The sequence below is a fragment of the Streptomyces sp. NPDC043854 genome (assembly GCF_056436005.1).
The window spans coordinates 169,037-222,939 of sequence record NZ_JBWKDK010000003.1 but is presented as its reverse complement, the minus strand read 5'-3'; the positions used below and the strand labels follow the sequence as shown (position 1 = coordinate 222,939).

Sequence of the window (53,903 nt, the reverse complement as noted above, 5' to 3'; positions counted from 1 at the left end):
GGCCCCTGCCGTACTCCTTCATGAACTTCTCGGCCTTGTCGCGGCCGCTCTCCGCGGTGCCGATCTGGAAGTTGATGTAGACCTCCGGGCCGCCCGCCTTGATCAGCTTCTCGGCGAGCTTCTCGGGGTTGTTCGCGTCCATGGCCTGCTTGTTCCCGTTCCACAGCGGGGAGTCGGGGACGATGTCGACGCCGCTCGCGATGGCCGCCTTGAAGCGGTCGGGGTGCTTCAGGACGTGCTTGAACGCGCCGAAGCCGCCCGAGGAGGAGCCCATGATGGCCCACCCGTCGCGGGAGGTGAAGGTGCGGAAATTGGCCTTGGTGAAAGCCGGGATGTCATCGGCCATCCAGGTGCCCATCTTGGGCTGTCCGGGGATGTCCGAGCCGTCGAAGTGGTGCTTGGTGTCGGCGTTGATCACCGGCATGACGAGGATGAAGGGCAGGCTGGTCCCCGCCTTCGCCCCGTCGGTCACGGCCTGCTGGAGGCCCAGGCCGGGGCCCGTGCCCCAGTAGTTCTTGGGGTAGCCGCGGCCTCCGGGCAGGGAGATCAGGACCGGGAAGGCGCTCTTGGCGTACTTCGGGTCGTCGTACTCCTTGGGCACCCACACCCACACGTCGCCGGTGAAGCCGGACTTCGCGCCGGTCAGCGTCGTCTTGGCGATCTGGGTGCCGTCGGGCAGGCGGCTGGTGCGGACGAAAGCCGCCTTCGGCCCGGTGGGCATGCTGACCCCCGGCCGGATGTCCTGGGTTGCGGCCGATTCCTTGACCTTGCCGAAGGACATGGGATCCCCTATGTCCGAGAAAAGGCCGAACTTGTACGCCGCCGCTCCGCCTCCGGCGGTCAGCGCGAGCGCGAGCCCGCCGACGATCAGAAGCCTGCGCAGGCGGCGCTTGGGGCGAGGCCGGCCCGGGGTCACGGGGCCTTCCTCGGCCGCGAGGCGGCCGCCGCCCTGAAGCTGGTCATGCTGCACGAATTGTCCCGTTCCTTCTCCGGCGCCCGGACGGGCGCGGGTCGGACCGATCGGTCCCCCTTACACCCGTTACAGAGGCTTCAACGACCGGATGGGTTGCCTGGGACGGGCGGGTCGTGGTGCGGGCCACGCCCGTCCCGGGCATCGTGCTGCGTCCCTGGTCGGACGGGGGGTCAGCCCGCTTCGGGCTTGGGGGCCTTGAGCACCTTGCTGATCCACTCCAGGGAGCCTTCCTTCATGCCCCGGACGTAGTGCCAGCCGTTGTGCTCGCCGTTCTGGATGTCGCGGATGGTGGTCTTGACGGGACCCTTCCCGTACTGCTGCTGGAACTTGACCATCCGTTCCTTGCCGCTCTCCTTCGTGCCGATCTGGAAGTTGATGTAGACCTCCGGACCGTTGCCGTCGATCAGCTTCTTGGCGAGCTTCTCGGGGTTGTTCGCGTCCATCTCCGCCTGGTGGCCCTTCCACAGCGGGGAGTCGGGGACGATCTCGCCACCGCTGGCGATGACGGCCTTGAACTTGTCCGGGTGCTGGAGGACGGTCTTCATGCCGACGAAGGCGCCGGAGGAGGAGCCCATGAAGGCCCAGCCGTCACGGGACTTGTACGTACGGAAGTTGGCCTTGGCGAAGTTCGGGACGTCCTCGGCCATCCAGGTGCCCATCTTGGGCTGGCCGGGGATGTCGGAGCCGTCGTAGTAGTACTTGGCGTCCGGGTTGAGCACCGGCATGATCACGACGTACGGCAGGCTGGTGCCGGCCTGGACGCCCTCGCTGATCGCCTTGTGCAGGCCGAGGCTGCGGTCGGCCCAGTAGTTGGTCGGGTAGCCCTCGCCGCCGGGGAGCGCGATGAGCACCGGGAAGCCGCTCTTGGCGTACTTCGGGTCGTCGTACTGCTTCGGGGCCCACACCCACACGTCGCCGGTGAAGCCCGACTTGGCGCCGACCAGCGTCGTCTTGGCGACGATCGTGCCGTCGTCGAGCTTGGCGGTCTGCTTGAACTCGGCCTTCGGGCCGGTCGGCATCTGCACGTCCGGGTCGCCGGAGGGCTTGGCCGCCTGCGCACCGCCCTGGGCGCCGTCGCCGGAGCCCTTGCCGGATGCCTGGTCCTTGCCGAAGCTCACGGTCTCGCCGTTGCCGGAGAACCACTCCAGCTTCCAGGCGGCGAAGCCGCCGCCTCCCAGCAGCAGGACCAGGGCCAGCGTGGCGCTGATCCACATCACACGGCGGGAGCGCCTGCGGGGCGGCTCGGAGTCGGACTCGTCCCCGTATCCGGGGCGCGGGCGTATGTGGGCGCTCGGATCCGGGCAGGGCGGCCCGGCCGGGTGCGGCTCGTAGGGGCGCTCCTCCGCGTACGGCGAGTACCCCTGCGGCGCCTGCCGCGGCGGCCGGTCCTCGTACGGCGGGTGCGGCGGGTGCGGCTGGTCGTCGGGCCGCTGGCGCTGTGGGTACTGGTGCACGGACTTCGCTCCGAACGGTCATGGCTGCCCCCGAGCGGGACAGAAGCTGTGGGCATCCCCCTTGCTTCTGATGTGTGAATGCGCCGTTCCGTTCCAAGAACCGGCAAAAAGACGGGCCGGATATCGGCCTGTGGGAACCGGTCGGACGGAGATCACCTCTGGGCGTCGAGCACCTGCACGCACCGCCCCAGCAGCCGGACCAGCAGTTCCCGCTCCTCCTCGGAGAACTCGGCGGCGAGCGACCGCTCCACGGCCACGGCGGCGGCGTCCGCGTGCTCCATGACGGCCCGCCCCTCCGGCGTGAGGCGGGTCTCCAGGACGTTGCGGTGCCACTCGTGCGGGGAGCGTTCGATGAGCCCGCGCTCCTGGAGGTTCTTCAGGACGGTGGTCATGGTCGGGGGCGTCACCCCGCACAGGCGGGCCAGCGCGGCGGCGGAGATGCCCGGCTTCTCGGCGAGCCAGAGCAGGGCCGCGTACTGCGGAACCGTCACCGCGGAGGGCTTGAGCGCTGCGTTCTTCGCCGCGAGGAGCGCCTGCTCGGCGCGCTTGACGTGCGAGCCGATCCGCTCCTCGGGGGGCATGGAGGTCATTACCAAATACTAGCCCCCTTGCCATTGTTAGAGCTCTAACCTACATTCACATTCACCTTGTACTGAGATCCCTAACTCAGAGAGAAGACGACAACGTGCCGAAGAAGCCCCTGCCCGCCGCCGCCCTCGCGCTGACGACCCTGACGACCCTGACGGCGGCATTCGCCCTGACGACCGCACCGGCAGCGCAGGCGGCAGGGACGGCGACGGAATCGCACGGCCGGATCTCCACGGCCTTCACCCTCCCGGGCGAGAAGGTCTACCCGGAGGGCATCGCCACCGACCCCCGCACCCGCGCGGTGTACGTCGGCTCGTACGCGGACGGCACCGTCTACCGGGCCCTGCCCGGCCGGGCGAGCGCCGAGGTGTTCCTGCCCTCCGGGACCGACGGCCGCCGCACGGCGAACGGCCTGCGCGTCGACGACCGGGGCCGCCTGTGGGTGACCGACTCCACGGCCGGGGTCACCGTGTACGACACCGCCACCGGCGCACGCCTGGCCCGCTTCGAGGTCCCCGGGGCCGGCCCCCGCTTCGTCAACGACCTGACCATCACCCCGGACGGCACGGCGTACCTGACGGACAGCGTCCGCGCGGTCGTCTACCGCGTCACCCCGGACCTGCCGGCCGCGGGCTCCGGGACGCTCGTGCCCGCGTACGACCTGAGCAGCCGGCTCACCCCGGTCCCCGGGCGCACCTTCAGCCTCAACGGCATCACCTCGGACCGGGCGGGCCGGTACCTGCTCACCGTGGACATGGTCGCGGGCGACCTCCACCGCATCGACCTGCGCACGGGCGCGCTGTCGCGCGTCACGCTCCAGGGCGGCGACCTCACCCACGCCGACGGCCTGGACCTCGCCGCCGACGGCAGCCTGCGGGTGGCCCACAACGCCACCAACACCCTGACCCGGTGGCGCCTGACCCCGGACGGCACCCGGGCCCGCCTGGTCCGCACGATCACGGACCCGTCCCTCCAGATCCCGACGACGCTGGCCCATACGGCGGGGCGGACGCTGGTGGTCCGCTCCCAGTTCGACAAGGGCGGCCCGGCCGGCCCCGGCACCCCGACGGCCTTCACGATCGCCGCCGTCCGCGGCCTGTGACCGAGGACGGAACCGGACGGCCGGGGCCCCCGCCGGCCGGGGCCTGGCGCCCGCATGAGCGGCAGGGGAGGAACGGGGGGCGGCGGGGCGTCAGGCGGTGGCCACGCGCAGGAGCACCGACAGCGAGCTGACGACCAGCAGGCCGAGGACGACCCGGCGGAAACGCTCGGCGTTCAGGCGGTGGAAGACCTTCTCGCCGACGAATATCCCGATGAGCAGGGCCGGCACCCCGACGAGGAGCATCTGCCCGACGGTCGCGGTGAGCTGGCCGCTGATCCCGAACCCGGCCAGCGCGGCCAGGCTGGTGCCGGAGAACACCACACCCAGTGTGGCGCGCTGGACCCTGGGCTCCAGCTGCATGCTCTGGAACGCGGCGACCATCGGCGGGCCGTCGATGCCGGTGGCGGCGAAGGAGGCTCCGGAAAACATCCCCACGGCCATCACCGCGCCCAGGCCGCCGCCCAGCGTGATCTTCCGCCACACGATGAACGTGCCCAGCAGGACCACCGCCGTGATGATGAACAGCAGCACCTGCGAGGAGAGCGTGGCCAGCAGCCACACTCCGAACGGCACACCGGCCAGCCCGGACAGCAGGGTGGCCGTCATCAGGCGGCGGTCGACATGACGCCAGTCACGGACGGCGATCCACAGGCTGAGCGGGGCGGCCATGATGCCGGCCACGACCACCGCGCTCGCCGGGTCGATGAGCAGCGCCAGGGGCGGGACGGCCACCAGGGAGAAGCCGAATCCCGCTGTGGTGCGTACGACGGAGGCGACGGCCAGCACCAGGAAGGCGCCGAAGAGGATCATCATGGGGAAACGGGTCTCCAGGTTGGGCGGCGCGGTTCAGACGACGTGGTTGGTGAGCTCGCCGATCCCTTCGACGGAAACCGTGACCCGATCGCCGCGCCGCAGCGGTCCGACACCCGCCGGGGTGCCGGTGAGTATCACGTCACCAGGGTGCAGGGTCATGGCCGAACTGATGTGGCTGATCAGGCGGTCGACGGAGTGCACCATGCGGGAGCTGTTGCCGTCCTGCCGGACTTCTCCGTTCACGGTGGCCCGTACCCCGATCGCCCTGACGTCGAGTTCGGTCTCCACCCAGGGGCCGATGGGACAGAAGGTGTCCGATCCCTTGGCACGCCACCACTGCCGGTCCGGACCTTGGAGGTCGCGGGCGGTGACGTCGTTGGCGCAGGTGTAGCCGAGGACGTGTGCGGGCACCTGTTCCGGCGTCAGGTCACGGCAGGTCCGGCCGATCACCGCGGCGAGCTCGGCCTCGTGGTGGAGGTCGTCCGTGTAGGACGGCTTGACGATGGCCTCGCCGGGGCCGATGACGGCGCTGCCCGGCATGAGGAAGACGAGCGGCTCCTCGGGCACCTCGTTGCCGAGTTCCGCGGCGTGCTCGGCGTAGTTCCGGCCGATGGCGAGGACCTTCCCCGGTTCGACGGGAGCGAGCAGCCGCACCTCCCCGAGGGGGAATCGGGGCGCGTCCGAGGGCACGTCCAGGGGGCCGAAGGGGCCGTTGATGAGCGGGACGACCTCGTCGTCGGCGAGGAGCCCGTAGCGGATCGTGCCCGCCTTCTCAAACCTTACGATGCGCATGTACCGCTTCCGTTCTCGCTCTTGGCGGGGGTGTTTCCGGGCAGGGCGCGCAGCAGCAGCTCCGCCAGGTGTTCGGGACGGCGCGAGCCCTCCTGGGAAATCTGCGTCCGGCAGGAGAACCCGTCGGCCACCACGGCGGTGTCCGGCCCGGCGGCCCGCAGCTTCGGGTAGAGCTCCCGCTCGGCCGCGCCCTGGGAGACGTCCCAGTGGCCCGGCTCGTAGCCGAAGTTGCCGGCCATGCCGCAGCAGCCCGCGGAAATCACGTCCGTGGTGACGCCGAGCCGGCGCAGCACCTCGGTCTCCGGACCGTGGCCGTGGCCGGCCTCCTGGTGGCAGTGCGGCTGCATCACGGCGTCCTGGTCGAGCTTCCCGAACGGCCAGGGGCCCTGGTGGTCCGCGACCACTTCGGCGAGGGTGCGCACCTGCTGGGACAACCGGCGCACGACCGGTGAGTCCGGCAGCAGTTCGGCCGCCTCCTCGCGCAGGGTCTGGGTGCAGGAGGGCTCCAGGCCGACGATGACGCGGCCGGCTTCCAAGTGCTTGCGCAGGGCGCCCACCGAGCGGCCGAGCACCGCCCGGGCGGTCCCCAGCTGGCCCGTGGAGTGCCAGGTCAGGCCGCAGCAGACCGGGCCGTCGGGCAGGACCACCTCGTACCCGAGGGCTTCCAGGACCCGGGTGGCGGCCTGGGCTCCCCGGGGGTCGAGGAGGTTGCTGAAGGTGTCCGGCCACAGGACGACGGTGCCGGATCGGCCCGCAGGAACACGCGCACTCGCACCGGCCTCCGCGCCGGCGGGGACCGGCTTGCGGTAGTGGAACCACTGCCGGAAGGTCTGCGCGGGCAGTTGCACCAGCGGCCTGCGCGTCTCCAGCCCGGCCAGGGAACTCAGCCTGGCCGCGAGCGGCGCGCGCCGCGTCAGCCGGTTGAGCGTACGGGGGGCCACCGACGCCAGCCGGGCCAGCAGCGGCAGCCAGCCCAGGGTGTAGTGGGCGCGCGGTCTCAGCCGCCCCTCGTAGTGCCGGTGCAGGAACTCCGACTTGTACGCGGCCATGTCGACATTGACCGAGCAGTCGCTCTTGCACGCCTTGCAGGAGAAGCACAGGTCGAGTGCGTCCCGGACCTCGGTGGAGCGGTAGCCGTCGGTGATCGTCTCGCCGCGCAGCATCTCGCTCAGCACCCGGGCGCGCCCCCGGGTGGAGTGCACCTCGTCGCGGGTGACCTGGTACGAGGGACACATGTGGCCGGTGTCGTTGCGGCAGGTGCCGACGCCCGTGCAGCGGTGCACCGCGTTGGTGAGCGATCCCTGGTCGGCACCGAAGCGCTGGATCAGGGGCAGCTCGTTGCGGTTGCGGCCCGGGCCGGGGCGGATGTCCGCGTCGAACGGGGCCGGGTCCACGATGATGCCCGGGTTGAGCAGGTTGCCCGGATCCCAGATGTTCTTGAACGCGGCGAACGCGCCGATGAGTTCGGGCGAGTACGTACGGGCCAGGAGCTCGGACCGGGCGCGGCCGTCGCCGTGCTCACCGGAGGCGCAGCCGCCGTGCTCGACCACGAGGTCACCGGCGGCCGTGATGAACTCCCGGTAGCCGGCGATGCCCTGCTCGGTGTCCAGTTCCCAGTCGATCCGGACGTGCAGGCAGCCCTCGCCGAAGTGCCCTGTGATGGTTCCGGTCCGCCGGTGTTCGGCCATGAGGGCGTGCAGGTCCCGCAGGTATCCCGACAGCCGCTCCGGCGGGACGGCGGAGTCCTCCCAGCCGGGCCAGGCCTGCCGTCCGTCGGCCATCCGGGTGGCGATGCCCGCGCCGTTGCGGCGGATGGACCAGATCGCGGCCGTCTGCTCGGCGTCGGCCGTGATGAAGCTGGTGGCGTCGGTCTCCCGGGCCAGGCGCTCGGCGTTGGCGATCGCGTCGGCCTCGTCGGTGCCCTCGATCTCGCAGTACAGCCAGGCCTCGCCGCGCGGCAGCAGGTCGATGCCCGGAGCGCGGCCGCCGCGCGAGCGCAGCGCCTCGACCAGCGGAGCGTCCAGACCCTCCACGGTCAGCGCGCCGGCCTTCGCCAGCGAGGGCGCGCAGTCGGCGGCCGCGTAGACGTCGGGGAAGCCGAGTACGAGAAGCACCCGGGCGGCCGGGATCGGGGTGAGCCTGACCTTGGCGCCGAGCAGGACGCCACAGGTGCCCTCGGTGCCCACCAGCGAGCGGGCGACGTGGAAGCCCTTCTCGGGCAGCAGGGCGTTCAGCCCGTACCCCGACACCTGTCGGCCGAATCGGCCGAGTTCGGTGCGCAGCGGCGCGAGGTGGCGGTCCCTCAGCTGCTTCAGCCGGCGGTCGATGTCCGCGTCACCGCTGGAGCCCTGGCCGGCGCGGATCCGGCGGCCGTCGGCGAGCAGCAGGTCCACCTGCTCGGTGATGTCGGCGGTCGTGCCCCAGGCCACCGAGTGGGCGCCGCAGGCATGGTTGCCGATCATTCCGCCGATGGTGCAGCGGGAGTACGTCGAGGGGTCGGGGCCGACGGTGAGGCCGTGTGCGGCGGCCCGGTCCCGCAGGCTGCCGAGGACGACGCCGGGCTGGACGGTGGCGGTGCCGGCCTCCGGGTCGAGGTCCTCGATGCGGTTCATGTACCGGGAGAAGTCGAGGATCAGCCCCGTGCCGATGGAGTTGCCGGCGATGGAGGTGCCGCCGCCCCGGCAGGTGATGCCGACGCCGTGTTCGGTGGCGATGCCCACGGCGATGGCAGCGTCCTCCGCGTCCCGGGGCTCCAACACCGCGGCCGGCATGACGCGGTAGATCGAGGCGTCGGACGTGTAGGCGGTTCGGGTCCGCACGTCCGTGCGGGCGGCGGGCAGGCGTGACTGCAGGTGCCTGGTGAAGTCGTTCATGGAGTCTTTCCCGGGTGGGCGGGTGGGGCGGCGGTCGAGGCGCGGTCGGTCAGCCGCGCGCACCACCGGTGTGGAGCGGGAAGTAGTCGATCAGCAGCATGTCGCGCACGCCCTGCCGGACTCCGTCCGCCGGCTCGATCGCGGAGACGCCGTGGAAGACCCGGCGGTCATCGATCACGATCGACTCGAACGGCTGGAGCAGCGTGGTGCTGTAGATCGGCCGGCGGTCGCGGTCGTACAGCTGCGACTCGCCTCCCTCGACGTCGACACGGCGCATCAGGACCTGCGCCACGTAGTGGTGCCCGTCCTCGTGTACGCCCTCGGGGGCCGGGAGGCCCTTCGCGTCGCGGGTCGCGGTGATACGGATCTGGTGGACGCCGACACCGCTGGTGGCCGGGTCGAAGTCACCGGGCACGCGCTCGGCGAAGAAGCGGATGAGGGTGTGGAGCACTCCGCCTGCGGCCACGTCGTCGGCCAGCGGCGGGAAGTGCCGGTCGACACCCCCGTGGAGGGAATTCACCTGGGCGGTCTGGTGGAAGGCTCGCGGGGGGTCCAGTACGAGATCCCCGTCAGAGAAGTGGAAGCAGCCGTGACGGCGGCGGCGATAGTCGGCGCCGTCCTTCATGTACGCATCGACGGGCAGGTCCTCCCATGACTCCAGAAACAGCTTGATCTCGTCCGCTGAGTGAGTGTCCAGCGCCTGCTTCAGATCCCCTTCCGAGAAGTACCGGTACGGAGCGTTGCGGTCAGCGGCCGTGCCCTGTAACCGCATTACCTCGGTCGTCACTACACACTTCCTTTACTGGATTCTTCGACGTTGCCTCAGCAAATGAGACATCACCGATCCTGGCCGGAAGGAACCCTCCGGGCAAGGCAGGAACCGGTGCGGGAACCTGCGCCGCAGGAACACGCGGGGCAGCTGGAATGTTGACGGCCGACCGCCGCCGCACACCCGCCGAACGACAGCCGTTCCGAATATTCCCCGACCGTGCGCCCGGTGGCGAAAGGGGCCGAAAATAGCGGTTCGATGGCGGGATTCCGCCTGGCAAGGCGGCGGCGCGGACCTGGGGCGGCCCCGGCCGTCACCCCCTCCAAGAGGGATCGCAGGACGTGATCAAAGTCTCCACATGCGCAGATGCTGACCGAGGCGCCGTCAACTAGCCTGACCGGAAGCACAGGCTGCCGGCACGGGGGAACGCAGAATGACGCCCACGTTTGGAACACCTTTCGAATCACTACAGTCTCAAGACATTCAGCTCTACCGAGAGCTGCTCGCGCAGGATTCGTCACCACACCTGCCGGCGCAGCCGGACTCCACCACCGGGGAGCGGGTCTTCGAGGCCCGGGAGGATTCGCTGGAAAGGCTGCTCTCATCCGGCCTCGCGGTTCCGGACGAGCAGAGCGAAACAGGCTTCACTCCCGTAAATCCTGAAACGATCGGGAGTTACGTTGTGGCCGAGATCCTCGAAAGCTCCGCCCGGGCGGCGATCAACCTGCTGCGAATCCGGGAAGAATTAGGGCCACTGGTTGCCGAGTATCGGCACAACCATCTTCGGAACGCGTATGGATACGTGACGCACACCGACTTCCCGAACATCAATGCCGCCATCCGCCTGGCGGCCCGGGAATGCCGGGACGAAGTGCTGACCTCACAGCCCGGCGGCGCCAGATCCGCGGCCGTTCTCAACGACTCGCTGCCGTCCACGCTGGACATGCTGGACCGCGGGGTGAAGATGCGGACGATCTATCAGCACAACGCACGGTCCAGCTCGGCGACGCGCAATTTCGTCCACACGATCCAGCAGCGTGGCGCCCAGGTGGCGACATTGGACGAGAACTTCGACCGCCTGATCATCTTCGACCGGACAGTGGCGTTCATCCCCGCAGACGACGACCGCCGGGTGGCGGCGGAGATCCGCGCTCCGGCCGTGGTCTCGTTCCTCGCGGCCCTCTTCGAACGCTCGTGGGTCAGGGCGCTCCCCTTCACCCCGCCCGGGCGCGACCGGGCCACGACCCGCATCACCGACGACCTGGAGCTGGCGATCATGCGGCACATCGTCGCCGGTGACACGGACTCCGTGACGGCCGGACAGCTCGGCATCAGCGTGCGGCGGTGCCAGGAGTACGTCGCGAGGATGTCCGCGAAGCTGGGCAGTCGCAGCCGGGCCCAGCTGGGCTACCTGATCGCCAAGTCGGGCCTGCTCGACAACGTTGCCGAGGAAGCAGGCGGGGACGACTCCCCCTGATCCGCGGCCCACCCGACGGAGCCGGCGGCGGCAGGCCTCAGGCGCCCTGGAGGGGCGTCGGCGCGGGCTTGCCCGAGTTCCACCCGATGTCGCCGGCCACACCGGCCACCGGCTTCGTGACGGGAACCGCCGCCTGGGCCGACGCGACGGGCAGGGCGATCAGGGCCGTGGCGGAAACGAGGGCGATGGCGAAGCGGTGCATGGTTTCTCTCTCATGGGGTGCCGAGCCGAGCGGACTACCGCGCCGAGACAGCGCTCAATTATGTTCATGCAACATCTACCCCTGTTTCAAGATTTCCAGGGGGTGGTGAACCCGCACTGCGGGAAGACGAAGCCGACGACACACCGGCAGCCGCGGGTCACGCACGCCCATCCGGCACGGTGACGACGAAGGGGTCGGCTCCATCAGGAGCCGACCCCTTCTGACCTGCACGCTTGACGGATCGCCTAGCGTGCAGTAACAGACCGGTCACACGTTGAAGCGGAACGTTCAGCACAGCGCTCCCACCTGCGAAAACACGGTTCCGGAAGTGGTCATCCAGCACCCATCCAGCACGGTGCGGGTTCATCCAGCACATCCAGCACATCAAGCCGCGGTGTCGTAGCCAGAGGGGTCCTCTGGAGCCTCCGGCCGCATCGCCTTCTGCATGATGTCACGGCAGCGGTCCCACGCCTCCGGGACCAGGTGCCCATAGATGTCGACCGTGGTCTTGATCGACTTGTGCCCGAGCCAGCGGCTCACCTCGTGGATCGGAACGCCATTCGCGAGGGCGGTCGAAGCGAAGAAGTGTCGAAGGCTGTGCGGGGTGTACTTCGGACTGCCGTCTGCATTGACGATGCCAGCAGCCTTGAGCGCCTTCCGCCAGTGGTAGCCGTACGTCGAGGCCGTGGGCATGACGCCCTTGCCGCGCTCGCGAGGAGCGAAGAAGACCTCGACGACCTTCTTCTTGCCGCCCCGGGTTTCGAACCCCAGCGGTATCGGGGCCCATGCTGCGGCATGCTCGTCGATCTCCTCCCCGATGAAGAGGGGCATCGGGATATCGCGGTACTCCCCATCCTCCCTGTGCTTGAGCGGGACCAGGCGGGTACGGGCGTCACCCCTGTTCGCCTTCGAGCTGACCTGCCAGCGGACCCGTATGAAGTCATCCCGCCGGCATCCGACGTGAAAGGCCAGGGCCTCGCTGATCCGGAGTCCAAGGCCCGCCTGAAGGGAGATCGTCAGCTTGTACTGAGGAGAGATGTGCTGATGGATCAGGTTGACCTCGTCCAGCGTCGGGATCTCGTCCTCGTCGACAGCAACGTTGGTCGGCTTGATGTCGACGTCCCTGGCGGGGTCGTCCTGAATCAGCTTCTCCTCCTTGGCCGACCAGAAGATGTGCTTGACCATCTTCATGCGGTCGAACACCGTGCTCTCGGCGAGCACCTTCAGGATCGCCACCTTGAAGTGCTCGATGTCACGCTTTGTGACCGAGGCCAACGACTTGCGTCCAAGATGCGGCAAGAGGTGGTTATCGAGGAAGCCCTTGTAGTTCGAGTGCGTCGCGTCACCGACCGTTCGACGTTCCAGCCAGTCGTCGGCGTAGGCCCGCAGGCTGATCTTCCCGGCGTCCGGGTCGATGTAGACGCCCTGGTCCTTGTCGGCCTCCATCTTGGTGCCATGGGCTTCGGCCTTCGTCTTCGTGGGGAAGGTCTCCTCGCGCTGTCGCCCCGTGCGTCCACCCGGCTCGCGGTATCGAACGGTCCACTCGTGGCGGCAACGGACGGCCTCACAGGGGTAGAACTTGTTTCGCTTGTCCGACTTACATCTCTGGAAAACGGTAGCCATGCGGCCCCCCTTGGTTGCTGGGACAGGGCTCCGCCCATTACCCGTAGTTGTCTTCGAGGTAGGCGACGATGTCGCGCTCACGGAATCGCAGGAGGCGGCCGACCTTCTGGGCCTTGATCCCCCACGTCCGGTACTTGTTCTTCACGGTGATCTCGCTGACCTTCAGCCAGTCAGCCACCTCTTCCGGCGTAAGCAGCCGGTTGCTTCCACCTGCCGCCACACAACCCCTCTCGGCTACATGTTTACTTTCAGGCCGCGCGAAATGCGGTTCGCTCCTCAAAGGAGCGGCGGGACTGCTTAGTGAGGTGCCACATGCCGAAGTCGCACAGGTAGATGCGGTTCTCGCGGTCGATGACCCGGCGCTGACCTCGGCGGTCGGCGCTCCGGTCCCGCTTGGCCTGGGCTCGGCCAAGGGCCTTCTCTGCTGCCCGTTCGTCGGCAAACGCCCGCTTGCCGGAGCACTCGCAGGTGTGGAACTCGACGGTCTTCATGGGTCCTGGTTTCCTTCCGATCTTCAGTGGCGGGGCTTCGTCTGCTGAAACTTGCCGCATGGGCACGTGGGTATTTGGCAGGCACCTCGGGCAGCGCCGGCAAGGGAATGAGTGAAGGGGGCGTGGCCGCAGTCGGGCTGGAAGCAGAACCCCTTCCATCCCTTCTTGCCGTCCACGTTGGCGAGCATGGCGCCGGGGCTGTAGAGCTTGACGATCCGGCCGGTCCCCCCGAAGGCCATCTTCGAGGCGAAGGTCTTGATCTCGGCCTCCGAGCCGAAGGGCCCAAAGTTGAGCCCGCGGTGGCCGTCCTTCCATGTGTGGACCAGGGCGAACAGGTCGCGCATCTGGAGCAGTTCGGCTGCTGTCTTGTAAACGGCCTTGGCCATCTGGTCGGCACTCTCGAAGGTGGGGTCCTCCAGGAGCGACTTGATGGCCTCGACCTCTTCCTTTCGGGGGGTCAACCTCATGGTTACACCTTAACAGAGGAGTTCAATGTTTACATCTGCCGCCTGAATGACCCTCCGCACCTTTCCGTACAGGTCCCAGAGGGAGCCGTCGTTGCGAATCACCGCGTCGAAGTCGTATCCGGCCAAGGCGTTCTCGCTCGCGTGCCCAGCCTGGGCAATGGGGTCTGCTCCAGGCCGCTCCAGGAGGAAGACCAGGCCGCCGCGTTCCCGGATCGCGTCCGCCTCGTTGGGGAAGCGCACGTCGGTTATGACGGTGGGGCCCCAGGTCTCGAAGTCGCGGAGGAGGGCGTCGACCCACACGTTCTCCCCCAGGGCTGCCCGGCCCGCTTCCGTTCCGAGCCGCTGGAGGTACTCGCGTACCTCGGGATAGCAGTCCTTCGTGGTCTCCCACCCGTAGCCGTCGACCTCGTAGCGCAGGCTGGTCAATCCCTCGGCGTAGGACGTCTCCACCATGAGGGGGTCGAGGGCGTACAGCATCTCCCTGACCTTGTCCGCGAATGCCTTGCGCTGCCATCCGGCGGTGAGGAGTACGTCGGCGGCGGTGTCCTTGCCCGAGCGGGCAGCGCCTGCGAACCCAACGAGCGGCATGGAGCGGCTGCCGCGTTCCGCGGTGCCGGCGTACTCGGGCTGCGCCTGGTCGAGGAGTTCGACGGTCCAGTCCGGAAGCATGGAGACCCAGTTCTGACGGGTGGCCTCGGCGCCGGGCTCGAGGTCGACGTGCAGGCGGTAGACCTTGGTACGGCTGCCGTCCCATGTTGCGGGCTTGAGCTGGGGGGCGAGCACGAGGTATCCCTCGCGGGTAACCGTGTGGCCTCGGGTGTCGCGGCCGGTGGCGCGGATGTGCTGGCCAGGCTTCAGGTCGGTGATCTTCGTGGGCATGGTGTTCATCCTTCGTGGCTGTCGAGGAGTCGGTTCAGACCGGGGGCGGAGATATGTCCTGTGCATACGTCGCAGTCGCAGCCGTGGAGGCATCGGCCGCATCCGGGCCAGTCACACAGGGGGTCAGGGCCGTGCCAGTGCTGCGGATCGGGTTCGTCACAGCCCCACCCTGCGCAGGTTCGGTCTCGGGACCAGGTGGGGTAGACGAGGTGCTCGCGCTGACCGGTGAGGCCGTGGGCGAGGTGTTCGCCTGGGCAGGTGAAGCGGGAGCGGCTGGCACTTTCGCGGTCCCGGAAGGCGGCCCGGCACTGGGTGCACTGGAGGCGGCCTTCCGGGCGCATGCGGAGGTGGTGCCTCACTGAGCCGCGGCGCCGAACGCGGGTACGGCCGGGCCGAGCGTCCATGTGCCTCCGGCCTTCGGGGCGGCCTCTTCGATTGCGGTTTCGAAGGACCACTCCCCAGACATCAAGGACTGGCGCATGAGCAGCTCAGCATGACGGCCCTGGAGGGCGCGGAGCTGAGTCTCGACCTCGCGGGCCTCACGCTCGATCGCTGTCAGGCGGTCGCTGCGCCGGCTGCGGAGGAACTCGACAGCTTTCTCGTGGACGAGCTGAGCGTCGCGCCGATGCATCTCGGTGAGGGCCTGGACGATCTCACCGGTCCGGGCGGTGGCTCCCTCGGGTGCCGGATAGTCGCCAATGCCGGTCTGCACGCGGCGGACGTCTATGTCCCAGTCGGTCTGACCGGGGCGGACGACGGTGTACTCCACCAGGCGCGAGCCGCAGACTTCGAGTGTCCCGGATGCCCCGGCGCGGTTCCATGCGCTGCGGCCGTAGGCGACCGTGAAGGCCGTGGGGAGGAACTCCCACGCCCTCTCGGAATCGGAGACCTTCAGCTCGTGGAACTCGGGAGCGATTTCGACCGTGCCGCGGACACGGGGGCCAGCCAGCTCGTACGCGGTGATCCAGGGCTTCGCTGCTTCGACTCGCTCGACCGTGACGAAGCCGAAGGACAGGTTCAGCGTGCTCATGTTGGGCTCTCTTTCGTGTGCTGATGGGTGGCCGCCCCGGCCCTCTCCCTGTGCGAGCGGGGGCAGCCGATGTGCTGTGGTGCGTCAGGCAGCAGCGCCGGCGGACTGACCCGCGTAGAAGTGGAGCGCCTCGCGGGCCTGCGCTCGGGCGAACGGGCCGCCGTAGAAGCCGAAGCACGAGTCGACTGCCTCCCAGGTCTGCATGGACTCGTCGGGGTCGTCCTCGCGGGTCCAGTCGACGCGCTTCTCGACGACGAAACCCCACACGTCGCCCTCGGCCCACGCCTCGTACTCCTGCATCTCGGCCTCGACGTACCCCTCGGTGAGTAGGCCGCCGTCAATGGCGATGGCTTCCTCGCCGGTCACGTACCAGAGAGACCGCGGGCCCCTCTGCGGGCTGGACTCCAGGACGATGCCACCGTGCATGATCGAGACGTAGCGAGTGAAGGTGTCCACGCCGGTCCAGCGGTTCCACTTCAAGCGCTCCCACGCCGCCGCGAGCGGGCCACCGTCCTTGTCGACGGGGTGGTACTGCCCGAGGTGAGTGTCGATCGTGATCACGTGGACGAGCGTCTCCTCGTTGCGGGGGTTCTCGGGGTGCTCGTCGCGGACCAGGCGAACGCGGAAGCGGCCGTCGTCGGTGGTGGACAGGACATCGGTCATGGGTGGTGCCTCTCTCGTCTGGGGGCCGCCCCTGCTCTCCCTGTGTGCAGGGGCGGCCGGTCGCGCATTGGGGATCAGGCGCCGTACTTCTCGGCGTCGGCCTCGTCGGCTATGCGGTCGAGCACGGTGTCGGAGTGGCGCAGGAGGATGCTGTAGGCAACGTCGGGCGACTCGTAGGCGTCGGCCAGGTTCCGAAGGACGCGGCCGTAGTCGCCGAGGAACCCGAGGTACTCGTCGATGGGGAGAGACTGTGCTTCGCGCATGTCGGCCTCGATCTGGACCTTCTCGGTCTCGAAGGTCTCGCCGACCACCGGCTTGATGCGGTAGGGCTGGGCGTTCATGTTGGTTCCCTTCGGGGTTCAGGCGGTCTGGAAGGCAGCGAGGGCCTCGGTGTCCCAGGCGGGGATAGGGCGGCCGATCTCGGCGTACCGGTCGGCGCGCTTGGCGGCCTTCGCCGAGCCCGAGTACGGGCAGCCCTTGTGACGGCGGGGCGGGGCGGGGTTGGTGCCCTTGCGGTCCCGCATGTGTGAGTAGTAGGCGGTGAACTCGGCGCCGCACAGCTCGTCGACCAGGGCCCAGCGGTGTTCGCTGCCGGGGTAGCCGTGGTGGGCTCCCGCGCATCGGGTGCGGGTGCATCCCTCGGGCTCGGGAACCGCGGTGGTCCGCGACGAGTAGCCGAGTTCAGTCATCCGGAGCCATGCGGCCTGAAGGCTCTCCAGGTTGCGCAGGGTGGGACGCATGAAGGGTGCGAGGAACGGGACGGTGGTCATGTGCACTGCCTCTCAGGTGGGTTGTGCGGTGGCGATCAGGTGTTGTCGGGCGCGGGAAGGTAGCCGAGGGTGCCGGCGGAGTCGACGACCCAGACCTCGCCGGGGTCGAGCACGAGGTCGCGGGTGCTGATCTCGGAGCCGCAGGAATCGCAGCGGAAGAGGCCGTAGACCGTCGCCCCGAAGGGGGCCTTGCTGCATTCGGCGCAGATGATTGCGATCACGGGTAGCCTTTCTGAGTGGCCCCTCCCCGCTCCCTGTGGGGAGGGGCCGCGTGCACTACTTCGTCGCTTCGCCCTCGGCGAGGATTGCGAGCAAGTCGTCGCAGGCCGCGTACTCGGCGTCGCTAACGTGGCGCCACTCCGCGTCGGGAAGCATCTCGACCGGCAGGGACAGGGCCAGGCTTCCGGCGGTGTCGGCGAGGTTGCAGAGCGTGTACCACTCCTGCGTCATGGGGTCGTAGTCGTTGCGCCACTCTTCGACCTCTCGCACGACCTTGAGTACATCGGCGACGAGACCCTTGATCCTGTCGGTCGCGATCGACTCGGCGTTCTGGATGGACGGCATCATGTGCCCGTCTCCTTGGTGTAGCTGGAAGGGCTGCCCCTGCTCTCCCTGTGTGCAGGGGCAGCCCGCGGGGATGCAGGTCAGGCGGCTATGGCCCGGCGACCGCTGACGCGGGTCTGTCCGAGATCAGCGCGTCGGCCTGCGGCCTCTCCGGCGGCCTTGCCGGAGCCGCCTCGCCGGGCACGCCCGCCGTTCCGCTGGTTTGGGTACGCCTGGCTGAAACGGGCCAGGGTCACGGCCTTGCGGTCTGCGAGGACCAGCTCGGCACTGCGGCCGGTCGCGCTGGGCGCGGCCTCCTGGCGGGCGCGGGCCTCGATCTCCTTCAGCCGGTCGTAGACCGTGAGCATGAAGCCCGCGAGGAACGACTTCCGGTAGGTGATCGTCTTCTCGCCCGGACGGGGGCGGCCGTGCCGCATCGCGTTGAACGCCTGGAGCTGAAGCGAGGTGAACAGCAGCTCGACGCGTTCGAGGTCGGACTCGTAGCCGAAGAGGTGCACCTCGCCGTTCCGCAGGTTGATCCCCTTGCAGCCGAGCGCATCCATGACGTAACCGAGGAGGAACTGCCGGTCGTTGGCGTACGTGCCCGTGATCTTGATGATCCGGTCTCCGGGGCGATCCTGGGCCGGGTCCGCGTCGGCAAGCATCGCCTTCTCGATCCCGTACTTCGCCATCATCTCGGCGGCCTTCGCGAAGTAGGCGTCCGCCTCTTCTGGGGTGGTCGCCGGGTCCTCGGCCTTCGCCAGGATGGCGCGGATCTTGGCGAGCTTGCCGTCTTCGGGCATGGGGGTAGCCATGTCGGAGCCTTTCGGGGATTTGATGCGGGCTGGCATCGTCAGAGGGGAGGAACCGCCTCCCGCTGACCTCCCTTCGGGAGGTTTCGCCTTTGCACCTGGTGGGGTCAGACCGTGATCAGGTCCCAGCCGCCGAGGATGTGGGTGATGGCGAGGGCGTCGATCTGGGCCTTCGCTTCCGCCTCGCGCTGCTCGTAGGTCGGCAGGTCGTACGTCACGGTCAGCTCAGCAAGGGGTTCGAGGGCGAAGGGCTCGAAGAGTCCTGCCACCAGCACGTCGCCGAAGCGAAGGACGAGAGAGTGTGCGCCGCAGTCGGGGGCGCGGAAGGCAATTTCGTCGTCGGGCTTGATCACGGTTGGGGTCGCTTTCCGGAGGGGCCTCCCTGCTCTCCCTGTGTGCAGAGAGGCCCGGGGCGGGAGGGTCAGGCGGAAGGGGTGCGGAGGGCGTCACGCACGGCGGTGAGCTTGGTCTTCAGCTCGGCGAGCTTGTCCGCGTTCTTCGTGGCGCGGTTGCGCTCCCAGGCCCAGATGTCGCGGTACAACTCGTCGGCCGGGTTGTCGGCGAGCAGCTTTTCGGCCCGGCCCTTCTCGACCAGCTCGTAGGCTTCGCGGCGGATGACCGCGCCGAGAAGCGGTTCCCAGTGGGTTGTGATCAGGTCGTCGTCGGTCACGTACTGCCAGAAGACGGCGTGATGCAATGCGGCGGCGAGGTCGGCCCGCTGGTGGCACTCCTCGGCCATGTGCGCGAGGTTCTTGTCCTCGGCCTTGCGGGCCAAGAGGCGGAACTCTTCGCGGTCGTAGGCGAGGGCGAGGCCGTAGATGGTGCTGTGCGAGAGCAGGGTGCCGGCGACAGCCTTGACCGCGGATTCGGTCTGGGGGTCCATGTGTCCTCGTACTTTGGTGGTCGGTGCTGACGCTGGTTGGCTCGTCAGAGGGCAGGGTCCGCCTGCCGCTGACGCCCCGAAGGGACGTTTCGCCTTTGGTCAGAGCTGGTGGCGCCGGATCATGGAGTGGGCGGTCGTGTAGTCCTTGGTCCGGCCACCGTTGACGCGGAAGCCGAAGCGTCCGTAGAACCGGCGGAGGCGGTGCACGCTGCTGGCCCCGAACTCGCTCGAAGGGGTGCCCGTCATGGTCACGCCCTGGCGGTCGGCCTCGGCGGTGAGGATCTGCATCACCTGCGTTCCGAGGCCCTGGTTTCGCCGATTCGGCGGCACGATGAGCTTGCTGAGGGCGAGGTGTCCCGCGGAATCGAACTCGATCCAGATGTCGACCTCGGGGGCGCTGGCAGCTATCTGCTGACGCAGAGGGGCGAGCCAATCGGGGTCAAGGGTGGTACGACCGTGCTTGAGCATCGGGTGCCTCTCAGGCTGCCTGGGCCACCCCCGCCCTCTCCCTGTATGGGAAGGGGTGGCGGGGTGATCAGATGAGGGCCAGCTGTCCCGCGATCGGGGCGTTGAGGTGCTCATTGCCGACTCGGGTGAAGTAGTCCTCGCGGGCCTGGCGGTAGATGTCCTCAACCCGCTGCCAGTCGATGCCGCAGTCCGGCTCGTGGCCGTACAGCTCGCCCAGCTCGTCATGGCAGGAGTCGGCGATCTCAGCCGACTCAGCCTCGGTGTCGTACTCGTACTCGCGCTGGGCGCGCTCCAGGGCCTCGTTCACGTTCACCTGCCAGCGCTCCCACTCGCGCTCGGAGTAGTCCGAGTCGTCGAGTACGGCGTAGACCTCCAGGGCGGAGAGGATCGAACACGCTTCGCGCCAGGCCGCGGTGAACTTCGGGCGGTACTTGATCGGGGCGAGCGCGGGAAGGCCGGAGTGCTCGGTGTCCCAGTCCCAGTCACTCTTGCATCCGGCACACAGGAAGCGGCGGCGGCCGTGCTCCTTCCGACTGACGGCCCAGTCCGCGATGCTGTCGCACTTCCGACAGTGCATCACGTCGTCGGCGTAGACCTGGACGAAGACCTGGGAGCACTGACCCCAGCCCCAGTGGCGTATGCCGGCGTCGATGACGTGCTCGTCCGAGACCTCGGTGTCGTTGCGCCCCTCATCGGCGGCGGCCCGGAGGAGTTCAAGCGCGGTGTCGTAGTTGGACTCGGCCATCAGATCGTCGGCGTAGTCGGCCTTGCCGATCACTGGGGCGTGCGTCCGGTAGTACCGGTCATCACCTCCGAAGTTCGTCGGCCGCTCCAAGAGCTTGTCGGCGTACTCCTTCAAGGTGTCGTCGTCGCACTGGTAGCTGATCATGTGTCCTCGCATTCAGGGGATGGGCTGACGGGCTGGCTCGTCAGGGGGGAGGCACCGACCCTCCCGCCGACACCCCCCACCGCACCCAGACCGGGGGCACGGTGGGACTGCTGGGCGTTTCGCCTTCGCAGGGTCAATGTTTACACTCGGGCACTGAAGGAGGCTTCGACGAACGCGACCTCCAACTCCTCTTCGGTCTTGGGCTTGACGCCGTTCAGGCGGTCGATCTCGACGGCCTGCTGAGCTATGACGCGGTTGGCTCGATCGAGAGCGATGGCCAGGTCCTCGCAGCGGCGCCCGAGGTTGTAGGCCATATCCAGCAGGGGGAAGCGCTGGACTTCGGTCTTGGCCAGGCTGACCTGGCGCTTCGGTCGTTCAATCAACGCGATGGCCTCAGCTGTCAGGAACACGGGACCGGCACAGTAGGTGCACTTCTCCCCTGCATCTCGTGCGGTGACCTCCCGCTCGTAGAAGCTGAAGTCGACGCACTGGTAGCACCGGAAGTCGCCATCTGCCTTCTTGAGCCCTACGACCTTGCCGTACTGCCGATCGCGGTCGGAGAAGACGAACTCGCTCATGCGACCTTGCCTCTTCGGTACCCGGCTTGTGTTCAAAGTTTACACTAGCCGGAGAGTTTCGCCGAACCTCTTGGCTCGACGTCGGTTCGAACTTTACACCATCCATCGTGTGGAGCTTCGCATTCGGGCTGGTCAGCGGTAGGCACTCCCATGTCCCACCGCCAGGACGCTTAACCTTGCGATCTCCCGGACCTGAGTCCGTTCGATGTGGCTACATCTTAACACTATCGCCGGATGGTTTCGCAACTCCCCTTGCGAGCTGCGGGTTTACCGGATCTACGTGTCGCACCGCCCGTCCCGTTGCCGGTTCGTTCGGTCGATGTGGCTACACCTTAACACGCTGCTTCGGGTGCACCGCAACCCCGACCACCGAGAAGCGCCGGAGTCCTTAGCCTCTTACGCGTGTGCGTGTGCATCCGCTCTGCCCTGGCGTGTCGCACAGATGCCGGTCTAAGCCTTTACGTGGGTTTCTGTCTCTTGCCTGCCCGTCTAGCGCTCATGCGCGTGTATGAGCAAAGACAGTGCGGATATCCACAGTTGGGGATATCCAGATGATGTGCGAATGAGTGCACAGCATGTCCGGATTGGCGACACATGGCCCGAGGGGTGGGGGTATGACCCAGCCGGCGCGGCTTTCCCGGCCGCCACGTCTTAGCAGCTCGGATTCTGCCACGGTTCCAGGGCCGACGGGGCCCTCCGCGCTCGCCCGCCCTCGCACCCATATGTGCAGGTCAGCACACATGTGACCGTCCTACAGACCTCCGCCGGCACTGCGCAGGAATGGAGGCCGCGGCAAGGTCAGTCCTTGTCTTCGCCGAGAATCTTCCGCGCGTCCGTCAAGGACATGACGGACCGGACGCGGTGCTCGATGTTGCGGACGGACAGGCCGTCGAACTCCTTCGCGTCCCGCATTGCGTCAGCAAGCTCTTGGCGCTTCACGTCGCGGGCGAGGTCGGCGACTTGGGACTCTTCGAGGGCGCACTCAAGGGCGAGCGTTGATCCTTGGACGGGGGTCGGGTCGTTGATCTCCGCGTGACGCCCGTCATCGCTGTGCACCTCGACGACGGCGGGAAGCCCTCGGTACTTCTCCGGGCACGTCTCGCGCCAGCGCTGGAGGACGAGGCGACCGAGTTCGTGCGCCGTGCCGCTCCAGGTGGTCATCTCGCCCTTGTCAGCAGGCTTCTCCCATCCCTCGTCGGCGTTGGCTGCCGCCGGCACACGAAGCTCGTACTCGAAGGTGCTCATGCGCTCACGATAACCGCGCTCGCCTGGGCGAAGTACGTCTTCGCGTCTTCATAAAGGGGCGGCCTACGGCCGCCACAGTGGCTTGCCGTCTTCATGCTGTCCGCCCTCCGGGCGGCATCGCCTCTTCGCCGCTGCACTTCTCCGCCGTTGCCCTTCGGGCGCCGCTGCGGTGTGACGCACGTCACGATCTTCCGTCTTTCCGGAATCAAGATCAACTAGCGACTTATAAGTGTAAGTACGTAAGTCGCAAGGCTCGCGAGGCTTGAGCCCCTGTCGGGGCTCGCCAGCATGAAGACGCTTTGCACGTAGGTGAATTGCAGGCTTGGCCCCGGAGGGGCCACCTGGTGGAGGCGAAGTACGTACATACGCACTTCACTCAGGGGGTCTGCTTGAAGATCCTCGAACTCTGCGCAGGCTACGGCGGCCTGGGTATGGCTGTAGCTCCCCTGGTCGACGGTCACGTGGCGTATGTCGCCGAGACCGCGCCCGGTCCGAGTGCAGTCCTCGCCGAGCGGTATCCGGACGCCCCGAATCTCGGAGATATCCGAGAGATCGACTGGTCCCGCCTCGTCGGCGAAGTAGACGTAATCACCGCGGGATTCCCCTGCCAAGACATCAGCATTGCGGGGAACCGAGTTGGAATTCGAGGTGCTCGCTCTGGAGTTTGGGTCAACGTCCTTGAAGCAGTTCGCATCATACGACCGCGAATCCTCTTCCTGGAAAACGTCTCGAATATCCGGACGCGGGGGCTCGAAGTCGTCCTCAGTGACCTGGCCGCGATCGGGTACAGCGCGCGATGGGTCTGCGTACGAGCTACCGCAGCTCGCAGCCCTCACCTGCGTGACCGGTGGTTCTGTATCGCGACCCCTGAAGACTCCGACCGCGAACCTCGGCAGTAACGGCGGCGCCCGCCATCCCGACGAACGCAGAGCCGGAGGTCACGGTCCCACCCTCGACGACGAGGTGTGCCACCTCCTCCCATACTCGGAAGCGATCCGGGAAGGCCGCGAACCCGAGCCCGCGGTCGACCGCCCGCACTCGCCCGCGCACTGGTGGGGTGAGTACCTTCCCGCCATCAGGCAGTGGGAGGACGTGACCGGCCGTGCCGCTCCTCCTCCTGCGGAGGTCGGCCGCAAGGGCGGTCCCAGGGTCACGGCCGAGTGGATCGAATGGCTGATGGGCCTCCCTCTCGGCCACGTGACCGGCGTCCCCGGCCTGACGCGCGGACAGCAGCTTCAGATCCTCGGGAACGGTGTCGTCCCCCAGCAGGCGACTACGGCCTTCACGGCCCTTCTCGACCTGGGGGTGTAGATGCCGAACTGGCACGGCTCCGACCGGCGGGAGAGGCTGCCGGCGGACTGGCCGCGAACCCGAATCCGCATCCTGCGGCGCGACGGACACCGCTGCACTGCCCGCGATCAGTACGGGAAGCGCTGCGAAGAACCCGCTACAGACGTGGACCACATCGTGCCTGGTGACGACCATCGAGACGCCAACCTGAGATCGCTCTGCGGGTGGCATCACCAGGCCAAGTCGTCGCGCGAAGGCGCGCTCGCGCTGGCCGCGAAGCGCAAGCGCATGGAACGGCGGTTCCGCAGGGCTGAGGAACATCCCGGCCTGCTGTGAGCCGCAAGGGTCGATAGCTCAACTGGTAGAGCGCCGGTCTCCAAAGCCGGCGGCTGGGGGTTCGAGTCCCTCTCGGCCTGCATGGATATCTGGTCATGGCTGTGGGTCGCCTGGCTGGCGGCCTTCGGCGTCATCGAAGGAGTAGCCCTTGCCCGTACCGACCGCGGAGACACCTTCTCCGAGCACGTCTGGAAGTGGTTCAGCATCGGACGCCACGACGAACCCCGGCCTGTCGTCACGGGCTCGGTGCGGCTGCGCCGCTTCGTGCTCCTCGCCTTCTGCACCTGGCTGTGGACGCACTTCCTGACCGGCGGCGCGTTCTGATGTCAGTTCAATGAGCGCGCCTCCGCGAGCCTGGCTACGAGGTCTCGACCCTTCTCGGTGATGGTGTAGAACTCCTGGGTCTTCCCCGTGAAGTCGATCGTTGCACAGGCCCCGTTCGCGATCATGATGCCCAAGTTGGGCTTCAGTCCACGTGCGAAAAGGCCATCCTTCACCAGGCGCATCATCGCGATATCGGAGGCGGCGGGCATCGGCACCGAGTTGATCTCTGGATTCTCGGCGAACAGCGCCAGGACACGGCGCTCGATCTCCCCGTACCGTCCGTTGATAACGCCGAGGTTCGCCTTGTACTGGAGCATCGCCTTGCGGTCGATCTCCCCGCTGTCGAAGCGAGTGTGACAGGTCGGGCAAAGCGCAATGAGATTCTCAAACTTGTGCTCGCGCACGAGGCGCCACGGCTTGATGTGTGCGATTTCCGTCGTGCTGGTCTTGCACGTTGGGATCGCGCATCGGTGCCCCGCCTCAACGAGCACGGCCCGCTTCACCTCTGCGGGGACAGCCTTCCGAACTTGTGCCATGCCGTGAACCTAACGCGCACCACTGACAACAAGGGTCCAGTCCGGGCCACTTACGCTCATGGGGGTGAGGCTCATGCCCGGCCCCGTGCCCAACCGCGAAGCCGACCTCGCCCGCCCCCGTGAGCGCAAGGGCAGCGATGTTCAGTCCGTGACGCGCGGCGTTGCCCGCCCCACGAAGGTCCCGAACGGCGACCGCACCTGGCACCCGATCGCGAAGCGCCTGTGGGACTCCCTGAAGGAGTCCGGCCAGGCCGACTTCTACCAGGCGAGCGACTGGGCCCTCGCCTATTCGCTGTGCGAAGACCTCTCCTTCTACAAGAAGTCGGGGAAGCGGTCGGGCCAGATGCTTCAGACCATCTACAGCGCCTTCGAGCGGCTCCTCGTCGCCGAGGGCGATCGGCGACGTGTGCGCATCGAGCTGCACGAGCCTGAGCTGGAACAGCAGTCCGCGGCCGTGCTCGCCATCGCTGACTACAAGAAGGACTTGGGGCTTGAGTCCTAGCCCTTCCACGTAAGAGTTCGCCACGACAAGGCCGTGTATCTGACGCGCGCCCATCCGTAGTCGTCGGGATGGAGCTTGCGGGCCTCGGCGCTTTGCGCCGGCGGATGTGCGAGGTAGTCGTCGACCTTCTGCACATGCCACCTCAAGCGACCCCGCCGCAACTTCTCCTCGTATCGCCCGAGGTCCACGTTGCAGGGGCGACACAGCAGACCGCGAACGCAGCGCGGACACCCCGAGCAGCACTTGTGGTCGTGATCAATTTGCCACCAGATCGGGCCTTCAGCCGCAGCGTCTCCGGGGCCTTCGTCGCAAAGCGGGCAGTAGTCGTTCTGGATTCGCAGGATGGCGTTGACTCGCGGCAGCGTGAGGCCGTATCGCCGCGCCTGGTTCACGGCTGGACCGCATTCCAGACACAGAGTCCCGCTGTACCGCTCCCCCTCGTAGATGTCGTCGTTGCATATGCGGCAATAGCCAGGATCACCGGGGTCCTCAAACCGCGCGCTCGTCACCGCGCCGACGTTAGCGCTCCCTACTGACAGCGCCACACCGTCGGCTGCATAGCCCTGGGGGGAGGTGAGTCCCATCCCACCCCTTACGGACGAGGAGATCGACGCACTCGAACCAACCTTCCTCGGCCCCACGTGGCTGAAGGAGCCTGACGGTTCCTGGCAGCTCCCCGAGCGCACGCTCGGCTGGCAGATCGCCGGTTGGTGCGCCGAGTTCCTCAAGGCCGAGGACGGCGGGCCCTGGCGCTTCACGCGCGAGCAGCTCCGCTGGACCTTGTGGTGGTACGCGGTCGATGAACACGGCCGCTTCATCTACCGCAAGGGCGTCCTTCAGCGCCTCAAGGGCTGGGGCTTAGGGCAAGGACCCGCTTCTCGCGGTGATCTCGCTCGTCGAGTTTGTCGGCCCGAGCCGCTTCTCCCACTTCGGCCCTGACAAGCAGCCGGTCGGCGTCCCGCACCTCCAGGCGTGGGTGCAGATCGCGGCCGTCTCGCGCGACCAGACGCGCAACACGATGACGCTGATGCCGTCCCTGATGTCGGACAAGCTCATCGAGACCTACGGCATCAAGGCCGGGGCCGAGCTGATCCGTGCGCATGGTGGCCGGCAGAGGCTCGAAGCAGTCACCAGCTCGTTCCGCGCCCTCGAAGGCGGCCGAGTCACCTTCACCGTGCTGAACGAGACGCACCACTGGGTGACCGGTAACAACGGCGACCGCATGTACGAGACGATCGACGGCAACGCCACCAAGAAGGACAGTCGTTACCTCGCGATCACGAACGCCTATCTTCCCGGCGAAGACAGCGTCGCCGAGAAGATGCGTGAGGCTTTCGAGAAGATCCTCGAAGGACGCGCGGCGGACATCGGCGTCATGTACGACTCGATCGAGGCGCATCCGGCTACGCCGCTGACGCCCGAGGCGATCCGCATCGTGCTGCCGAAGATCCGCGGTGACGCGGTCTGGCTGCGGGTCGAGACGATCCTTCAGTCGATCCTCGACACGACGATCGCGCCCAGCCGCTCGCGGCGTATGTGGCTGAACCAGATCGTTGCGTCCGAGGACGCCCTCTTCGGTCCGGCCGAATGGGATGTCCTGCGCGACGACGACAAGCAGCTCCGTCCCGGCGACGAGATCACGCTCGGGTTCGACGGCGGCCTCCGCGACGACAGCACTGCCCTGGTGGCTCTGCGCGTCAGTGACATGTGCGCCTTCGTGCTCGGCCTGTGGGAGAAGCCGGACGGGCCGCAGGGCCAGGACTGGGAAGTCCCCCGCGCCCAGGTCGACTCGGCCGTGCACGAAGCCTTCAGCGCGTTCGAGGTGCAGGGCTTCTACGCCGACGTGGCGCTCTGGGAGTCCTACATCTCCGAGTGGTCCGAGCTGTACGGCGAGGGCCTGGCAGTGAAGGCGCCGGGCAAGGACGCGATCGGCTGGGACATGCGTACCAGCCTGAAGGCGTCGACCCTCGCGAACGAGCGCCTGATGCGCTCGATCTTCGACCGGAAGCTCGCCCACGACGGCGACCGCAAGCTCCGCCGGCACGTGCTCAATGCGCGGCGCCGGACGAACAACTACGGCGTCTCGTTCGGCAAGGAGAGCCGGGAGTCGCCCAAGAAGGTCGATGCCTACGCCGCGTTGATGTTGGCGCACGAGGCGCTGTTCGACCTGCGTGCCCGAGGCCGAAAGGTCCGCAAGCGGACTGGCCGGGGCTTCTTCCTGTAGCGATGTAAACATTGAACAAGGGTGGTGAAACCATGGCTGACCACACGCCTGCCGCCCTTGCGGTGCAGCTCCTCGCCACCCTCGGCCGCGACAAAGCCCGGCTGACCCGCATCGACGACTACCTTCACGGGCGTCACGACGATCCGTACATGCCGGCGCAGGCCGACGACGAGTACCGCCTCCTGGCGAAGCGGGCCGTCTCGAACTGGACCCCGCTGCTGGTCAACACCCCGGGCCAGGCGCTCTACGTGGACGGCTACCGCGCGGGTGACGAGGCAGGCCGCGGTGCGGCAACTGATCTTGCGTCCCCGCAGTGGCGGCACTGGCAGCGCTCCCGCCTCGACGCCCGGCAGTCGGCCGTCTACAAGGGCGCGCTGACCTACGGGCACAGCTTCACCCTGACCGAGCGGGTGAAGGGCGCGGTTCTCACGAAGGGCCTGTCCGCGCTCAGGACCAGCGCCCTCTATGAGGACCCGGCCAACGACGACACGCCCCATGCGGCCCTGACCGTGGTCACCTGGCCTGTCGGCGAAAAGGCCGGCAGGGCCCGGATGTGGGACGGCCGCTTCGAGTACGCGGTGACCTTCAAGAGCTTGGATGACAGCGACAGCGTCACGGTCGGCAAGGGCAAGCGCCACGGAGCGGCCGAGTGCCCCGTGACGCGGTTCGCGGCGTCGGTTGACCTGGAAGGCCGCACGGTCGGCCTGGTGGAGCCGATGATCCCGCTCCAGAACCGGATCAACCAGACCGTGTTCGACTTGCTGCTCGCGCAGTCCTTCGGCAGCACGAAAGTCCGGACCGTCACGGGCATGGCGCCCCCGGTCCAGCGCGACCCGGAGACGGGCGAGGTTGTCTATGACGAGCAGGGCAACCCGATTCCCCTGCCGATCAACCACAACGCCAAACGCTTCTTGTTCGCTGAAGACCCGGATGTCCGGTTCGGCAGCCTGGACGAGACCCCGTTGCAGGGGTTCATCGACTCAATCGACATGAGCGTCCGGCACCTTAGCGCGATTGCACAGGTGCCGCCCCACGCGATGCTGGGCCAGATCGCGAACCTCAGCGCCGAGGCCCTCCAGGCCGCCGAGATCAGTCTCAGCCGCATGATCCAGGAGTTCCGTACAGCCTTTGGCGAGGCGTGGGAGCGAGTCTTCCGGTTGGCCGCCGAGCTGGAAGGCGCCCTCGGTGCCGAGGACTTCACCGGCGAAGTGATCTGGCGCGACATGGAACAGCGCTCCCTCGCCCAGTCTGCTGACGCACTGGGCAAGCTGCGCGAGCAGCTCGGCATTCCGGCCAAGGGCCTGTGGAAGCGGGTTCCGAACGTGACGCAGACCGAGCTGGACGAATGGGACGACCTCGCGGACGAAGAGGACTCCGTGGGCCAGCTCGCCTCCGCCCTCACTCGGGCGACCGCTGAACCGGTCACCGCGGAACCGTTCCCGGCGGCAGCGTGACGCGTACGAAGAGGCAGGCCGAGACCGATGAGGTCTCGGCGGCCTTCCACGTAGCCCTGACCCAGATCGGAGCGCAGACCACCGCGGAGGCTTTGGCGCTGTGGGCGGACGTTCCGGCGGACCGTCGAACGGTAACGGCTGGCGCCTGGCTGCGCAGGGCCATCACCCTCGTCATGGGTCGACGGCGCCAGTCCCGCGATCTTGCGCGGGCATACTTCCGGTTGGCACGCGCCCTTCAGACCGGGACAACGGTGGCCGACCCGTACCACCCTGAGCCGTCCTACGTAACGCTCGCTGACCTGCGGCGGGAGTTCGCAGCACTGGCCGGTACGTACGAGCCGCCCGGCAGAACGCTTGACGAGCCCCCTCCCGCGGACGGTGAGAGCCCGCTGCCTGCCGGCGCTGCAGAACGGCCCCCACATCAGCGGAACCACGGCCATCTCCCCGGGCCAGATGACGATGAGCACCAGGACCAGGACGACGAGAGCCTGGACGAGCACCGCGACCACGGTGACAGCGAAGACGACGGTGACCAGGACTGGGACCGAATCCTCGTCGAGGAGCTGGAGCAACTCCGCGAATCTGAGGAACGGATCGAGCGCCAGGCCGAGGAGGAACTCCGGCTCGTGCTCGATGCCCTCGGCCCGACCAACCTTGACCGGCGCCTGACCCTCGAGGACGCCGATCCCGACGAAGCACACCGCCAGGCGGGCTCGCAGCAGGCGGCAGCCGCCGCGCGTATCGCGATGAACGGTGCCCGGTCAACGAGCTGGAACCACATGACCCGCGACCGGCGGGCCCTCGGGTACGTACGCCTGTCCCGCACCGGCACCCCGTGCGGCTGGTGCGCCATGCTCATCAGCCGGGGGCCGGTCTACAAGAGCCGCGAGTCCGCCACCTTCAACGACGGCGACCGCTATCACGACAACTGCCACTGCTACGCGATGCCGGTCTGGAACTGGGGTCAGTACCAGTCAAGCGAGCTGACCGCACTGTCGCGGCAGTACGAAGCCCTATGGCCACAGGTCACAAAGGGCCACACCGGCAAGGCCGCGGTGACCGTATGGCGCCGCTTCATCCGCAGCAAGCAGAGAGCCGCAGCCCAGGAGGCTCGGCAGTCCACTGACACAGCCCCGGAGGCGTGACATGCCCGAAGAGAAGCCCGACGAGACCCCTCCGACCGGTGAGGGGCCGCCCGGCCAGAAGCCGGACGAGGAGCAGAAGCCGGACGACAAGGCCGGTGCCGGCGGACAGCCCAGCCCCGAAGACGACCTGCCTGACTGGGCGCGCAAGGAGCTGGCCAAGGTCCGCGGTGAGGCCGCCGGGTACCGCACGCGCCTGCGCGAAGCCGAAACCCGGCTTTCCGGAGCGAAGACTCCGGAAGAGTTCGAGGCTGCGCTCGCCGACGTGAAGGCCAAGAACGCCGAGCTGGAGCACTCGCTCATCGTGGCGACCGTGGCCCGGAAGTACGACCTTCCGGAGGCTCTGGCGGGACGGCTTCGCGGCTCGACTCCCGAGGAGCTTGAGGTCGACGCCAAGGCCCTTCACCTGCTCCTCGCCCCCGAGACTCCGCCTTCCCTGGGCGGCGGCCTCAACCCGTCCGACGAGGACGACGGAGAGATGGACCCGCGCAAACTCGCGCGGCGAACCCGGCGCTTCTAGCGGCTCCGATGATCCCCCTTCCTCAACCCCCGCGCTGACCGGCCGGGGGATTTTTCATGCCCCGGAGGTAGCACCCCTTGCCCACCCCTCAGCACCAGGTAGTCAAGCCGCAGAAGCTCGCCGCAACCGCAGTCGGCATGCTCGAACAGGAGCTGATCGTCCCCCGCCTCTTCCGCCGGGAGGGCATCGACCAGTTCAAGGGCGCCGAGAACGACACGGTCAACATGACCGTCGAAGGCATCCTCCCATTCCGTGAGTACGCCTTCCGCAACGACCGGTCCTCGCCGATCGAGTTCGACGTCTACTCCGAGCGCAAGATCGCCGTCAGCTTCGGCGGAAACGTTTACTCCGCCGTCAAGGTCACGGACGAGCAGTACGACTTCGACCTCGACGGCTGGTCCAAGCTCCTGCGCCCGCAGGTCAAGGCCGTGGCCCGCGGCCTTCAGCGCCGGGCAGTCAACACCCTGACCGGCCAGGCGTACGCCGTCACCATCGGCAACGCGCAGGCGAACCTCCGCGGTGCGCTGATCGAGGCCCGCCGGGTCCTCAACAAGTTCAACGTGCCGGACGGCGACCGCTACCTCCTGGTGGGAACCGAGTTCGAGTCGGCACTCCTGAACGACGACAAGATGAACCTCGCCCAGAACGTCGGCGACGGGGCGGCTGAGTCTGCGCTCCGGACCGCGACCCTGGGCGACCGGTACGGCTTCCGGATCGTGGTCGACCAGACGATCCCGGCCGACTGCGCCTACGCCTTCGCGTCTTCGGCGTTCGTCTTCGTGACCGGTGCGCCGGCTGTCCCGCAGTCGGTGCCCTTCGGCGCCACGCAGTCCTTCGAAGGCATTGCAGCCCGCTGGGTCCGCGACTACGACCCGACGTACATGCAAGACCGCTCGGTCGTGAACACGTACGCGGGCTTCCGCAGCGTGACGGACATCCTCGTCGGCTGGGACAACGCCAACAACAAGGAAGTCATCAGCTCCGGCGAGCACTTCGTTCGCGGCATCAAGCTCCAGCTCGACGCCAAGTCCGACTACCCGGCAGCCGCATCCGAGCTGGCCACCATCACCGGCATCAGCGACGCGAAGGTCTGGACCCCGACCGGCTACAAGGCTGAGACCGATCCCGCCAACGCCTGACAAACAGGCAGCATGTAAACATGTAACCCATGGTGCGTGGCTGCCTCCCCGCTGTCTGCGGAAGGAGGAAACCTGAAGTACGCCACCCTGGACGAGCTGAAAGACCGCCTCGACTGGGAACTGGACGCCGACGAGCTGCGGATTGCGGCCGGTGCACTGGAAGACGCCTCGGACCTGGCCGCCACCTACGGCCGGGAGTGGCCCGAGGCCACAACACCGCGGCTGGTCCGGACGCTTGTCCTGAAGTCCGCAGCCAGATACCTGCGCAACCCGAACGGGTACACGCAGTCGAGGGCGGGCGACGAGACGCTCGCCTGGTCGGATGCCCACGGCCGGGACGCGGGCAGCGTCTACTTCACCCGCGAAGAGATCCGGCTCCTGGAGGAGCTTGCCGGCCGCAAGCGCGGCATCACCAGCGTGGCCGTCTCGGCCTGGGGCACGAAGCCCCAGCGGGCAGACACCAGCGGCCTCGTGCCCGTCGACTACTCCCCCACCTCGCCCTTTCCCCTGTTCAAAAACGAGGGCCCCTGGTGAGCGTGCAGCGCAGGCGCGGCCAGACCGCGCGCGTGTGGCGGACAGCCGAAATCGTCGACAACCGCGGCAACAAGGTGATCGCGGTGGACGAGAACAGCGCGGTCACCGTCAAGGCCGCGTTCATCCCGCAGCGCTCCGGCAAAGCCGAGGTGCCCGGCCAGCAGCAGATCAACGTGGTCCGCATGGTCGTCGATCCCCACATCGAGGGCGTGACCCTGTGGTCCCGGGTCGAGTACCAGGGCCGCATGTGGGACATCGTGTCCCCTCCCGCCTACCACCACGGCGACCGCCGCACACGGCACTGGTCGATCGACATACGGGAGCGGCCCTGATGGCAAAGATCGAAAACAAGGTGGGCCGCCTCAAGCTGGAGAAGTACATCGCCACCCTGCCCGGCGTGCAGGACGCCCTCGACGAGGCGCGATTCGAGATCGCCGCACGGGCAGAAGCTCTGCTGCTTCAGCACCGCCAGGAAGGCCACGCGTCGATCGACGTGGTGGACGGCGATGTCGACAAGTACGTGGTCCTGGACGACGAGAGGGGCAAGAAGGCTGCTCTCTCGATCGAGTACGGCCGCGCCGAGTCCGTCGTCGTGCGCCAGGGCAAGGACGGCACGACGTACCTCGACGTGATCCCCGCCTCCGACGGGCTGTTCATCCTGGCCCGTGCCGCGAACCTCCCCAAGAAGAGGAAGGGGAAGGTGCACCTCGACTGATGGCAGGACTCCCAGACCACATCAAGGCCATGGCCGAGCTGTCGCCCGTCGAAGACCTTCTCCTGGCCGTCCTGCGCGAGGGTCTGCCCGGCATCCGCGTGAAGTCCCTGGTCGACCTTCACGAACAGTTTCCCCTCGTCCTGGTCCGCCGCGATCCGACATGGGGTGAATGGCAGGGCGACACCCGCTTCACCGACGCGGCGCGCGTTGTCATCAACTGCTTCGTTCCGGACCCCAACGGCGACGAGGAAGCCGCGATCTTGTCGGAGGCCGTTCGCGTCGTCCTGCGGAACGCCTGGCTGAACCAGAAGGTATATCCGCGCCGCGGCCACATTATCCGCGTCGATCTGAACTCTGCGCCCCGGCGGGCAACGGACTGGGCCACGGCAACGGGCCCCGTTCAGTATGCCGACCTCCCAACCGGGGTTTGGCGCTACGAGTCGATCTATGACGTGCAGATCCGCAAGCCGCGGACTCGCCCATACACCCCCTAACAATCCCCACTGCACGAGGCCCGGAATCCCTTCACAGGGAGCCGGGCCTTTTGCATGCGCGAGCAAGGATGCAGCCTCTTGGCAATCAATGACCTGGCCACCCTCGTTGTAGGTAGTGGCAATTACCTGACGGCGCCGGTTGGCACCACGATGCCAGCGGACCTTCTGACACCGCTCAGCCCGTGGCAGAACGTCGGCCACACCTCCCTTGAGGACATCTTCGGTATTACTTCCGAAGGCGGCGAGGCGACCACGATCGGAAGCCTTCAGAACAAGTCCCTGCGGACGAAGTACTCGGCCCGGACCGAGACCATGACGTTCACCTTGCAGCAGTTCGATACTGCCGGACTGAAGCTTTACTTCGGCGCCAATGCGCCTATCCTTCCGGACGGTTCGGTCGGAGTTCCGACCAACCCGGAGCCCACCCAGTCGGCATTTCTCGCGGTATTCGTGGACGGCGACAACCATTTCGCGTTCTACGCCCCGCGTGCCGAGATTTACCGCGCTGACGACATGGCGATCTCGGACACGGAGAGCCTGGCCGGACTTCCGATCGGCGTTAAGCCGATGGTCCACAACACGAATGTGTGGACGTACGCCATCACGCCCCTGGGCGGCGTTCTCGCGACCGGTGCCACCGCTGGCTCCCCTGGCTCCTTTACTCCGAACGGCGCGACGGTACCGACCAACATTGCCGCCCTGGCAGGGGTCACCGCGACGCCCGCCACCAGGTGGACCACCGGTCAGCACCTGGTCCTCGGCGACGGCTCCAAGGCGTGGTGGAACGCGACCGCGTGGGTCGCCGGCACCGCCACCTGACCCACCCCCTACTCCCGGCGCGGACGCCTTGCGGACACGTCCGCGCCGGGCTTTCAGCCGCCGGTCCGCTTCCCGTCCTTTCTTCCCTCTGGAGGTCCGCAACCCCATGGCTTCTTACTCCCTCGATGACATCCGTGCTGCCGCGGAGCGCAAGTACGGCAGCACTGACATTCAGGTCGGCGACGAGACCGTCCGACTTCTCAACCCTCTTCGCCTGCCGAAGGCCCGGCGCGATGCGCTGATGGCGCTCCAGGAGGAGATGGGCAAGGAAGAGTCCGACCAGGCGGCGCTTCTGTCCAAGGCAATCCTCACCATTGCCGCGTCCGAAAAGGCGGCGCAGAACCTGCTGGATGAGGTGGACGGCGACCTCGCCATCCTCGCCGAAATCTTCGGCCACTACGGCGAGAGCACCCAGGCGGGGGAAGCCTCGGCCTCGCAGGACTGATCGACGAATACGGAGAGGGCCTCTATCCCGACCTACTATTCCACTTCGGCATTGACCTGCGTGACGTGATAGCAGGCCGGGGGCCTTCCCCCGCACTCGTCCTTCTGCTCGTGCAGAGGCTTCCCGACACCTCTCTCACGGTGGCTCTTGCGTCCGGCGGCCGTGAGCATTTCGGCTGGGGCCAGGACCGGCACCTGTCGGCCGATCTGTTTGACGCAGTGAATCAGAATACGCGCGCAACCGGCCAGTGGGGCAAGGGCAAAGCCCCGAAGATTCCGCACTATCCGAGACCGCAGGCGAAGAAGGCCGAGAAGCAGAGACCCAAGAGGCCCCGCTCGGTCGCGGATATCTACAAGCATTTCCAGCGGAGGTAGCCGGTGTCGGATGCTCAGATCGTCGGCCGTGTCGCGGTCAAGGTCATGCCGGATACGTCCGGATTCAAAGAGGACCTGAAGAAGAAGCTCGAAAAGATCGAGCATGATCTCGCGATCACCATCCGCACCAAGGCTGATGCGACCGGCGCACGGAAGGACGTTCTCGAAGCGGTCCGGGCGATCAACGGCGACAACAAGAAGACCGACAGCCGCAAGATCCGCTTCTACACCAAGCTCGACCTCGCCGGCATGGCCACAGAAGTCACGAAAGCCGCACGCGAGTACCAGGCCCGCGCCAGCCAGCACAAGATCGTCTTCAGTGCGACCGGCCGACAGGTCGTGCAGGCCGCAAAGCAGGCCCGCCAGGAGGCACAGAGCGAGCTGTCCGACCTGCACCTCGGCGTCAACCTCGACTCCCAGGGGTCGGTCATGGCGGCCGTGGCCAAGGTCCGGTCCGCGATCGAAGCACTCGGCGAGACCGACATCGAGATCGGGATCAACACCGACGACCTGACCGCGGCCGTGGACATGTTCGAGGAGCGCCTCGACGAGATCCAGCACATCACTCTCCGGGTCGACAAGGACTCACAGTCCTCAGTCCAGGCCGCCATCAGCCAGATCGACCGCGAGCTGTCCGACCTCCGGGCCGTCGAGATCAAGGTCAAGACGGACCGCGCATCACTGGAAGCCGCGCGCCGGGAGCTTGAGAAGGCGCTCCGCCTGGAGCTGAAGGTCGACCCGCGGTCCTCGAGTTCGGTGAAGGCCGCCATCGCGCGGATCGACGCCGAGCTGGCCAAGTTCAAGGAGATCGACCTCTCGGTCAAGATGGACGAGAAGTCGCTCCAGAAGGCGCGGGCCCGCCTTGAGAAGCACCTGACCCTTGACCTCTCTGTCGACAAGAAGTCGATGTCCTCCGTCGAGGGTGCGCTGAAGCAGATCGAAGACCAGCTCGCTGAACTGGGCCGGGAAGAGATCAAGGTCAAGGTGGACAAGAGGTCCCTGCTGACCGCCCAGGCTCAGATGAAGGCGATCCTCGACCAGGAGATCCTGGCCAAGGTCACCGCGGACCGGGCAGCCGCGCAGCAGGCCGCCGACGGCATTCAGGCCCTACTGGACGAGATCCAGGTCCGCCCGAAGCTGGACGGGCAGAGGGTCGCACAGACCAAGCGGCAGCTCGAAGCAGCCTTCGAGCAGATGCGGAACCTGCGGGCGCAGCTCACGCCCGAGCTGGACGCGCTCGCGACACGCAAGGTCCAGCGGGACATCGACGACCTCCAGGACCGCATCGACGGCCTGAAGGCGGAGATCGAACCCGAGCTGTCGCGTACGGGCGTCATGGCCACGATCGCGCACATGGCCGTCCTCACCAGGAACCGGGTCGTCGACCTGATTCCGAAGGTCAACGCCTCCGCCGCGGTTACGGCCGCCGCGATGCTGAAGGCCCTCTCCGGTGCCCGCGTTCTGGGCGACATGTTCGAGCGCCTGGGCAACATGGTCCGCAACCTCGACCGGTCGGCGCCGATCATCGGCACCCTGGCGACGGCAATTGCGGGCCTTGCCGGCTGGGGCATCTCCGCGGCCTCGAACCTCTTCACGTTGTCCGCCTCGCTGGCGCAGATCGGGGCAACGTCCCTGGCTCTGCCGGGAATTCTCGGCGGCATGGCGATCGGCATTGGTGCCACCGTCGCCGCCCTCAAGGACTTCAACAAGGTCCTGCCGCAGGTCAAGGGGCAGCTCTCCGCGCTCCAGGACCTGATCAGCACCAACTTCTGGGCAGAGGCCAAGGCTCCGATCAAGGAGCTGATCGACGGCCTGCTTCCGCAGCTCCGGGACGGGTTCGCGCAGACCTCGACCCAGCTCGGCCAGTTCTTCGGGGGCTTCGCCACCTCGCTGAAGTCTGCTCTCGCCCCCGCCCTGGGCGGCATGTTCGACGACCTCTCAAAGTCGATCGACATCGCCACCACGGGCACCGGCTCCTTCGCCAATATCATCAAGGTTCTCGGCGAGGTCGGCGCGGGCTACCTCCCGCAGCTCGCGCAGTGGTTCGTGGACGTGGCCGCGAAGGCTTCGGACTGGCTGAACCAGAAGGGCGAGTCCGGGCTCCGCGAGGAGATCGACGCGGGCGTCCAGGCGCTCAAGGATCTCGGCGGGGTCCTCATGGAGACCGGCGGCATCTTCGCCGGCATCTCCCGGGCGGCGACTGAGGCTGGCGGCTCCACCCTCGGCATGATCCGGCAGACGCTTGCCGGAGTCCATGAGGCCGTCGACAGCAGCGGGGTACAGGCCAAGCTGATCGGCCTGTTCACGGCAGCCCACGAAGCGATGTCCAACATGGCGTCGCAGGGCGGCGCGGAGGTGAAAGCCTTCTTCGGCCAGTTTGTCGGCCTGCTGACGCAGATCCTTCCCCAGGTCGGCACGATCCTCGGCACTGCCGTGGGTGCTATTGCTGGCGCGCTGAGCCAGCCCGAGGTATTCGCTGGCGTCTACGCCCTTTTCAACGGCATCCAGACCGCGGTAACCGCCCTCGCCCCTGCGATGGCTCCCCTGGGCGTTGCCTTCGGCGCAATTCTCACGCTGGTCTCCTCTCTCCTTTCGACGCTTGGCCCGCTGATAGCGGCTGTCCTCACACCGCTTTCTGAAGCATTTTCAATGCTGGCCCCTGCGATCGAGCCTTTGATCGGATTGCTGGGCGAGGGCTTGATGGGGATTGTCGCCGCGCTCGCTCCGCTCATCATGACGGTGGTCGAAGCGTGTACGCCACTTATCGAGGCACTCGTCACTGGACTCGCCCCGATCATTCCGCTGATTTCGGCAGCGCTCGCCGCGATGTCGGCTGCACTACAGCCGGTCATCGAAATCCTGATGCAGATCCTGACGGCTGCGATCCTCCCCCTCATTCCTGTGGTGCAGTCGCTGGCCGCCGAATACCTGCCTCTGATTTCAGAAGCGTTCTCCGCAGTCATGGAGGCCATCCAGCCCTTCCTGAACGCCCTGCTCCAGGTCGTGAACTTCCTGATGCCAGTGCTCGCACCGGCCATCGAGTTCATCGCTGGCCTGTTCCTGGGCTCCCTGGTCGGAGCGATCAACGGCGTGGCTGATGTCTTCACCGGGCTCTGGAACGTCTTCAAGGGCGTCTGGGACATGATCGTCGGCTACTTCAAGGTGATCATCGGCATCTTCGTCGGCTCCATCACGGGCGACTGGAGCATGTTCGATGAGGGACTGAAGCAGGTCTGGAACGGCATCAAGTCGTTCCTGTCAGGGCTCTGGGACACTATCAAGGGCCTGTTCATGGTTTTCATGAACATCGGAATCCTGGGCGTCGGCAAGAAGATCCTGACCGGCATCAAGTCCCTCTGGGACAACATCTGGAACGGACTGAAGACTTCTGCCACGGGGCTCTGGAATTCCATACGGGCGAACTTCTCAAGCTTCATGTCGGCTTTGAAGGAGACACCCGGGGCGGCCCTCCGGGCGATTCAGAAATTCTTCTCAGACACGTGGACGAGCATTAAGTCCGCAGCCGGTGAGGCGTGGGAGGCAGTCAAACGGATCTTCTCCCAGAAGGTGGACGACTGTGTCCGGTTCGTCAGCGAGCTGCCGCAGAACGTGAAGCAGATATTCGGCGACGCGAAGTCCCTGCTGATGGACGCGGGCCGGAAAATCATCACCGGTCTGATCGACGGACTCAAGAGCATGATCGGGTCCGTCAAGAGCACACTTGGCGACCTCACGAGCAAGATCAAGGACTGGAAGGGTCCGGCGCCCAAGGACGCCGTGCTCCTCTACGACGCGGGGCGGCTCATCATCCAGGGCCTGATCAAGGGCCTGGAGTCCCAGTACGACAAGGTGAAGCAGTCCCTCAACGAGCTGACGGCGAAGATCCCGGCCAACGCATCGAAGGGGCTGAAGGACCGAATCAGCCGGGACCGCGCGGCCCTTCTCAAGCTGGCCGCGCAGTGGGAGGCCGGGTCGAAGCGGCTCGAAGCAGCGCAGGACAAGCTCGACAAGCTCCGTGAGGAGGCGAGCCGCTACGCACAGTCGATCGCGGACAAGGTCATCGCCACGGGCGATGTCACGAAGGTCGACGATGCCTCGTTCACCGGCATCTCCACGGGGCTGAAGAACGCGGTCGAACGCGCGAAGAAGTTCGCCGACGTGCTCAAGAAGCTGAAGGCACTGGGCCTGAACGCGGAGAGCTTCGACCAGATCGCCATGGCTGGCCCCGAGGCCGGGCTTGCCGCGGGTGAGGCCATCGCCAACGCCGGCGCATCCGGCGTCGCCGAGATCAACGCCTTGCAGAAGGAGCTGGAGAAGTACGCCGGGAAGGCCGGGGCCACCGCGTCGCACCACATGTACGACGCGGGGGTGAAGGCCGCCGAGGGCCTGGTGAAGGGCCTTGAGGCACAGCAGGGCGCGATCGAGGCCCAGATGCTCAAGATCGCGGACGCGATGGTCAGGGCAATCAAGCAAGCCCTCGACATCCACTCGCCCTCACGGCTGTTCAGAAAGCTCGGCTCCTTCGTCGGCAAGGGCTTCGGCCTCGGCGTCCAGGACGAGCAGGGGCGCGTCAAGCGCGCCACCAACGTGCTCGCTACGAGCGCGGCCTCCGGGGCAACCCGCGAGGTCACAGCCGCTGTCTCCGGCGGCCTGGCGGCGGCCGACTCCGGCCGGTCCGTGACGAAGGTCTTGAACTACTACGCGGGCTCGGCCAGCAGCTCCCTCTCGTCCGAGGAGGAGCTGTTCGCGGCGGCCTCGCGGGCAAGGATGGTCGGCTGGTGAAGCTTGAACTGGCCTCGGCCTCAGACAGGCTGGACCTGAACGGGTACGAGAAAGACGGGCTCGGGTTCCAGGCCCTCGCCGGGATAACCGGCCTGGGCCTGCCCCAGCTCTCCGTGCAGTGGCTCGAGGGCGCCGGGGACGGTGCCGCCTACCGCGGGAGGCGGGTCCTCCCCCGCGACATCGACATCCCCCTCGACATCGTGGGCCGCGACAGGGTGCACCTCGCCGAGCTGGTGAACCGCCTTGCGCGGGCACTCGCCGCCGAGTGCACCCTGACGTACATCGACGCCGAGGGGATGCGCTGGTCGGCCCCTGTCCAGTGGACCGGCGGAGGGGACATCGACCCTGGTGCCGGCGAGCGGGACGTGCAGACCGTCATCACGCTGCGCGCACCGAGCCCCTACTTCCTGGCGGAGGCCGCGCAGACGGTCTCGATCGGCGGCAGTACTGCCCCCGGGTTCCTGTCGTCCCTGTCGTCGATGCCCCTCGCATCGTCACAGGCGATCGGCGACGTGCAGCTTTCCAACGACGGCGACGTGCCCGCCTTCCCTGTCTGGGAGGTGACCGGGCCCGGCGACAACTTCAAGGCGGTCAGCCCCGCGGGAAAGATCCTGCACTGGACAGGGTCGCTCGCGGCCGGAGAAAGGCTGATCGTCGACATGGGGGCGGGCACCGTCCAAAGCGGCACGGGTGTGAACAAGTACGCGTTCCTAGCCGCGGCCCCCCACTTCTGGTCGGTTCCGCCGGGCTCCTCAACAGCAACGGCTTCCCTGCTCAACATCACGGCCGACTCCCGGATCGTGTGCTCCTGGCGTCCCCGGAAGTGGGTGGTGATCTAGTGCGAGCCGAGGACCTCCTCGTCGAAGTGCGGGACAAGACCCTGACCCGGATCGGCGCCATCCCCGCGGATCTCCTGACCCTGGAAGCGGAGGACATACACAACAACGTCGGCACGTGGAAGCTCAGCATCAACGCCGAGCACCCGCTCGCCGCGGTCCTCTCGACGCCCGGGGCGGGCATCATCATGACCGGCCCCTCCGATGTCCTGTTCTCGGGACCGGTCACCAAGACGGAGAACGCATCCACCGCCACCGACCCACTCGGCACGCTGAAGGTCGAGGGCGTGGACGACACGGTCATCCTGTCCGACATGCTGGCCTGGCCCGACCCCTCCAACGGGAACGCGGCCTCGCAGAACTTCGCGTACGACGAGCGGACCGGCCCGGCCGAGACCCTCATGCACGCCTACGTCAGTGCGAACTGCGGCCCCTCCGCTCCAGTGAGCCGACGCCGTGCAGGGCTGGCCATGGGAACCAACGGTGCCCGGGGGCCGACGGTCAGCAAGGCGGCGCGGTTCCAGCAGCTCGGCGAGCTATGCAAGGAACTGGCCGAGCCTGCCGGCCTCGGCTTCCGAGTGGTGCAGCGCGGGGCGAACCTGGTGTTCGAGACCTACGCCGTGCAGGACCGCACGAAGGAGGCCCGGCTCGGCGTCGTGAACAACACCCTCGCCGGGCAGCGCGTCAGCACGTCAACTCCGCAGAAGACGCGGGTCATCGTCGGCGGTGACGGAGACGGGTCGAACCGGATGTTCGTCGGCGTCGACAGCCCGGACTCGGTCGCCTCCGAGGCGGACTGGGGACGCCGTATCGAGACGTTCATCGACGAGCGGTCATCGAAGGACCCGGCCGAGCTGACGCAGAAGGGCACCGAGGCCCTTGCCGACGGCGGCGCAACGGTGACCGCGGCTCAGGCCGTGCCCATGGAGGACTCAGCCCTCGACTTCGGCCGCGACTGGTTCCTCGGCGACAAGGTGTCCGTCATCGTCGGCACGTCTGAGATGGCGGCCCTGGTCACCGGCATGGTCCTCAAAGTGGACTCCGACGGCTACCGCCTCGGCGCGACGCTGGGAGACCCGACACCGCTCAGTCCGGCCCTGGCCGACGCGAGGGCCGCCAAGGAGCTGGAATCCCGCGTCTCCTCCCTGGAGCGCACTGCGGAAGCGACGCCCTCGGGTGCCCGGGAAGTACCGGCAGGCACGCTGACTCAGGCCAGCCAGACCGACGCCTATCCCGAACGCGCCAGCATCATGTATCTGACGGCAGCGGACGCCACTGCTGGCGGCTGGGACTTCGGCGGCAAGTACGGCTTCGTCACCACCCGGCGCCAGGCGAACGGCGACGCCTACCAGACGTGGAGCCGTGTGCACGCCGCTACGACCTCGCACGAGGAATGGGTACGGGGCGGCAACCGCTCCTCCGGGTGGAGCGCCTGGCGCCAGGTTGGCTTCGACAGCCAGCTCATAGCCGCGAACTACACCCAAAGCTCCCTGCCCAGCACCTACCCCTTCGGCACGTCAACGCTCACCCTGAATGAAACACAGGCGGTCGCGGGGGGCTGGGCGTTCGGCACGGGCGGCCGGTACGGCGTGCTGCGAACCGTCCACCCCGTGGGGTCCACTTTCGCCCATCAGACCTGGCTGCGCCTGAGTCCGACCGTCACCGAGGAGTGGACCCGCTCGGGAAACGACGCAGGCGGCTGGACGGCATGGCGCACCTCGGCCCACAACGAGAAGGCCGCGAAGGGCGTCATGGCCATCCAGAACCTCACGACCTCGGCGTACATCGGCGACACAGCCGCCGTCGTCTATTCGCAGCAGTTCACCGCGGAGGCGGGCCGCTGCTACAAGGCGGCGCTCCGGATCGCGGCCGTCGACACGGACGGAACAGGCGACAACGCGACGGTGCGCTACGCAAAACAGGGCGCGTACACGACCGTCCGGTGGGCTGCCGGAACAACGGTGACTGCTTCGAGCACGCTCGTCGGCGACCTGTTCGCAACGACCTACGACGACGACTCGAACACGGCCAACGGCATCGACATCAACTGCTACATCAACAACCCCGCGCCTGGGCCGGTCACGGTCGGCGTCACGCTCAACACCCGCCGCGCCGCGGCGACGTACGGCATGGTCCGGTATCTGCCAGGCGGCCTGTCGACGCTCGTCATCGAGGACGCAGGCCCGGCCCTCTAAGGAGCTTCACCTTTGGCAATCACGTCGTACCCCTTCGACAACCAGGCCGTCACGGAGACGCAGTTCAGCCAGATGTTCCGCGAGTTCCAGGACTCCGGAGTCGCGGCCTCCCTGGGCGCTTCAGGCTTCAACGTCAGCACCGGAACCGGTATGACGGTCACCGTCGGGCCTGGCCTCGCCTTCCTGCGGGGGCACATGGTCCAGTCGACGGCCACAGAGAACGTGACCCTCGCGGCCTCCAGCGCCCAGGTCCGAGTGGACCGCGTGGTCCTCAAGCTCGACCCGGCAACCAACTCGATCACCCTGGCCGTGAAGGCCGGCACCGCGGGCTCCACCACCCCGGCCGCCCTCGTACAGACGGACACAGGCATCTACGAGCTGCCTCTCGCCTCGATCACGGTGGGCGCGAGCGTCACCGGCATCAATTCCGGGGACATCACCATGACCCGGCCCTTCGTGGGACACCGTGTCGGAGCGTGGATCACCGCAACCCGACCCACGTCCCCGCGCCTGGGACAGCTCGGCTACAACAGCTCCACCGACGCCTGGGAGTACTGGAACGGCTCCGCCTGGACCCCGCTGTTCTCGACGGTGGACTGGGCAAACCTGTCCGGGAAGCCCGCGACATTCACGCCGTCCACGCACACGCACACCTGGTCCCAGATCAGCGACCGGCCTTCAACCCTGCCGCCCGCAGCGCACACGCACGACTGGTCCCAGGTCACCGGCAAGCCGACGAGTTTCGTCCCCACCGCCCACGGCCACGCCTGGGCAGACATCAGCGGAACCCCTGCGACGTACCCGCCTGCCGGCCACGCGCACAACTGGAACGACATCCAGGGAAAGCCGGGCCAGTTCCCGCCCACCGACCACTGGCACGGCCAGTACCTCGACTCCGGGGGCACGATCCACCGTGCGAACGGTTCGGACCGCCCGCACAGCTACTCGCCCACGGGCGCCACCTGGTACGCCGTGTGGGTCGACGGAAACCACAACTTCTGCCGCAACACCAGCGCGCGTCGGTTCAAGGAGAACATCCGGGACATCCACATTGCCCCGGGGGCAGTTCTGTCCCTGCGCCCCCGCCTTTACGACCGCAAGCCCACCGTCAACGACGATGGCGAAACCGTCGAGGGGCGCCGGGACGAGTTCGGCCTGATCGCCGAAGAGGTCAACGAGACGCTTCCCGAGATCGTCGTCCATGACGAGGAGGGACAGATCGACAGTGTGCGGTACGACCTCATCGGCGTGGCCCTTCTGCCCGTGGTGCAGGAGCAGGCCAAGCGGATCGAGCGCTTGGAGCAGCTCGTCAGGGACGTGACCCGATGAGTTTTGACCCTGCCGTTCAGGTAGCGCTCGTCTCCGCCGGCGGAGTGGTCACCGCGGCCCTGGTGGGCGTCCTGGTCGAGCTTGTCCGGCGCCAGGGGACAGCCCTCGCCGAGGTCCGCGAGCACGCGCAGGAAGCCCGCGAACAGGTCTCCAACGATCACGCGACGAACCTCCGCGACGACCTGGACAGGGTGATCGCGGGACTCGACCGGGTCCTTGAGGGACAGGCCCGCCACAGCCGGGACATCCGCGACCTCCGCGCCGACCTGGCCCACGAGCGCATCGAACGGCTTGCCGTGTCCGAGCGCCTTGACCACCACCTTGCGTCAGCCCCTGAGACCGCCTGACGCAGCACCTTCCTTGCAGGCCCCTCCCGATCCGGGACGGGGCCTTTTTCATATCCACAGGAGTACAGCCCTGAGCATCAACATTGTTTCCCGAGCGTCCTGGGGCGCGAAGCCGTGGAACGGCACCCCCAACTACGTCAGCCTCAGCCAGCGCACCGAGTACTTCATCCACTACGACGGCGGCGACCCGGTCACCCGGACGGGCAACACGGTCCCGCAGGCGATCGAGCGGACCCACCGCGCCCAGGGTTGGGCAGGCATCGGCTACAACTTCGTCATCGACCAGTCCGGAACCGTCTTCGAGGGCCGCGGCTGGACTCTTCAGGGCGCGCACTGCCCGAACCACAACGTGAGCGGCCTCGGCGTTCAGATCGCCATCGGCGGCGACCAGGCCCCCTCAGAGGCGGCCCTGCGTTCGGCCCGAGCCCTGTACGACGAGGCGTGCCGGCGCACCGGCCGGACTCTGTCCAAGAAGGGCCACAAGGACGGGTTCGCCACCGAGTGCCCCGGCCCGAAGCTCTACGCCTGGGTGAAGGCGGGGATGCCGGTCAGCGGCTCCGGCAACGACGGCGGGGACAGCACCCCGTTCCCAGGCCGCGGCGCATTCGTACTCGGCAAGTCCCACCCGGCCGTCACCGTGCTCGGCCAGCGCCTGGTGGCCCACGGCTTCGGCCGCTTCTACAAGGAGGGCCCCGGGCCTCGCTTCACCGAGGCTGACCGCTCGGCCACCGAGGCGTTCCAGCGGGCACAGGGCTGGAGCGGCTCCGACGCGGACGGATACCCGGGCCCGACCACCTGGTCCCGCCTCATGGCCCCGGCAGGCCGCTGATGAGCAAGATGCTGATGCCAGGCTCCAAGCCGATCACCCTCACCAGCCTGCTGCCCGTCCGCTACCGCTCGCGCGCCGGGGCCTTCCTCGCCGCTCTCGGCGTCGCCGTGTCCATCGCGGCCATCGTCTACGCGGACAAACCCGAGGTCGCCGTGATCGTCCAGATCGCGACTGCCCTGGGCATCGTTGAGGCACCCGCCACCGACGAGACTGAGTAACCCAGCGCCCCTCTGCTGACCTTGCGGTTGGCGGAGGGGCGCTTCCCTTCGTTTCAGGACTGGTTGGCCTTCTTCATAGCCTCGATTTCCTCCATGGTCATGACCGGAGTGCGCCGGGAGCGCCGGGCAGCAGGCGCTGCGTCGGCCTCCTTGGCTGCGGCCTTCTTCGGAGCCGCCTTCTTCGCAGCAGCCTTCTTTGCCGACGGCCTCGCCGCGGACGGCCGCTGTTCGACGGTGCCCGTCTGCGCCTTCGGGGTGGAAGCGTCGTGCCGCTTCAACTCCTCCGCGATGGCCGCCTTGGTCTGCGTGAGCGCGGCTTCGAGGGGAGTGGGCTCGCCGGACTTGTCGACCGTGACGTCCTCGCCGAAGACGGCCCTCACCGGCTCCGCGTGCTCGTCGCACAGATCCTTCGCCCGGGGCTCGCCTTCTTCCGGGGTGAGGGTGTAGCGAGAAGTGGGACGGTCCCCGCTCTTGCAGATGTCGCATACGCGCATCGTGATCGTCAGGTCCATTCTCCGCTGCCCCTCGGTGAGCGTGTCTCTTTGCGCAGAGATTGTCCCTCACTGAGGGGGGCGGGATCGCAGTGGTCAGGCGGTCGCTTCGTTGAGCCTGGCGAGGTAGCGGCTGCCGGTACGACGGTCGCGCCCCATGACCTCGGCAAGGTTGGGCCCGTTGATCTCACGGCCCTGCGTCATCAGCTTCCTCGCCGCCTCCTTGATCTCGTCCAGGCTGGGGGTAGGACGGCCAGGGCGGCGCCTGCTGCGGGCCTTCGCCACCTCGTCGACCGGCTGCTCCTCCCCGTCGAGCGTCGGCTGAACGGGCTCGGCGTCCTCGCCCTGGTGCTCCTCGCGCTCCTGGTCCTCGACGACCAGCTCGACTTCCGCCGGCACGCCCCTCGCGGCACGGATGATCATGTGGGCGACGTGGCCAGCCACGATGCCGGGAACACAGGAGACCGCAGCGGTCAGCGCCATGGACGACTGCATGTACCCCGCGGCAATCCAGTGGGCGATGATCTGGCCGACAACGGTCATGCCCAGGGCGCCGACCGTGCCGACCACGGCGGTACCACGGCCCTTCTCGCCCTTCTTCCTGGTCTCGACGAACCAGACGGCGAAGCAGGCATAGACGGACATGCAGACCGGCATACCGGCCGCGACCCATTCGCCCCATCCGGCGGTGCGGGCGAGCTGGTACTCGCCGGGAGCGGACATTGCGAGGGCGACGGCGAGCACCAGGCCACCGAGGACGTGGGCGTACCAGGGCATACGGGCAGGCTGAGACATGGGGGTGCCTTTCAAGGGCAGTGCAGGAGGAGAAGTTCGAGGAGGCCGTCAGCCGTGGGACGGCCGGGCCATGGCCGCGCGGGCCTCGGCGGCGCGCTCGCGGTAGTTGGCCACGAAGGCGTTCTCGCCGGGCTGGGCCTGATCGGCTTCGGGCTGGGATGCGGCGAGCAGCTCGCGGGCGAAGTCGCTCAGCTCGATACCGGAGCAGACGCCGCAGATGCCGGAGTCCTGGCCTGCGGGCAGGAGGCGGCCACAGCCCCTCGTTGCGCAGTCGGTGTACGTGCGCCACTGGCGCTTGCGCTCGGGACGCTTGCGGTCGAGGCGGTCCTCGATCAGCTTCGAGGCGCTGTAGAGCTTCCGAGGCAGGCCCTGCGTTACCGCGTCGGTGATCTCGGCGATGGTCGCGCCGCGGTCCAGCCAGTCGGCGAGGGACGGGACAAGCTTGCCGACCTGGCGCTCGGTGAGCTTGAGCCGGGGGTCGATCGCGGCAAACCGGCGGAGGAGGCGGGCGGCCTCGGTCTCCTGCCTGCTGTCTTTCGGGCTCTCGCCCTCCCTCTCCGTGCCGGCGCCCGGCTCGGACGGTGCAGGCTCGGCCGCGGGAGGGTTGGGAGGGTTCTTTCGCCCGTCCTTGGAAGAGTCCTTTTCCCCGTTAGGGGACGTGCCCGCGGTGCTGGTGGCCGAAGGGCTGGTGACCGGGCGGGTGGGAACCGGGGACGAGGCCAGATTCGGCAGCTCGTACACGTCCACGGACGAGACGATCTGGTTCGACTCCTCGTCGCGACCGGTCTTCGTCACCCAGTAGCCGAACTCGCGCAGCTCGGTTACGGCCTTGGCCACCGCGGACCGGCCCTGCGGGTAGTTGTCGGAGAGGGTCCGGACGTTCTCCTTCACCCCGCTGGGCAGGGAGAGGACGAGTGCGAGGATGCCGCGCGCCGTATGGCTGATGCGCGGGTCCTGGATCGCCTTGTTGGCGATGATCACGAAGTCCCGCTCATGCGTCGGGATACGATGGATCTGCATGGGGAGTGCAAGCTCCTGATGCCAGACCCCGGGGTGTTAGCGCACCGCCGGGGTCACCTATGTACAGATGTTGTGTAACAAGGACGCTGTGCGTCGGTCACAGCTTGACATGATCGCCTTCTCCGGGTCAACCTTTACTCGAACAGAAGAAGGCGGGGTCACGTGAAGGGGACGCCATGGCGGGCAGCAAGATCCGGAATGAGTCGGAGGTCCTCGGCTGGTTTAGGGACGGCTGGACCTACCCGGAGATGCAGGCGTACTACCGCGAGCATTACCACGAAGAGACCAGCATCCCCATGTGGGCGGCCTTCAGGCGCCGCAGGGGCCTTGACCGGCGCAATCTCCGCGCCGACGACCTGATTCCCTGGAAGGTGAAGCCGGAGCACCGGCACAAGTACCCGGCGATCATGCTGCGGGCTGAAGCCCGCCTGCGCGCCGAGAACGAAGCTCTTTCACGCGGCGAGACCCCCGCACGCCCCGTCTCGGACCGCGACAAGCAGCGCCTCGCGAGCTGGAAGAGGGACCTCACCGAGGACGGCCTTGTCGTCCATTACGACCCCGACACCTCCGACGGCTTCTTCCTCGTGCCCCGCGAGGAGCAGGACTCTGACCTCATCCGCGCACCCAAGGAGAAGACCGGCAATCAGGCCCGCGACTGATGCTCGAATGATACTCGAACGTGCGTTCGTACGCACCCCTGCCGTGGCCCGGTGGGGGTGCTTCCGTTTATGCCCATAGCGCCTCTGACCTGCGACGCGCTAGGGTGCAAGGCCGTTCGGTAGGCCACGTTCGAGTTCGCACAACCATCGGCGATCCTCGCGAGTCAGGCATGCCGTAGTGATCACCTGCGGGGGCATTTATGCAGGTTGACACCGCCTTCACGGTCCACGTAGAACGGACCGAGTAGTTCAATGTTTACACGTAGGGGGGCCTCTGTTCATGATCGGTGTCGACTCGTTGGCGCTTCCACAGTCCGTTCGTCTCGTCGGCAACCCCGCCGAGTGGAACTGTGCGCTGATCGTCCACCCGGAGACCCCGGCGGCCGACCTGCTGGAAGCCGTCAGCGCAGTACGCCTGTGCGGCCTGGAGCCGCTGCCCGACGAGGAGCATGAGCCAGAACTCCTCGAAGACGGAACGGTCCGGCTGTGGCTCGTTCCCACCGATCCCGAGGACCCGTTTGCCGAGGTCATTCCGCCACAAGACATGGAGTCCGCTGCTTGAAGATTGTTGATCTGACGCCTGCCCAGACCGTTCCCCGGGACGGCTGGGACCGTCCCCTTGTCGTCCCCAAGCAGGGCGGCAAGCCTGTTCCCCTCACCCGGACCACGACGTACATCGACTGCATCGAGGACAAGACGGCCCTGTCGGGCTGGAAGTCGCGCATGACCCTGGTCGGCGCCGCTAAGCGCCCGGCCCTGCTGGACGTGGTGCGGCAGCTCGACCCTGAGGACGCCAGCGACAAGCGCCGACTGAATGCCCTTGCCGACCAGGCCATGGACATCTCCGGCGCCAACGCAAAGCGCGAGAAGGGGACGCACCTTCATACGCTGTCGGAGTATGCAGACCGGGGCGACCCCCTGCCCGTCGGCACTCCTGTGAACGACCAGCTCGACATAGCCGCCTACATGGGGGCCACCGTCGTGTTCGACGTGAAGGCCGTGGAGAAGTTCGTCGTCGTGCCCGAGCTGGGCACGGGCGGCACCTTCGACCGCCTCCTCGAATACAGCGGCCCCGGGCCGGACGGCGAGCCGGTCGAAGGCCACTTCATCGGCGACCTCAAGACGGGCAGCATCAAGTACGGCGCCCTGAAGATGGCCACGCAGCTCGCCGTCTACGCACACGGAGAGCTGTACGACTTCAGCCGGTTCCCCGTCGACACGACGGACAAGAAGGCGTTCGCCGCCTGGAAGAAGCGGCCGGTACCGGCAGACGAGGCGGCAGCGGCATACAACCCGCTCCCCCGGGTCTCTCGGAAGTGGGGCGTCATCATCAGCCTCCCGTCAGGCTCGGCCGAGTGCATCCTCCACTGGGTAGACCTTGAAATCGGATGGGCAGCAGCCCGGCTTGCCCGCGAGATCCGTGCGATGCGGAGCGTGAAGGGCGCCATGCGCCCGTGGGTGACCGGCGTCACGAAACCGGAAGATGCGTAACGCCGGCACAGATGTTAAGTTGTAACCAGATCAAGGAGTTGAAGTGAAGGCAGACCAGGCGGAACTTGTCGCGTCTTACCCGGACGGGACTATCGGCGTCACCATCAAGTACGGCAAAAGCTACGAAGACACCTGGGCCGTTTTCCGCGGCTCCGTGAGGCAGGTCCGTGAGCTGCTGTGTGACTATTTCGGGTTCGAGAGTAAAGATGTAACCACTCTCTCTCTGAGTGATCTCGTCGTCAACGCGACGAGCCTCGCCCATGGGAAGGGGAATATCGCCTCGATCCTCGACGCACGGATCATCCCGGACGCCACTGCGCCCGAGACGCCGGCAAACGACCCATGGGCAGCGGCTGCCTCACCAGCCGACTCCGCGTCCAAGGCCGAAGGCGGCCCTACCTGGATTCTCGGCGAGATCGAGAAGCAGAGCACCGTTGCCGACCTGCAAAAGCTGTGGGCGGCGAATCAGGCCATGTTCGCCGATCCGACCGTAATGGCCGCGTACAAAGCCCGCGGCCGGGCCCTGAAGTCCACATGAGACCGCTGCCGGTCATCGCCCTGCTTCTCGCCCTGGCCCTTCCCCGGCCGAGCGCCGTCATCACCCTGCGGCTCCCCGAGTCCGCCCCCTATCACCGAACCGAAGGAGAAACCGAGTGCCCCTGAACCTCGTCGAGATCGCGACTGCTGGCGGCGGCTGGCTCAAGCCCGCTGAACTGAAGGACGCCCCCGCCCTGCTCATCGAGGTCAACGCGTACGAGGCACAGCGTCCGACCCCGAACGGGCCGAAGGACAGCGCCCTGTGCGACGTGACGGTCTTCAAGGACCGCACCGCCCTGGAGACTCTGAACCCCGAGATCAACCGCGGCATGCGCATCGAGCAGACCCTGCTGGCCCGCGACCTGGCACCGCTCGTGGGCAGCGCCACCATCGTCACCCTCGACCAGATCCCCCCGAAGCGGCCCGGGGCCTACCCGGCCTGGGTCTGGCGTCCCGTGGCCGACGCGAGCGTGCGGCAGGCCGTCATCAAGTACGCCGAGCAGCGCGAGGCCGCTGTCGAAGCAGCCGTCGCAGAAGCCCCGGACTTCGACTGATCTACGCGAGGAGCCGGGGGCCGCAAACACGTCCGGCCCCCGCCCCCGTGGGGCCCGGAAGGGCCCACCTCTGTATCCCTACCACCCACAGCGAAGGAGACAGCAGTGCTGACCCCCGCCAGATCGCTCGCGCTGCACGCCGAGTCCGGCAAGGAGCTGCCGAGGGTCGAAGCGTTCGATGCCCTGTACGCCATGGGGTGCCGCCCCCGGCACGGCGAGGTCATCATGATCGCGGGCCGCTCCGGCACCCAGAAAAGCGGGTTCGCTCTGTTCTGGGCAGCGATGATGAATCTGCCGACCTTGTACTTCAGCGCGGACATGTCCCCCTTCACGGCAAGCTCGCGCCTCGCATCTATGGCGTCTGGCGACACCACGGAAATGGTCGAGGCCGGTATGGCTGCGGGCGGACGACACCGCCAGGAGTACCTGTCCGCCCTCGCAGAGTCGAACATCACCTTCGCCTTCGGCTCGCCGATCACCTGGAAGAACATCGACGAGGAGGTGGAGGCGTTCGTCGAGCTGTGGGACGCCTACCCGCAGCTCTTTGTCTTCGACAACCTGATGGACTTCGACGGCGCCGAGTCGGACTACACCGAGCAGATGGCGACCATGAGCAGCCTCACGGAACTGGCCCGCGCGACCGGCGCAACGGTGATGGTCCTCCACCACGCTTCGGACAAGTCGTGGGAGGCCAAGAGCGACCCGTGGGCGCCACCCTCCCGCGACCAGGTCAAGGGCGGTCTCTCCGAGAAGCCGGAACTCAGTTTGTCCGTGGCGCTCGACCCGAACTCGCACGAGTACCGGGTTGCCGTGATCAAACAAAGGATGGGCCCGTGCGACCCGACCGCGAAGCGGTACGCGTCGATGCGCTGCCACCCCGAGGTGACCCGCTTCTCAAAGCTCGAACGCCTCGCCCCTGCTGCAGCGCCGGCACAGCCCTGGTCCCCGACCGCAGTTCTTCAACAGCAGGGAGTGTAAAGATTGACCACAATCGCTGAGCGCAACAAGGCCAACAGGCGCAAGGGCGCCGCCTGGGAGACGGAACTCCTCGCGGGCCTGCGGTCCGTCGGCGAGGACGCCGAGCGACTGCGACTGACCGGAGCCGAGGACGAAGGAGACCTCGTCATCCGCGAGGACGGCGGTCTCTTCACCGTCATCGAGACGAAGAACGCCCGCCTCGAGCCCGGCCCCTTCCTCGACGAGGCCGAGCGAGAGCGGCTCAACTTCGCCAAGCACCGCGGCATCAGCCCAGCCCAGGTGGAGTCGATCGTCATCGTCAAGCGCAGGGGGAAGGGCTGGCGCAAGGCGTTCGTCCTGACCACGGTCGAGGCGTACCTCGGGCTGGACGCCGAGTGATCACGGTGACGTTCGAGGAGGAAGCTGAACGCACCAGGCTGGTCATCGAGCTGAGCCGCTTCGACCTGAGCACGGCAGCCGGTCAGGGCCTCGACGAACTCGGGTACGACGACGACAAGGGCTGGTTCGTCGGCAGGCGTGTGCCATGAGGTTCAGCCGGATCGACAACGACGACCAGGAGCACGAGAAGCCAACGCTCGAATCGGTACTCGTCCACTACGAGGTCGACTTCAACGAGCAGCGCGCAGCGGGCATGGCCGAGTGTCCGCTCCACGACGACCGGACGCCGTCGTTCTCGTGGAACACCGACCGGCAGGTCTGGAAGTGCCACTCCTGCGGTAAAGGCGGCGACTCATTCACATTGATCATGGAAAAGGAAGGCACAGACTTTGTCGGAGCGCGAGCCCTTGCGGCCTCTCTCTCCCTCGCAACGCGAGACGCTGGAGGAAGCAACCGCGGCCTATCAGGCAGCGCTTACGGCGGACGCCGCAAGGTATCTCCTCGGCCGGGGAATCGGCCGCGAACAGGCGGCTACGTACCGGCTTGGCGTCGTGGGTGACCACCCATTCCCCGGCCACGAGAAGTACAGGGGCATGCTCGCCATCCCCTACCTCGACCGCAACAACGCTCCGCTGACCATCCGGTTCCGCTGCCTGCAAGAACACGACCACCGCGGCTTCGGGCACGGCAAGTACAACACCACCAAAGACGACCCGCCCCGCATGTATGGCGTCGGCTCCGTCCATAAGGCCGACAGCGTGATCGAGGTGACCGAGGGCGAACTCGACCGGATCATCCTCGAAAAGCTCGGACTCCACGCAGTCGCAATCCCCGGCGCCTCCATCTGGCAGGGACGGCACCGCCAGATGCTCGCGGGCTTCAACAAGGTCCGCGTCTGGGGCGATCCCGACGATGCCGGCGCCGAGTTCACCGCCCGCATCTGCCGGGCCCTGCGCTCCGCAAAGGGGATGCGGCTGCGGACCGGGGACGTGACCGAGACCTACGTGCAGGAGGGCGCCGAAGCCCTGCTCGATCTGATCAAGGAAGACGAACAGTGACCCAGACCGTCGTGAAGAAGGCCCCCGGCCGCAAGGCCGACCCGCTGACCACCATCCTGGCGGAAGTCCGCTCGGGGGCGCGTGCGACGCCGGACCTGCCCGCCCACCTCGTGGGCGGCAAGTACCCGGACAGCGCAGTGAACATCTACCACCAGCGCGGCGCCGACTGGCAGG

General features: G+C 67.4%; 69 protein-coding genes and 1 tRNA gene (2 of these 70 running past the window's edge). 39 read left to right on the top strand and 31 right to left on the bottom strand.

Annotation, left to right across the window (positions count from 1 at the left end):
• From AC068A_RS04690 to AC068A_RS04680, 3 genes are all read right to left on the bottom strand, one after another.
• A protein-coding gene (locus AC068A_RS04690) for an alpha/beta hydrolase (protein ID WP_478580675.1) crosses the window boundary here: on the bottom strand, positions 1 to 970 show its 5' portion. 137 nt of this gene lie to the left of the window's left edge; the window shows 970 of its 1,107 coding nt (coding positions 1-970); it begins with the start codon at positions 968 to 970; its stop codon lies beyond the left edge, outside the window.
• Positions 971 to 1,143: 173 nt separating this feature from the next.
• Positions 1,144 to 2,427 carry an alpha/beta hydrolase gene (locus AC068A_RS04685; protein WP_478580673.1) on the bottom strand — a complete coding sequence of 428 codons (1,284 nt, stop codon included), beginning with the start codon at positions 2,425 to 2,427 and terminating at the stop codon, positions 1,144 to 1,146.
• Positions 2,428 to 2,579: 152 nt separating this feature from the next.
• On the bottom strand, positions 2,580 to 3,017 hold the full coding sequence (locus AC068A_RS04680) for a MarR family winged helix-turn-helix transcriptional regulator (protein WP_478580670.1): 438 nt from the start codon (positions 3,015 to 3,017) through the stop codon (positions 2,580 to 2,582).
• 95 nt (positions 3,018 to 3,112) lie between these two features.
• Between AC068A_RS04680 and AC068A_RS04675 the strand changes: the two genes are divergently transcribed.
• Positions 3,113 to 4,117 carry an SMP-30/gluconolactonase/LRE family protein gene (locus tag AC068A_RS04675; RefSeq protein WP_478580668.1) on the top strand — a complete coding sequence of 335 codons (1,005 nt, stop codon included), beginning with the start codon at positions 3,113 to 3,115 and terminating at the stop codon, positions 4,115 to 4,117.
• Between the two features lie 90 nt (positions 4,118 to 4,207).
• Here AC068A_RS04675 and AC068A_RS04670 read toward each other — a convergent pair whose 3' ends face one another.
• The 4 genes from AC068A_RS04670 to AC068A_RS04655 are packed head-to-tail and all read right to left on the bottom strand — an operon-like array spanning position 4,208 to position 9,382.
• Positions 4,208 to 4,930, bottom strand: coding sequence for a sulfite exporter TauE/SafE family protein (locus tag AC068A_RS04670; protein ID WP_478580665.1), 723 nt, complete (start codon positions 4,928 to 4,930; stop codon positions 4,208 to 4,210).
• Between the two features lie 33 nt (positions 4,931 to 4,963).
• Entirely contained in the window at positions 4,964 to 5,722 is a 759-nt protein-coding gene (locus AC068A_RS04665; protein WP_478580663.1) for a fumarylacetoacetate hydrolase family protein, read from the bottom strand.
• Positions 5,710 to 8,595, bottom strand: coding sequence for an FAD-binding and (Fe-S)-binding domain-containing protein (locus tag AC068A_RS04660; RefSeq protein WP_478580660.1), 2,886 nt, complete (start codon positions 8,593 to 8,595; stop codon positions 5,710 to 5,712). Before AC068A_RS04660 ends, AC068A_RS04665 begins: the two co-directional genes overlap by 13 nt.
• A 49-nt stretch (positions 8,596 to 8,644) precedes the next feature.
• Positions 8,645 to 9,382 carry a 2OG-Fe dioxygenase family protein gene (locus AC068A_RS04655; protein WP_478580657.1) on the bottom strand — a complete coding sequence of 246 codons (738 nt, stop codon included), beginning with the start codon at positions 9,380 to 9,382 and terminating at the stop codon, positions 8,645 to 8,647.
• A gap of 415 nt (positions 9,383 to 9,797) precedes the next feature.
• Here AC068A_RS04655 and AC068A_RS04650 point away from each other — a divergent pair, with 415 nt between their 5' ends.
• On the top strand, positions 9,798 to 10,841 hold the full coding sequence (locus AC068A_RS04650; RefSeq protein WP_478580655.1) for a helix-turn-helix transcriptional regulator: 1,044 nt from the start codon (positions 9,798 to 9,800) through the stop codon (positions 10,839 to 10,841).
• A 37-nt stretch (positions 10,842 to 10,878) separates the two neighbouring features.
• On the opposite strand, the gene AC068A_RS04645 is transcribed toward AC068A_RS04650, so the two are convergent.
• From AC068A_RS04645 to AC068A_RS04555, 19 genes are all read right to left on the bottom strand, one after another.
• Positions 10,879 to 11,043, bottom strand: a complete 165-nt coding sequence (locus tag AC068A_RS04645) for a hypothetical protein (protein ID WP_478580653.1) — start codon at positions 11,041 to 11,043, stop codon at positions 10,879 to 10,881.
• Positions 11,044 to 11,427: 384 nt separating this feature from the next.
• Positions 11,428 to 12,666, bottom strand: a complete 1,239-nt coding sequence (locus AC068A_RS04640) for a tyrosine-type recombinase/integrase (RefSeq protein ID WP_478580650.1) — start codon at positions 12,664 to 12,666, stop codon at positions 11,428 to 11,430.
• 37 nt (positions 12,667 to 12,703) lie between these two features.
• On the bottom strand, positions 12,704 to 12,886 hold the full coding sequence (locus AC068A_RS04635; protein ID WP_478580647.1) for a helix-turn-helix domain-containing protein: 183 nt from the start codon (positions 12,884 to 12,886) through the stop codon (positions 12,704 to 12,706).
• Between the two features lie 28 nt (positions 12,887 to 12,914).
• A complete protein-coding gene (locus AC068A_RS04630; protein WP_478580645.1) occupies positions 12,915 to 13,157 on the bottom strand; it encodes a hypothetical protein in 243 nt (80 codons plus the stop codon).
• A 23-nt stretch (positions 13,158 to 13,180) separates the two neighbouring features.
• Positions 13,181 to 13,624: a hypothetical protein gene (locus AC068A_RS04625; RefSeq protein ID WP_478580642.1), complete on the bottom strand. Its 444-nt coding sequence runs from the start codon at positions 13,622 to 13,624 to the stop codon at positions 13,181 to 13,183.
• Positions 13,625 to 13,633: 9 nt separating this feature from the next.
• Complete coding sequence (locus AC068A_RS04620; RefSeq protein ID WP_478580639.1) at positions 13,634 to 14,503, bottom strand: deoxynucleotide monophosphate kinase family protein; 870 nt, start codon at positions 14,501 to 14,503, stop codon at positions 13,634 to 13,636.
• A 355-nt stretch (positions 14,504 to 14,858) separates the two neighbouring features.
• Positions 14,859 to 15,533, bottom strand: a complete 675-nt coding sequence (locus AC068A_RS04615) for a hypothetical protein (RefSeq protein ID WP_478580636.1) — start codon at positions 15,531 to 15,533, stop codon at positions 14,859 to 14,861.
• Between the two features lie 84 nt (positions 15,534 to 15,617).
• Positions 15,618 to 16,196 carry a hypothetical protein gene (locus tag AC068A_RS04610; protein ID WP_478580633.1) on the bottom strand — a complete coding sequence of 193 codons (579 nt, stop codon included), beginning with the start codon at positions 16,194 to 16,196 and terminating at the stop codon, positions 15,618 to 15,620.
• 74 nt (positions 16,197 to 16,270) lie between these two features.
• Entirely contained in the window at positions 16,271 to 16,537 is a 267-nt protein-coding gene (locus AC068A_RS04605) for a hypothetical protein (protein WP_478580631.1), read from the bottom strand.
• An 18-nt stretch (positions 16,538 to 16,555) separates the two neighbouring features.
• Positions 16,556 to 16,966, bottom strand: coding sequence for a hypothetical protein (locus AC068A_RS04600; protein ID WP_478580628.1), 411 nt, complete (start codon positions 16,964 to 16,966; stop codon positions 16,556 to 16,558).
• A gap of 35 nt (positions 16,967 to 17,001) precedes the next feature.
• The gene (locus AC068A_RS04595; protein ID WP_478580626.1) at positions 17,002 to 17,187 is read right to left on the bottom strand and encodes a hypothetical protein; all 186 of its coding nucleotides are present in this window, start codon (positions 17,185 to 17,187) and stop codon (positions 17,002 to 17,004) included.
• 55 nt (positions 17,188 to 17,242) lie between these two features.
• A complete protein-coding gene (locus AC068A_RS04590) occupies positions 17,243 to 17,533 on the bottom strand; it encodes a Rossmann-fold NAD(P)-binding domain-containing protein (protein WP_478580623.1) in 291 nt (96 codons plus the stop codon).
• Positions 17,534 to 17,610: 77 nt separating this feature from the next.
• The gene (locus AC068A_RS04585) at positions 17,611 to 18,324 is read right to left on the bottom strand and encodes a DUF2786 domain-containing protein (RefSeq protein WP_478580621.1); all 714 of its coding nucleotides are present in this window, start codon (positions 18,322 to 18,324) and stop codon (positions 17,611 to 17,613) included.
• Positions 18,325 to 18,428: 104 nt separating this feature from the next.
• Entirely contained in the window at positions 18,429 to 18,674 is a 246-nt protein-coding gene (locus AC068A_RS04580; RefSeq protein ID WP_478580618.1) for a hypothetical protein, read from the bottom strand.
• A 68-nt stretch (positions 18,675 to 18,742) separates the two neighbouring features.
• A complete protein-coding gene (locus AC068A_RS04575) occupies positions 18,743 to 19,204 on the bottom strand; it encodes a hypothetical protein (protein ID WP_478580615.1) in 462 nt (153 codons plus the stop codon).
• 99 nt (positions 19,205 to 19,303) lie between these two features.
• Entirely contained in the window at positions 19,304 to 19,672 is a 369-nt protein-coding gene (locus AC068A_RS04570) for a GNAT family N-acetyltransferase (protein WP_478580613.1), read from the bottom strand.
• A 67-nt stretch (positions 19,673 to 19,739) separates the two neighbouring features.
• The gene (locus tag AC068A_RS04565) at positions 19,740 to 20,561 is read right to left on the bottom strand and encodes a hypothetical protein (protein WP_478580610.1); all 822 of its coding nucleotides are present in this window, start codon (positions 20,559 to 20,561) and stop codon (positions 19,740 to 19,742) included.
• A 140-nt stretch (positions 20,562 to 20,701) separates the two neighbouring features.
• On the bottom strand, positions 20,702 to 21,139 hold the full coding sequence (locus AC068A_RS04560; RefSeq protein WP_478580607.1) for a hypothetical protein: 438 nt from the start codon (positions 21,137 to 21,139) through the stop codon (positions 20,702 to 20,704).
• A gap of 798 nt (positions 21,140 to 21,937) precedes the next feature.
• Positions 21,938 to 22,384, bottom strand: a complete 447-nt coding sequence (locus tag AC068A_RS04555; RefSeq protein WP_478580604.1) for a hypothetical protein — start codon at positions 22,382 to 22,384, stop codon at positions 21,938 to 21,940.
• Between the two features lie 431 nt (positions 22,385 to 22,815).
• Between AC068A_RS04555 and AC068A_RS04550 the strand changes: the two genes are divergently transcribed.
• The 5 genes from AC068A_RS04550 (at position 22,816) to AC068A_RS04530 (ending at position 24,334) form a co-directional block, all read left to right on the top strand.
• Positions 22,816 to 23,283, top strand: a complete 468-nt coding sequence (locus AC068A_RS04550) for a DNA cytosine methyltransferase (RefSeq protein ID WP_478580869.1) — start codon at positions 22,816 to 22,818, stop codon at positions 23,281 to 23,283.
• Between the two features lie 64 nt (positions 23,284 to 23,347).
• Entirely contained in the window at positions 23,348 to 23,695 is a 348-nt protein-coding gene (locus tag AC068A_RS04545) for a DNA (cytosine-5-)-methyltransferase (protein WP_478580602.1), read from the top strand.
• Positions 23,696 to 23,839: 144 nt separating this feature from the next.
• Entirely contained in the window at positions 23,840 to 24,010 is a 171-nt protein-coding gene (locus tag AC068A_RS04540) for a hypothetical protein (protein WP_478580599.1), read from the top strand.
• Positions 24,011 to 24,017: 7 nt separating this feature from the next.
• Positions 24,018 to 24,090: transfer RNA gene (locus AC068A_RS04535), tRNA-Trp, on the top strand.
• Position 24,091: 1 nt separating this feature from the next.
• Positions 24,092 to 24,334, top strand: a complete 243-nt coding sequence (locus tag AC068A_RS04530) for a hypothetical protein (RefSeq protein ID WP_478580596.1) — start codon at positions 24,092 to 24,094, stop codon at positions 24,332 to 24,334.
• Positions 24,335 to 24,336: 2 nt separating this feature from the next.
• On the opposite strand, the gene AC068A_RS04525 is transcribed toward AC068A_RS04530, so the two are convergent.
• Positions 24,337 to 24,870 carry an HNH endonuclease gene (locus tag AC068A_RS04525; protein WP_478580593.1) on the bottom strand — a complete coding sequence of 178 codons (534 nt, stop codon included), beginning with the start codon at positions 24,868 to 24,870 and terminating at the stop codon, positions 24,337 to 24,339.
• A gap of 73 nt (positions 24,871 to 24,943) precedes the next feature.
• Here AC068A_RS04525 and AC068A_RS04520 point away from each other — a divergent pair, with 73 nt between their 5' ends.
• Positions 24,944 to 25,372, top strand: a complete 429-nt coding sequence (locus AC068A_RS04520) for a phage terminase small subunit (protein WP_478580866.1) — start codon at positions 24,944 to 24,946, stop codon at positions 25,370 to 25,372.
• Here AC068A_RS04520 and AC068A_RS04515 read toward each other — a convergent pair.
• Positions 25,369 to 25,956 (bottom strand): endonuclease domain-containing protein, encoded by a 588-nt coding sequence (locus AC068A_RS04515; protein WP_478580590.1) that lies wholly within the window; start codon positions 25,954 to 25,956, stop codon positions 25,369 to 25,371. The genes AC068A_RS04520 and AC068A_RS04515 overlap by 4 nt on opposite strands.
• Here AC068A_RS04515 and AC068A_RS04510 point away from each other — a divergent pair.
• From AC068A_RS04510 to AC068A_RS04415, 20 genes are all read left to right on the top strand, one after another.
• Positions 25,946 to 26,311: a hypothetical protein gene (locus tag AC068A_RS04510; RefSeq protein WP_478580883.1), complete on the top strand. Its 366-nt coding sequence runs from the start codon at positions 25,946 to 25,948 to the stop codon at positions 26,309 to 26,311. The genes AC068A_RS04515 and AC068A_RS04510 overlap by 11 nt on opposite strands.
• Positions 26,256 to 27,596 carry a terminase gene (locus AC068A_RS04505; protein ID WP_478580587.1) on the top strand — a complete coding sequence of 447 codons (1,341 nt, stop codon included), beginning with the start codon at positions 26,256 to 26,258 and terminating at the stop codon, positions 27,594 to 27,596. The genes AC068A_RS04510 and AC068A_RS04505 overlap by 56 nt, the downstream gene beginning before the upstream one ends.
• A 32-nt stretch (positions 27,597 to 27,628) precedes the next feature.
• Complete coding sequence (locus tag AC068A_RS04500) at positions 27,629 to 29,050, top strand: phage portal protein (RefSeq protein WP_478580584.1); 1,422 nt, start codon at positions 27,629 to 27,631, stop codon at positions 29,048 to 29,050.
• Positions 29,051 to 29,301: 251 nt separating this feature from the next.
• On the top strand, positions 29,302 to 30,195 hold the full coding sequence (locus tag AC068A_RS04495; RefSeq protein ID WP_478580581.1) for a VG15 protein: 894 nt from the start codon (positions 29,302 to 29,304) through the stop codon (positions 30,193 to 30,195).
• 1 nt (position 30,196) lies between these two features.
• Positions 30,197 to 30,712 (top strand): hypothetical protein, encoded by a 516-nt coding sequence (locus tag AC068A_RS04490; RefSeq protein ID WP_478580578.1) that lies wholly within the window; start codon positions 30,197 to 30,199, stop codon positions 30,710 to 30,712.
• A gap of 77 nt (positions 30,713 to 30,789) precedes the next feature.
• Positions 30,790 to 31,851: a hypothetical protein gene (locus AC068A_RS04485; protein ID WP_478580576.1), complete on the top strand. Its 1,062-nt coding sequence runs from the start codon at positions 30,790 to 30,792 to the stop codon at positions 31,849 to 31,851.
• Between the two features lie 36 nt (positions 31,852 to 31,887).
• Positions 31,888 to 32,385 carry a hypothetical protein gene (locus AC068A_RS04480; RefSeq protein ID WP_478580574.1) on the top strand — a complete coding sequence of 166 codons (498 nt, stop codon included), beginning with the start codon at positions 31,888 to 31,890 and terminating at the stop codon, positions 32,383 to 32,385.
• Entirely contained in the window at positions 32,382 to 32,717 is a 336-nt protein-coding gene (locus AC068A_RS04475) for a phage head completion protein (protein ID WP_478580571.1), read from the top strand. The genes AC068A_RS04480 and AC068A_RS04475 overlap by 4 nt, the downstream gene beginning before the upstream one ends.
• Complete coding sequence (locus AC068A_RS04470; RefSeq protein ID WP_478580569.1) at positions 32,717 to 33,100, top strand: DUF5403 family protein; 384 nt, start codon at positions 32,717 to 32,719, stop codon at positions 33,098 to 33,100. Before AC068A_RS04475 ends, AC068A_RS04470 begins: the two co-directional genes overlap by 1 nt.
• Positions 33,100 to 33,594 carry a hypothetical protein gene (locus AC068A_RS04465; protein WP_383651885.1) on the top strand — a complete coding sequence of 165 codons (495 nt, stop codon included), beginning with the start codon at positions 33,100 to 33,102 and terminating at the stop codon, positions 33,592 to 33,594. Before AC068A_RS04470 ends, AC068A_RS04465 begins: the two co-directional genes overlap by 1 nt.
• 78 nt (positions 33,595 to 33,672) lie before the next feature.
• Complete coding sequence (locus tag AC068A_RS04460) at positions 33,673 to 34,413, top strand: phage tail tube protein (protein WP_478580565.1); 741 nt, start codon at positions 33,673 to 33,675, stop codon at positions 34,411 to 34,413.
• Between the two features lie 106 nt (positions 34,414 to 34,519).
• Complete coding sequence (locus tag AC068A_RS04455) at positions 34,520 to 34,858, top strand: phage tail assembly protein (RefSeq protein ID WP_478580562.1); 339 nt, start codon at positions 34,520 to 34,522, stop codon at positions 34,856 to 34,858.
• A gap of 110 nt (positions 34,859 to 34,968) precedes the next feature.
• Positions 34,969 to 35,232 (top strand): hypothetical protein, encoded by a 264-nt coding sequence (locus tag AC068A_RS04450; RefSeq protein WP_478580559.1) that lies wholly within the window; start codon positions 34,969 to 34,971, stop codon positions 35,230 to 35,232.
• A 3-nt stretch (positions 35,233 to 35,235) separates the two neighbouring features.
• On the top strand, positions 35,236 to 40,014 hold the full coding sequence (locus AC068A_RS04445; RefSeq protein ID WP_478580556.1) for a hypothetical protein: 4,779 nt from the start codon (positions 35,236 to 35,238) through the stop codon (positions 40,012 to 40,014).
• Positions 40,011 to 40,853, top strand: a complete 843-nt coding sequence (locus tag AC068A_RS04440; protein ID WP_478580553.1) for a phage tail family protein — start codon at positions 40,011 to 40,013, stop codon at positions 40,851 to 40,853. Before AC068A_RS04445 ends, AC068A_RS04440 begins: the two co-directional genes overlap by 4 nt.
• Positions 40,853 to 43,045, top strand: a complete 2,193-nt coding sequence (locus tag AC068A_RS04435; protein ID WP_478580550.1) for a siphovirus ReqiPepy6 Gp37-like family protein — start codon at positions 40,853 to 40,855, stop codon at positions 43,043 to 43,045. The genes AC068A_RS04440 and AC068A_RS04435 overlap by 1 nt, the downstream gene beginning before the upstream one ends.
• 12 nt (positions 43,046 to 43,057) lie before the next feature.
• Entirely contained in the window at positions 43,058 to 44,374 is a 1,317-nt protein-coding gene (locus AC068A_RS04430; RefSeq protein ID WP_478580548.1) for a tail fiber domain-containing protein, read from the top strand.
• Positions 44,371 to 44,721 carry a DUF2746 domain-containing protein gene (locus tag AC068A_RS04425; RefSeq protein ID WP_478580545.1) on the top strand — a complete coding sequence of 117 codons (351 nt, stop codon included), beginning with the start codon at positions 44,371 to 44,373 and terminating at the stop codon, positions 44,719 to 44,721. Before AC068A_RS04430 ends, AC068A_RS04425 begins: the two co-directional genes overlap by 4 nt.
• 13 nt (positions 44,722 to 44,734) lie before the next feature.
• The gene (locus tag AC068A_RS04420; protein WP_478580542.1) at positions 44,735 to 45,550 is read left to right on the top strand and encodes a peptidoglycan-binding protein; all 816 of its coding nucleotides are present in this window, start codon (positions 44,735 to 44,737) and stop codon (positions 45,548 to 45,550) included.
• A complete protein-coding gene (locus tag AC068A_RS04415) occupies positions 45,550 to 45,768 on the top strand; it encodes a DUF7439 family protein (RefSeq protein ID WP_478580540.1) in 219 nt (72 codons plus the stop codon). Before AC068A_RS04420 ends, AC068A_RS04415 begins: the two co-directional genes overlap by 1 nt.
• A gap of 53 nt (positions 45,769 to 45,821) precedes the next feature.
• Here AC068A_RS04415 and AC068A_RS04410 read toward each other — a convergent pair whose 3' ends face one another.
• From AC068A_RS04410 to AC068A_RS04400, 3 genes are all read right to left on the bottom strand, one after another.
• Positions 45,822 to 46,280, bottom strand: a complete 459-nt coding sequence (locus AC068A_RS04410; protein WP_478580537.1) for a hypothetical protein — start codon at positions 46,278 to 46,280, stop codon at positions 45,822 to 45,824.
• Between the two features lie 75 nt (positions 46,281 to 46,355).
• Positions 46,356 to 47,036 (bottom strand): hypothetical protein, encoded by a 681-nt coding sequence (locus AC068A_RS04405; protein ID WP_478580535.1) that lies wholly within the window; start codon positions 47,034 to 47,036, stop codon positions 46,356 to 46,358.
• A 66-nt stretch (positions 47,037 to 47,102) separates the two neighbouring features.
• Positions 47,103 to 48,074 (bottom strand): hypothetical protein, encoded by a 972-nt coding sequence (locus AC068A_RS04400; protein ID WP_478580532.1) that lies wholly within the window; start codon positions 48,072 to 48,074, stop codon positions 47,103 to 47,105.
• A gap of 176 nt (positions 48,075 to 48,250) precedes the next feature.
• On the opposite strand from AC068A_RS04400, the gene AC068A_RS04395 reads away from it, so the two are divergent.
• From AC068A_RS04395 to AC068A_RS04345, 11 genes are all read left to right on the top strand, one after another.
• A complete protein-coding gene (locus AC068A_RS04395) occupies positions 48,251 to 48,733 on the top strand; it encodes a hypothetical protein (RefSeq protein ID WP_478580531.1) in 483 nt (160 codons plus the stop codon).
• Between the two features lie 280 nt (positions 48,734 to 49,013).
• Entirely contained in the window at positions 49,014 to 49,295 is a 282-nt protein-coding gene (locus tag AC068A_RS04390; RefSeq protein ID WP_478580530.1) for a hypothetical protein, read from the top strand.
• Positions 49,292 to 50,224 carry a hypothetical protein gene (locus AC068A_RS04385; RefSeq protein WP_478580527.1) on the top strand — a complete coding sequence of 311 codons (933 nt, stop codon included), beginning with the start codon at positions 49,292 to 49,294 and terminating at the stop codon, positions 50,222 to 50,224. Before AC068A_RS04390 ends, AC068A_RS04385 begins: the two co-directional genes overlap by 4 nt.
• Before the next feature lie 43 nt (positions 50,225 to 50,267).
• Positions 50,268 to 50,762, top strand: coding sequence for a hypothetical protein (locus AC068A_RS04380; protein ID WP_478580525.1), 495 nt, complete (start codon positions 50,268 to 50,270; stop codon positions 50,760 to 50,762).
• Positions 50,763 to 50,877: 115 nt separating this feature from the next.
• Complete coding sequence (locus AC068A_RS04375; RefSeq protein WP_478580523.1) at positions 50,878 to 51,315, top strand: hypothetical protein; 438 nt, start codon at positions 50,878 to 50,880, stop codon at positions 51,313 to 51,315.
• Between the two features lie 105 nt (positions 51,316 to 51,420).
• Positions 51,421 to 52,293: an AAA family ATPase gene (locus tag AC068A_RS04370; RefSeq protein ID WP_478580520.1), complete on the top strand. Its 873-nt coding sequence runs from the start codon at positions 51,421 to 51,423 to the stop codon at positions 52,291 to 52,293.
• Between the two features lie 3 nt (positions 52,294 to 52,296).
• Complete coding sequence (locus AC068A_RS04365; protein ID WP_478580519.1) at positions 52,297 to 52,671, top strand: hypothetical protein; 375 nt, start codon at positions 52,297 to 52,299, stop codon at positions 52,669 to 52,671.
• Positions 52,668 to 52,820 carry a hypothetical protein gene (locus AC068A_RS04360; protein ID WP_478580516.1) on the top strand — a complete coding sequence of 51 codons (153 nt, stop codon included), beginning with the start codon at positions 52,668 to 52,670 and terminating at the stop codon, positions 52,818 to 52,820. The genes AC068A_RS04365 and AC068A_RS04360 overlap by 4 nt, the downstream gene beginning before the upstream one ends.
• Positions 52,817 to 53,230, top strand: a complete 414-nt coding sequence (locus AC068A_RS04355) for a CHC2 zinc finger domain-containing protein (RefSeq protein ID WP_478580513.1) — start codon at positions 52,817 to 52,819, stop codon at positions 53,228 to 53,230. Before AC068A_RS04360 ends, AC068A_RS04355 begins: the two co-directional genes overlap by 4 nt.
• A 34-nt stretch (positions 53,231 to 53,264) precedes the next feature.
• Positions 53,265 to 53,729, top strand: coding sequence for a toprim domain-containing protein (locus tag AC068A_RS04350; RefSeq protein ID WP_478580510.1), 465 nt, complete (start codon positions 53,265 to 53,267; stop codon positions 53,727 to 53,729).
• Positions 53,726 to 53,903: the 5' portion of a hypothetical protein gene (locus AC068A_RS04345; RefSeq protein ID WP_478580508.1), read on the top strand. 173 nt of this gene lie beyond the right edge of the window; 178 of the gene's 351 nt are visible here — the first part of the coding sequence; it begins with the start codon at positions 53,726 to 53,728; the stop codon falls past the right edge of the window. The genes AC068A_RS04350 and AC068A_RS04345 overlap by 4 nt, the downstream gene beginning before the upstream one ends.

Coding starts and splice junctions, on each gene's coding strand:
- AC068A_RS04620 (WP_478580639.1), bottom strand. CDS start 14,503: ATGCCCACGAAGATCACCGACCTGAAGCCTGGCCAGCACATCCGCGCC.
- AC068A_RS04415 (WP_478580540.1), top strand. CDS start 45,550: ATGAGCAAGATGCTGATGCCAGGCTCCAAGCCGATCACCCTCACCAGC.
- AC068A_RS04650 (WP_478580655.1), top strand. CDS start 9,798: ATGACGCCCACGTTTGGAACACCTTTCGAATCACTACAGTCTCAAGAC.
- AC068A_RS04590 (WP_478580623.1), bottom strand. CDS start 17,533: ATGATGCCGTCCATCCAGAACGCCGAGTCGATCGCGACCGACAGGATC.
- AC068A_RS04550 (WP_478580869.1), top strand. CDS start 22,816: ATGGCTGTAGCTCCCCTGGTCGACGGTCACGTGGCGTATGTCGCCGAG.
- AC068A_RS04515 (WP_478580590.1), bottom strand. CDS start 25,956: ATGGGACTCACCTCCCCCCAGGGCTATGCAGCCGACGGTGTGGCGCTG.
- AC068A_RS04490 (WP_478580578.1), top strand. CDS start 30,197: ATGCCCGAAGAGAAGCCCGACGAGACCCCTCCGACCGGTGAGGGGCCG.
- AC068A_RS04400 (WP_478580532.1), bottom strand. CDS start 48,074: ATGCAGATCCATCGTATCCCGACGCATGAGCGGGACTTCGTGATCATC.
- AC068A_RS04355 (WP_478580513.1), top strand. CDS start 52,817: ATGAGGTTCAGCCGGATCGACAACGACGACCAGGAGCACGAGAAGCCA.
- AC068A_RS04605 (WP_478580631.1), bottom strand. CDS start 16,537: ATGAACGCCCAGCCCTACCGCATCAAGCCGGTGGTCGGCGAGACCTTC.
- AC068A_RS04665 (WP_478580663.1), bottom strand. CDS start 5,722: ATGCGCATCGTAAGGTTTGAGAAGGCGGGCACGATCCGCTACGGGCTC.
- AC068A_RS04630 (WP_478580645.1), bottom strand. CDS start 13,157: ATGAAGACCGTCGAGTTCCACACCTGCGAGTGCTCCGGCAAGCGGGCG.
- AC068A_RS04455 (WP_478580562.1), top strand. CDS start 34,520: ATGGCTTCTTACTCCCTCGATGACATCCGTGCTGCCGCGGAGCGCAAG.
- AC068A_RS04520 (WP_478580866.1), top strand. CDS start 24,944: ATGCCCGGCCCCGTGCCCAACCGCGAAGCCGACCTCGCCCGCCCCCGT.
- AC068A_RS04410 (WP_478580537.1), bottom strand. CDS start 46,280: ATGGACCTGACGATCACGATGCGCGTATGCGACATCTGCAAGAGCGGG.
- AC068A_RS04395 (WP_478580531.1), top strand. CDS start 48,251: ATGGCGGGCAGCAAGATCCGGAATGAGTCGGAGGTCCTCGGCTGGTTT.
- AC068A_RS04565 (WP_478580610.1), bottom strand. CDS start 20,561: ATGATCAGCTACCAGTGCGACGACGACACCTTGAAGGAGTACGCCGAC.
- AC068A_RS04425 (WP_478580545.1), top strand. CDS start 44,371: ATGAGTTTTGACCCTGCCGTTCAGGTAGCGCTCGTCTCCGCCGGCGGA.
- AC068A_RS04525 (WP_478580593.1), bottom strand. CDS start 24,870: ATGGCACAAGTTCGGAAGGCTGTCCCCGCAGAGGTGAAGCGGGCCGTG.
- AC068A_RS04640 (WP_478580650.1), bottom strand. CDS start 12,666: ATGGCTACCGTTTTCCAGAGATGTAAGTCGGACAAGCGAAACAAGTTC.
- AC068A_RS04615 (WP_478580636.1), bottom strand. CDS start 15,533: ATGAGCACGCTGAACCTGTCCTTCGGCTTCGTCACGGTCGAGCGAGTC.
- AC068A_RS04575 (WP_478580615.1), bottom strand. CDS start 19,204: ATGGACCCCCAGACCGAATCCGCGGTCAAGGCTGTCGCCGGCACCCTG.
- AC068A_RS04500 (WP_478580584.1), top strand. CDS start 27,629: ATGGCTGACCACACGCCTGCCGCCCTTGCGGTGCAGCTCCTCGCCACC.
- AC068A_RS04660 (WP_478580660.1), bottom strand. CDS start 8,595: ATGAACGACTTCACCAGGCACCTGCAGTCACGCCTGCCCGCCGCCCGC.
- AC068A_RS04350 (WP_478580510.1), top strand. CDS start 53,265: ATGCTCGCCATCCCCTACCTCGACCGCAACAACGCTCCGCTGACCATC.
- AC068A_RS04585 (WP_478580621.1), bottom strand. CDS start 18,324: ATGGCTACCCCCATGCCCGAAGACGGCAAGCTCGCCAAGATCCGCGCC.
- AC068A_RS04470 (WP_478580569.1), top strand. CDS start 32,717: ATGGCAAAGATCGAAAACAAGGTGGGCCGCCTCAAGCTGGAGAAGTAC.
- AC068A_RS04600 (WP_478580628.1), bottom strand. CDS start 16,966: ATGACCACCGTCCCGTTCCTCGCACCCTTCATGCGTCCCACCCTGCGC.
- AC068A_RS04680 (WP_478580670.1), bottom strand. CDS start 3,017: ATGACCTCCATGCCCCCCGAGGAGCGGATCGGCTCGCACGTCAAGCGC.
- AC068A_RS04390 (WP_478580530.1), top strand. CDS start 49,014: ATGATCGGTGTCGACTCGTTGGCGCTTCCACAGTCCGTTCGTCTCGTC.
- AC068A_RS04570 (WP_478580613.1), bottom strand. CDS start 19,672: ATGCTCAAGCACGGTCGTACCACCCTTGACCCCGATTGGCTCGCCCCT.
- AC068A_RS04625 (WP_478580642.1), bottom strand. CDS start 13,624: ATGAGGTTGACCCCCCGAAAGGAAGAGGTCGAGGCCATCAAGTCGCTC.
- AC068A_RS04610 (WP_478580633.1), bottom strand. CDS start 16,196: ATGACCGATGTCCTGTCCACCACCGACGACGGCCGCTTCCGCGTTCGC.
- AC068A_RS04555 (WP_478580604.1), bottom strand. CDS start 22,384: ATGAGCACCTTCGAGTACGAGCTTCGTGTGCCGGCGGCAGCCAACGCC.
- AC068A_RS04645 (WP_478580653.1), bottom strand. CDS start 11,043: ATGCACCGCTTCGCCATCGCCCTCGTTTCCGCCACGGCCCTGATCGCC.
- AC068A_RS04465 (WP_383651885.1), top strand. CDS start 33,100: ATGGCAGGACTCCCAGACCACATCAAGGCCATGGCCGAGCTGTCGCCC.
- AC068A_RS04560 (WP_478580607.1), bottom strand. CDS start 21,139: ATGAGCGAGTTCGTCTTCTCCGACCGCGATCGGCAGTACGGCAAGGTC.
- AC068A_RS04405 (WP_478580535.1), bottom strand. CDS start 47,036: ATGCCCTGGTACGCCCACGTCCTCGGTGGCCTGGTGCTCGCCGTCGCC.
- AC068A_RS04530 (WP_478580596.1), top strand. CDS start 24,092: ATGGATATCTGGTCATGGCTGTGGGTCGCCTGGCTGGCGGCCTTCGGC.
- AC068A_RS04670 (WP_478580665.1), bottom strand. CDS start 4,930: ATGATGATCCTCTTCGGCGCCTTCCTGGTGCTGGCCGTCGCCTCCGTC.